This is a genomic window from Vibrio vulnificus CMCP6 (genome assembly GCF_000039765.1).
GTDB lineage: Bacteria > Pseudomonadota > Gammaproteobacteria > Enterobacterales > Vibrionaceae > Vibrio > Vibrio vulnificus_B.
On sequence record NC_004459.3, the window covers coordinates 2248230 to 2305900 of the forward strand.

49 protein-coding genes (2 of these 49 cut by a window edge) are annotated in these 57671 nt (G+C 46.6%); 29 read left to right on the forward strand and 20 right to left on the reverse strand.

The features are described from left to right. Nucleotides 1-629 carry the beginning of an IS4-like element ISVvu3 family transposase gene (locus VV1_RS10515; RefSeq protein WP_011080107.1) on the reverse strand. The gene continues 709 nt to the left of window position 1, outside the view, so 629 of the gene's 1338 nt are visible here — the first part of the coding sequence; it begins with the start codon at nt 627-629; its stop codon lies off the left edge, out of view. A 468-nt stretch (nt 630-1097) separates the two neighbouring features. On the opposite strand from VV1_RS10515, the gene VV1_RS10520 reads away from it, so the two are divergent. The 5 genes from VV1_RS10520 (at nt 1098) to VV1_RS10540 (ending at nt 6245) form a co-directional block, all read left to right on the forward strand. Then, nucleotides 1098-2186, forward strand: a complete 1089-nt coding sequence (locus VV1_RS10520) for a TRAP transporter substrate-binding protein (protein WP_011080108.1) — start codon at nt 1098-1100, stop codon at nt 2184-2186. 124 nt (nt 2187-2310) lie between these two features. Next, a complete protein-coding gene (locus VV1_RS10525; RefSeq protein ID WP_011080109.1) occupies nt 2311-2850 on the forward strand; it encodes a TRAP transporter small permease subunit in 540 nt (179 codons plus the stop codon). 10 nt (nt 2851-2860) lie between these two features. Next, complete coding sequence (locus tag VV1_RS10530) at nt 2861-4147, forward strand: TRAP transporter large permease (protein ID WP_011080110.1); 1287 nt, start codon at nt 2861-2863, stop codon at nt 4145-4147. A 111-nt stretch (nt 4148-4258) separates the two neighbouring features. Further along, nucleotides 4259-5614, forward strand: a complete 1356-nt coding sequence (locus tag VV1_RS10535) for a cache domain-containing protein (protein WP_011080111.1) — start codon at nt 4259-4261, stop codon at nt 5612-5614. After that, complete coding sequence (locus VV1_RS10540; RefSeq protein ID WP_011080112.1) at nt 5607-6245, forward strand: response regulator; 639 nt, start codon at nt 5607-5609, stop codon at nt 6243-6245. The genes VV1_RS10535 and VV1_RS10540 overlap by 8 nt, the downstream gene beginning before the upstream one ends. A gap of 74 nt (nt 6246-6319) precedes the next feature. Here VV1_RS10540 and VV1_RS10545 read toward each other — a convergent pair whose 3' ends face one another. After that, nucleotides 6320-6805 carry a MarR family winged helix-turn-helix transcriptional regulator gene (locus VV1_RS10545; RefSeq protein WP_011080113.1) on the reverse strand — a complete coding sequence of 162 codons (486 nt, stop codon included), beginning with the start codon at nt 6803-6805 and terminating at the stop codon, nt 6320-6322. Nucleotides 6806-7198: 393 nt separating this feature from the next. Between VV1_RS10545 and VV1_RS10550 the strand changes: the two genes are divergently transcribed. After that, nucleotides 7199-8770 (forward strand): BCCT family transporter, encoded by a 1572-nt coding sequence (locus tag VV1_RS10550; RefSeq protein WP_011080114.1) that lies wholly within the window; start codon nt 7199-7201, stop codon nt 8768-8770. 189 nt (nt 8771-8959) lie between these two features. Next, nucleotides 8960-10843, forward strand: a complete 1884-nt coding sequence (locus VV1_RS10555; protein ID WP_011080115.1) for a methyl-accepting chemotaxis protein — start codon at nt 8960-8962, stop codon at nt 10841-10843. An 84-nt stretch (nt 10844-10927) separates the two neighbouring features. On the opposite strand, the gene VV1_RS10560 is transcribed toward VV1_RS10555, so the two are convergent. Together VV1_RS10560 and VV1_RS10565 are read right to left on the reverse strand one after the other, a co-directional pair. Further along, a complete protein-coding gene (locus tag VV1_RS10560) occupies nt 10928-11644 on the reverse strand; it encodes a 3'-5' exonuclease (RefSeq protein WP_011080116.1) in 717 nt (238 codons plus the stop codon). A 3-nt stretch (nt 11645-11647) separates the two neighbouring features. Continuing rightward, nucleotides 11648-13525 carry a DUF294 nucleotidyltransferase-like domain-containing protein gene (locus VV1_RS10565; RefSeq protein WP_011080117.1) on the reverse strand — a complete coding sequence of 626 codons (1878 nt, stop codon included), beginning with the start codon at nt 13523-13525 and terminating at the stop codon, nt 11648-11650. A gap of 186 nt (nt 13526-13711) precedes the next feature. Between VV1_RS10565 and VV1_RS10570 the strand changes: the two genes are divergently transcribed. After that, nucleotides 13712-14344, forward strand: coding sequence for an outer membrane beta-barrel protein (locus VV1_RS10570; RefSeq protein ID WP_011080118.1), 633 nt, complete (start codon nt 13712-13714; stop codon nt 14342-14344). A 60-nt stretch (nt 14345-14404) separates the two neighbouring features. Here VV1_RS10570 and VV1_RS10575 read toward each other — a convergent pair whose 3' ends face one another. The 4 genes from VV1_RS10575 to VV1_RS25085 all read right to left on the reverse strand — a co-directional run bounded on the left by VV1_RS10575 (nt 14405) and on the right by VV1_RS25085 (nt 18363). Beyond that, nucleotides 14405-15595, reverse strand: a complete 1191-nt coding sequence (locus VV1_RS10575) for an amino acid aminotransferase (protein ID WP_039554086.1) — start codon at nt 15593-15595, stop codon at nt 14405-14407. A gap of 306 nt (nt 15596-15901) precedes the next feature. Continuing rightward, the gene (locus tag VV1_RS10580; RefSeq protein ID WP_011080120.1) at nt 15902-17356 is read right to left on the reverse strand and encodes an HD-GYP domain-containing protein; all 1455 of its coding nucleotides are present in this window, start codon (nt 17354-17356) and stop codon (nt 15902-15904) included. A 299-nt stretch (nt 17357-17655) separates the two neighbouring features. Beyond that, nucleotides 17656-17955 carry a hypothetical protein gene (locus VV1_RS10585; protein ID WP_026050646.1) on the reverse strand — a complete coding sequence of 100 codons (300 nt, stop codon included), beginning with the start codon at nt 17953-17955 and terminating at the stop codon, nt 17656-17658. 177 nt (nt 17956-18132) lie between these two features. After that, nucleotides 18133-18363, reverse strand: coding sequence for a hypothetical protein (locus VV1_RS25085; RefSeq protein WP_011080122.1), 231 nt, complete (start codon nt 18361-18363; stop codon nt 18133-18135). 160 nt (nt 18364-18523) lie between these two features. Between VV1_RS25085 and VV1_RS10595 the strand changes: the two genes are divergently transcribed. Together VV1_RS10595 and VV1_RS10600 are read left to right on the forward strand one after the other, a co-directional pair. Beyond that, entirely contained in the window at nt 18524-19930 is a 1407-nt protein-coding gene (locus tag VV1_RS10595; RefSeq protein WP_011080123.1) for an aminotransferase-like domain-containing protein, read from the forward strand. Nucleotides 19931-20012: 82 nt separating this feature from the next. Beyond that, complete coding sequence (locus tag VV1_RS10600; protein WP_011080124.1) at nt 20013-20246, forward strand: hypothetical protein; 234 nt, start codon at nt 20013-20015, stop codon at nt 20244-20246. Between the two features lie 67 nt (nt 20247-20313). Here the strand turns inward: VV1_RS10600 and asnS are convergent, their stop codons facing one another. Both asnS and VV1_RS10610 read right to left on the reverse strand, forming a co-directional pair. Next, a complete protein-coding gene (gene asnS, locus VV1_RS10605) occupies nt 20314-21714 on the reverse strand; it encodes an asparagine--tRNA ligase (protein ID WP_011080125.1) in 1401 nt (466 codons plus the stop codon). 175 nt (nt 21715-21889) lie between these two features. Further along, nucleotides 21890-23515, reverse strand: a complete 1626-nt coding sequence (locus tag VV1_RS10610) for a methyl-accepting chemotaxis protein (RefSeq protein ID WP_011080126.1) — start codon at nt 23513-23515, stop codon at nt 21890-21892. Nucleotides 23516-23814: 299 nt separating this feature from the next. Here VV1_RS10610 and queD point away from each other — a divergent pair, with 299 nt between their 5' ends. Then, nucleotides 23815-24177 carry a 6-carboxytetrahydropterin synthase QueD gene (gene queD, locus VV1_RS10615; protein WP_043920969.1) on the forward strand — a complete coding sequence of 121 codons (363 nt, stop codon included), beginning with the start codon at nt 23815-23817 and terminating at the stop codon, nt 24175-24177. Nucleotides 24178-24249: 72 nt separating this feature from the next. Here the strand turns inward: queD and VV1_RS10620 are convergent, their stop codons facing one another. The 5 genes from VV1_RS10620 to VV1_RS10640 form a co-directional block, all read right to left on the reverse strand. After that, nucleotides 24250-24717: a GNAT family N-acetyltransferase gene (locus VV1_RS10620; protein WP_011080128.1), complete on the reverse strand. Its 468-nt coding sequence runs from the start codon at nt 24715-24717 to the stop codon at nt 24250-24252. Between the two features lie 180 nt (nt 24718-24897). After that, complete coding sequence (gene tpdA / locus VV1_RS10625) at nt 24898-26613, reverse strand: cyclic di-GMP phosphodiesterase TpdA (protein WP_011080129.1); 1716 nt, start codon at nt 26611-26613, stop codon at nt 24898-24900. A gap of 273 nt (nt 26614-26886) precedes the next feature. Beyond that, a complete protein-coding gene (locus tag VV1_RS10630; RefSeq protein ID WP_011080130.1) occupies nt 26887-28248 on the reverse strand; it encodes an L-serine ammonia-lyase in 1362 nt (453 codons plus the stop codon). A 96-nt stretch (nt 28249-28344) separates the two neighbouring features. Next, nucleotides 28345-29598 (reverse strand): aromatic amino acid transport family protein, encoded by a 1254-nt coding sequence (locus tag VV1_RS10635; RefSeq protein ID WP_011080131.1) that lies wholly within the window; start codon nt 29596-29598, stop codon nt 28345-28347. 290 nt (nt 29599-29888) lie between these two features. Further along, nucleotides 29889-30515 carry a CoA pyrophosphatase gene (locus VV1_RS10640; protein WP_011080132.1) on the reverse strand — a complete coding sequence of 209 codons (627 nt, stop codon included), beginning with the start codon at nt 30513-30515 and terminating at the stop codon, nt 29889-29891. A 67-nt stretch (nt 30516-30582) separates the two neighbouring features. Here VV1_RS10640 and VV1_RS10645 point away from each other — a divergent pair, with 67 nt between their 5' ends. The 3 genes from VV1_RS10645 to VV1_RS10655 are packed head-to-tail and all read left to right on the forward strand — an operon-like array spanning nt 30583 to nt 33048. Continuing rightward, nucleotides 30583-31140 (forward strand): heme NO-binding domain-containing protein, encoded by a 558-nt coding sequence (locus tag VV1_RS10645; RefSeq protein WP_011080133.1) that lies wholly within the window; start codon nt 30583-30585, stop codon nt 31138-31140. Beyond that, nucleotides 31133-32848, forward strand: a complete 1716-nt coding sequence (locus VV1_RS10650; protein WP_011080134.1) for an ATP-binding protein — start codon at nt 31133-31135, stop codon at nt 32846-32848. Before VV1_RS10645 ends, VV1_RS10650 begins: the two co-directional genes overlap by 8 nt. Nucleotides 32849-32859: 11 nt before the next feature. Continuing rightward, a complete protein-coding gene (locus tag VV1_RS10655) occupies nt 32860-33048 on the forward strand; it encodes a hypothetical protein (RefSeq protein ID WP_013571486.1) in 189 nt (62 codons plus the stop codon). Nucleotides 33049-33078: 30 nt separating this feature from the next. On the opposite strand, the gene pabB is transcribed toward VV1_RS10655, so the two are convergent. Then, nucleotides 33079-34443 carry an aminodeoxychorismate synthase component 1 gene (gene pabB / locus VV1_RS10660; protein WP_411122576.1) on the reverse strand — a complete coding sequence of 455 codons (1365 nt, stop codon included), beginning with the start codon at nt 34441-34443 and terminating at the stop codon, nt 33079-33081. Nucleotides 34444-34639: 196 nt separating this feature from the next. On the opposite strand from pabB, the gene VV1_RS10665 reads away from it, so the two are divergent. From VV1_RS10665 to VV1_RS10715, 11 genes are all read left to right on the forward strand, one after another. Then, entirely contained in the window at nt 34640-36163 is a 1524-nt protein-coding gene (locus VV1_RS10665) for a fumarate hydratase (protein ID WP_011080136.1), read from the forward strand. 146 nt (nt 36164-36309) lie between these two features. Then, nucleotides 36310-36495, forward strand: coding sequence for a hypothetical protein (locus VV1_RS10670; RefSeq protein WP_011080137.1), 186 nt, complete (start codon nt 36310-36312; stop codon nt 36493-36495). Nucleotides 36496-36691: 196 nt separating this feature from the next. Further along, complete coding sequence (locus VV1_RS10675; RefSeq protein WP_011080138.1) at nt 36692-38068, forward strand: YcjX family GTP-binding protein; 1377 nt, start codon at nt 36692-36694, stop codon at nt 38066-38068. Next, nucleotides 38065-39090, forward strand: a complete 1026-nt coding sequence (locus tag VV1_RS10680; RefSeq protein ID WP_011080139.1) for a YcjF family protein — start codon at nt 38065-38067, stop codon at nt 39088-39090. Before VV1_RS10675 ends, VV1_RS10680 begins: the two co-directional genes overlap by 4 nt. Before the next feature lie 86 nt (nt 39091-39176). Next, nucleotides 39177-40721, forward strand: a complete 1545-nt coding sequence (tyrR, locus tag VV1_RS10685) for a transcriptional regulator TyrR (RefSeq protein WP_011080140.1) — start codon at nt 39177-39179, stop codon at nt 40719-40721. Nucleotide 40722: 1 nt separating this feature from the next. Further along, nucleotides 40723-41298, forward strand: coding sequence for a ribosomal protein S5-alanine N-acetyltransferase (gene rimJ, locus VV1_RS10690; protein ID WP_011080141.1), 576 nt, complete (start codon nt 40723-40725; stop codon nt 41296-41298). Next, on the forward strand, nt 41298-41885 hold the full coding sequence (locus VV1_RS10695; RefSeq protein WP_011080142.1) for an HD domain-containing protein: 588 nt from the start codon (nt 41298-41300) through the stop codon (nt 41883-41885). Before rimJ ends, VV1_RS10695 begins: the two co-directional genes overlap by 1 nt. Nucleotides 41886-41894: 9 nt before the next feature. After that, nucleotides 41895-42368 (forward strand): DUF2947 domain-containing protein, encoded by a 474-nt coding sequence (locus VV1_RS10700; RefSeq protein WP_011080143.1) that lies wholly within the window; start codon nt 41895-41897, stop codon nt 42366-42368. A gap of 243 nt (nt 42369-42611) precedes the next feature. Further along, entirely contained in the window at nt 42612-44030 is a 1419-nt protein-coding gene (locus tag VV1_RS10705) for an SLC13 family permease (RefSeq protein ID WP_011080144.1), read from the forward strand. Nucleotides 44031-44034: 4 nt separating this feature from the next. Continuing rightward, nucleotides 44035-45390 (forward strand): ATP-binding protein, encoded by a 1356-nt coding sequence (locus VV1_RS10710; protein WP_011080145.1) that lies wholly within the window; start codon nt 44035-44037, stop codon nt 45388-45390. Beyond that, a complete protein-coding gene (locus tag VV1_RS10715; RefSeq protein ID WP_011080146.1) occupies nt 45359-45835 on the forward strand; it encodes a response regulator in 477 nt (158 codons plus the stop codon). Before VV1_RS10710 ends, VV1_RS10715 begins: the two co-directional genes overlap by 32 nt. 51 nt (nt 45836-45886) lie before the next feature. On the opposite strand, the gene VV1_RS10720 is transcribed toward VV1_RS10715, so the two are convergent. From VV1_RS10720 to VV1_RS10730, 3 genes are all read right to left on the reverse strand, one after another. Continuing rightward, entirely contained in the window at nt 45887-47206 is a 1320-nt protein-coding gene (locus tag VV1_RS10720) for a GGDEF domain-containing protein (RefSeq protein WP_011080147.1), read from the reverse strand. A gap of 253 nt (nt 47207-47459) precedes the next feature. Next, nucleotides 47460-49175 carry an EAL domain-containing protein gene (locus VV1_RS10725; protein WP_011080148.1) on the reverse strand — a complete coding sequence of 572 codons (1716 nt, stop codon included), beginning with the start codon at nt 49173-49175 and terminating at the stop codon, nt 47460-47462. 376 nt (nt 49176-49551) lie between these two features. Beyond that, on the reverse strand, nt 49552-50430 hold the full coding sequence (locus tag VV1_RS10730; protein WP_011080149.1) for an AEC family transporter: 879 nt from the start codon (nt 50428-50430) through the stop codon (nt 49552-49554). Between the two features lie 309 nt (nt 50431-50739). Between VV1_RS10730 and VV1_RS10735 the strand changes: the two genes are divergently transcribed. From VV1_RS10735 to VV1_RS10750, 4 genes are all read left to right on the forward strand, one after another. Further along, a complete protein-coding gene (locus VV1_RS10735) occupies nt 50740-51951 on the forward strand; it encodes a cyclic di-GMP phosphodiesterase (RefSeq protein ID WP_011080150.1) in 1212 nt (403 codons plus the stop codon). 184 nt (nt 51952-52135) lie between these two features. Beyond that, entirely contained in the window at nt 52136-54871 is a 2736-nt protein-coding gene (locus VV1_RS10740) for a bifunctional diguanylate cyclase/phosphodiesterase (protein WP_011080151.1), read from the forward strand. A gap of 158 nt (nt 54872-55029) precedes the next feature. Then, nucleotides 55030-56589 (forward strand): YjjI family glycine radical enzyme, encoded by a 1560-nt coding sequence (locus VV1_RS10745; RefSeq protein WP_011080152.1) that lies wholly within the window; start codon nt 55030-55032, stop codon nt 56587-56589. An 8-nt stretch (nt 56590-56597) separates the two neighbouring features. Further along, nucleotides 56598-57491: a YjjW family glycine radical enzyme activase gene (locus VV1_RS10750; RefSeq protein WP_011080153.1), complete on the forward strand. Its 894-nt coding sequence runs from the start codon at nt 56598-56600 to the stop codon at nt 57489-57491. A gap of 12 nt (nt 57492-57503) precedes the next feature. On the opposite strand, the gene VV1_RS10755 is transcribed toward VV1_RS10750, so the two are convergent. Beyond that, a protein-coding gene (locus tag VV1_RS10755) for a LysR family transcriptional regulator (protein ID WP_011080154.1) crosses the window boundary here: on the reverse strand, nt 57504-57671 show its 3' end. The gene runs 750 nt beyond the window's last position; the window shows 168 of its 918 coding nt (coding positions 751-918); the start codon falls outside the window, past its right edge; it ends in the stop codon at nt 57504-57506.

Genomic DNA, 57671 nt, shown 5'->3' on the forward strand with positions numbered 1-57671 from the left:
AATGAGTTATCAGGTAGAGAGTCAATAAAGGGCATTGCAAGCGGTATTTCACCACGACGATAGGGGCTTATAGCTGCGTCTACAATGACATGTGAGCGAACATTCATCATGGTCACCACCCTGAGTACTGGATGAGGTGTCTGCCTCTCGCTGGATGTATTACCTGACCCAAAATGTTCTCTTAGTTCTGATGTATCAGCGGTTCGAAAAAGAGCCCCATCAATAGCGAAGACTTGTAAGCCTTGCCAAGTATCCTCGGGGTAACGCTCTAGACCCCATGTGTGACTGCATTGTCTAAACAACCATTCTGGAGCAGCTTTACCAAGGCGTTGCCTTGCTTGCGTTAAAGCACTTTTAGCTAGCAGTTCCTCATCGGCTAAGCCCTCGGCACAGACATTCATTCGCCGTGCGACTTCTGCAATAGACTCATTGCGGAAAAACGCCATTCCAACAATAAGCCAAAGAACCATATCACTAGGTAAACGACGTCGACGAATTGTCGCTTTATCGGAAAGTGTTGCCGCTTTAGCAACCCACTCATCAGGAATATGCTCAGAGAAAGTGGTGAGCTGAGCGACATCAACAGGACTCTCTTCAAGAAAGTCAGCAAAATAGTTTTGGATAGACATAAAAAAATCGGAAACCTATAAACAGGTTTCCGATTGTCTCTCATCAGAAGGATCGGTCAACCGATCCTTATCTGATCTACATTGCCAATTGATTGGGTTTTTTTCTGCCTGTCATCTTTCTCTGACCTTATTTTGAAGCATCATTTGGTTTGGGGTGCCTACATGTTTGTATCGAATTCATCACATTTTAGACAAAGCTTGTTAAATATCTTTGCTGATACTACCTACGTAGTTCCTCTCTCTTTGGTATGCAATGTTCAAAATTAAAATCTTATAAAACAATCTAATAATAGATCCTCAGTCAATATCCTACGTGGTTATACGTATTCATGTGAGATAGAGTAGGTTGCCACTTGCTTTTTCCTTGCGTGTTCCTGCCGATTAACAAAGTGTGTTTTTTGTTTCATGTTTAACACGAATTTCCAATGTCAATTGATCCGACATGAATAAAAACAAAGGACGTGAAACATGAGTCTTATCCAAAGAACGATAAAACGAGTGCTAAAAACGACGGCGGTTGCGGCCGCGCTCGCTTTAGTGGCAACCACTGCAAACGCTGCTGATAAAGTCTATCGCTTAAAACTGGCAGAAACTTGGGGGCCAAACTTCCCAATTTTCGGTGATGCAACGAAAAATATGGCCAAAATGGCGGAAGAGATGTCAAACGGTCGTTTGCAAATCCGTATCGACTCTGCCAACAAGCACAAAGCGCCACTCGGCGTATTTGATATGGTGAAATCGGGTCAATACGATCTTGGTCACTCGGCGTCTTACTACTGGAAAGGCAAAGTGCCGAACACGCTTTACTTCACCTCTATGCCTTTTGGCATGCTACCAGCGGAGCAGTACGCGTGGTTCTACCAAGGCGGTGGGATGGAATTGATGGAGAAGGTGTATGCACCGCATAACCTGCTGTCTTTCCCAGGTGGTAATACCGATACCCAGATGGGCGGCTGGTTCCAAAAAGAGATCAACTCGGTCGATGACTTACAAGGCCTGAAAATGCGTATTCCGGGTTTTGCCGGTGAAATCCTAGCTGAACTTGGTGCAAAACCAACCAACATTGCCCCGGGTGAGCTTTATACCTCGCTTGAGCGCCGTACCATCGATGCGTTGGAATGGGTTGGCCCGTCACTTGACCTGCGTATGGGCTTCCACAAAATTGCTCCTTACTACTACACCGGTTGGCATGAGCCAGGCACAGAGCTCCAATTCTTGGTGAACAAACGCACTTGGGATGGTCTGCCTGATGATCTGAAAGCGATTTTAAAAGTCGCAATGAAGACCGCGGCTTATGACATGTATGTTCAATCTGTGCATGAAAGTGGTAAGAACTGGGCATCGATTAAATCGGAATACCCGAATGTTCAGGTGAAAGATTTCCCTGCGTCGGTGATGACAGCGCTTCGCACTGCGAATGACAAATTATTGAAAGAACATGCCGCGCAAGATGCGTTGGCAAAAGAAATCCAAGAGTCTCAGGCGGCTTATATCAAGCAAGTTCGCCCATGGACCGATATTTCTGCCCGTGCTTATCTCAATAGCCAAGCACAGTAAGAAATTCGTCAGTTCCCCCTGACGAGAAGCCCAAGAAAGCTCGAACCGTAAGGTGAAGAGCACACCAAAAAGCTCCGCTGGTACTGCCAAGCGGAGCATCTTTCAAAGTTCCATGGAGTAGGGAATGAGAAATTTAATTTACATTGAACGTCTCTTTAACCGCTTTGGCGATCTTCTAGGATGGCTTTCCAGCGTGCTGTTTATTTTGCTGCTGGCCAACGTTGTCTACGATGTTGTCATGCGCTATGTGTTCAATGACGTATCCATCGCCTTCCAAGAAATGGAGTGGCATCTATTCTCAGCGGTCTTTTTGCTCGGTATTCCTTTTGCGCTGAAGTCGGGTGGTCATGTTCGCGTTGACCTTTTCTATGAGCGCTTATCGCATCGCGCGCAGGCTATTATCGACTTGCTAGGCACGATCTTTTTTCTATTTCCATTCTGTTTGCTGGTGGCTTGGTTCGGTATCGATTTTGCCAAAGAAAGCTACGCCTTAGGAGAAACATCGGGTGACCCTGGTGGTTTGCCTTATCGTTGGGTGATTAAGGCGATCATTCCACTTTCCTTCCTCTTCATGGCAATAAGTGGTGTCGGCCTGCTTCTTCATTCACTCAATAAAATCGTTAACCCGCATCTTATGCATCAATCTCCATCAGATAAGTCGTAAGGAAATCAGGATGATCGGTATAGTAATGTTTTTTGTAGCCTTGTTTGCGCTACTGCTTGGTTTCCCTGTGGCATTTACCTTTGGTGGTATTGCGCTGTTGTTTGGCGTATGGGCAGAAGGGATTGAAATGTTTGCCTTCATGCCGTATCGCATTCAATCCATCATGGAAAATACGGTGTTGATGGCGGTGCCTCTGTTTGTCTTCATGGGCTTGGTACTGCAGAAAACCCGTCTTGCAGAGCAGTTGCTTGAATCTATGGGCAAGCTGTTTGGCAGTGTGCGTGGCGGTTTGGCGATTTCAACCGTGCTGGTGGGCGCGCTTCTGGCTGCCTCAACCGGCGTTGTGGGCGCTTCTGTGGTAGCGATGGGATTGATCTCATTGCCAGTCATGTTGAAGTACAACTACGACAAAGGGCTAGCGTGCGGCACCATTTGTGCGTCCGGCACCTTAGGGCAAATTATTCCGCCTTCGATTGTCTTGATCCTATTGGGTGATGTGCTCGGCGTGCCAGTAGGCGATCTGTTCCAAGCGGCAGTGTGGCCGGGAATTGTGCTGGTGGGCGTGTATGTTATCTATATTTTGATTTATGCAAAACTAAATCCAGAAGCGGCTCAGCCGATGGAGCGCGATGATACCATCAGCCGCAAGCAAGAAGTTATCAAAGCGTTGAAAGCGGTGATCCCGCCTTTGGCTTTGATTGTGGTGGTGCTTGGTTCCATCTTTGCCGGTGTAGCAACACCCACCGAGTCTGCTGCGTTAGGTGGCGCGGGTGCGATTGTGCTGGCCATTCTGTACAAGCAATTTAGCTGGGGCATGGTATACGATTCAGCTAAAGAAACCGTCAAAGTCACCGCAATGGTGTTTGCTATATTGCTAGGGGCGACGGCATTCTCCATGGCCTTTACTTACACCGGTGGCGACGAGCTGGTGGAAGAGTGGATGCTGGCTATCCCAGGTGATAAATGGGGCTTCCTCATTATCACGATGTTGGTGATTTTGATCCTCGGTTTCTTCATCGATTTCGTTGAAATCTGCTTCATTATTGTGCCAATTCTTGCGCCTGTGGCTGAAATTTTGGGTATCAACATGACGTGGTTTGCGATTTTGATTGCGATGAACTTGCAGACATCGTTCTTGACGCCGCCCTTTGGCTTTAGCCTTTTCTACCTCAAAGGGGTCGCTCCGGCGGGCGTGACCACGCGAGATATTTATCGCGGTGTGATGCCATTTATCGGCTTACAAATACTGGTGTTGGCCTCACTGCTGGTGTTCCCATCTTTTTATGGCATGGGTTAGATCGCTAATTTGCTGGATTTGTGAACCAAAAGTTTCAATATTGGTGCCGTAGTTGATAGAGTAAAACTGCTTCCAAGGAGTGGAAGCAGTTTCTTTATTAGGGACTGAAGTATGCCACTGAAAGTTAAGTTAATTCTGCTAACATTACTGCCACTGTTGTTGGTTTCTGCCAGCATCAGTTGGATCTCTATTTATCAAGCGAAAACCTTAGGGCATAAGGAAGTGGCGATTTTCAAACAGAGCTTGATAAAGTCGCGTGAAAGCGCACTGAAAGATAGTGTCGATCAAGCGTTCGATGCCATTTCTTACATCTACAACAACCCTGATTTGTCTCAAGAGGAAGCGCAGCGCCGAGTCAAAGCGCTGTTGACGCAAATTCGCTATGGTGCGGATGGTTATTTTTTCGCGTACGACAAGCGGGGCACAAACTTGGTTCATCCCATACTGCCCGAACTTGTCGGACAAAACTTACTGCATATCCAAGATCAAAATGGTGACCACTTGATTGAAGCGCTGTTGTATCAAGCGCAAACGGGGGGTGGTTTTCACCAGTATTTATGGCAGAAACCGTCAACGGGGGAGACGGTCCCTAAACTCAGTTATGCGGCTTGGCTGGATAAATGGGATTGGATGATAGGGACGGGTCTGTACATTGAAGACATCAGTGAAGAAGTGGCGAACATGCAGGCCGCTATCAATAAAAATATTGAAACGACATTCTTCTCGGTGGTGGTGATTTTGTTGGTCACGGTCTCGGTCATTGTGGTGCTGACGTTAGCCATCAACCTGCACGAACACCGTTTGGCCGATAAAAACCTCAAAGAGCTGGCCCACAAGACGGTGATGTTTCAAGAAGATGAGAAAAAACACCTCGCACGTGAGCTCCATGACGGGATTAACCAACTGTTGGTTTCAAGCAAATGTCATTTGGAGTTGCTGGCGCACAAGGTGCAAGACCCATCGCTAAAAGTGCATCTCGACAAATCTCAACAATCGCTCACCACGGCCATTAACGAAGTTCGTCATATCTCACATCAGCTTCGCCCCAGCGCGCTGGATGACATTGGCCTTGAAGCGGCGTTATCGAGTTTGATGCAAGATTTTCGTTCCCACTCAGGCATAGAGATCGACATTTTATTCGATACGCAAGATGGCCGTTTAAAATCCGAGGTGGCCACGACACTCTATCGGGTGGTACAAGAGTCGCTCAACAACATTGAAAAACACGCAGGTGCGAAAAAAGTGACGGTGATTTTGCAGCAGATGGGCAATATTCTTCAATTACTGATTCGCGATGATGGCTATGGGTTTAACGTCAGTGATGCTTTACGTAAACGAGGCATTGGGCTAAGAAATATGAGAGAGCGAGTGGAGTTCATTGGTGGTGATTTTGAACTAATGAGTGAGCCTGGCTTTGGGACTGAAATAACGGTGTTACTGAATTTAGATGGATTGACCTATGGATAAGCCAATTCGAGTTGTAATAGTCGATGATCATCAAGTGGTGTTGGATGGGTTTATGGCTCGATTGGAAATGGAGCCGGAAATCGATGTGGTTGGCACCGCAAGCAATGGTTTGGAAGCCTTGGACGTGGTGAAACAGCATAAACCCGATGTGGTTTTGATGGACATCAGCATGCCCATTTTGAATGGCATTGAAGCGACCCGAATGATCAAAGCGGAGTGGCCTGAGGCCAAAATTTTGATGCTGACCATGCATGATAATCGCGAATACATCATGAAGGTGATGCAAGAGGGCGCAGTCGGTTACATGCTCAAAGAAATATCGGCGGAGAAAATGGTGCAAGCAATCAAGACCGTCAACCAAGGCTCAACGTATTTCTGTGAATCCGTCACGCAAACATTGTTCACGCAAGAAATTGTCCCCGCGGCCCAAAGGCCAAATCCACTCAGTCGTCGTGAAGAAGCGGTGTTAAAACTGGTTGCACAAGGACACAGCAGCAAAAAAATTGCGACGTTACTGGAGATCAGCTATCGGACGGTTGAAACACATCGTCACAACATCAAACATAAATTAGATTTGAACTCGACAGCAGAACTGGCGAAGTATGCGCTAGAGCAAGGGCTGATTGAATAGGGGGGAGCACCCCTATTCAATGTTGCAAATCTCGTGGCCTCTTTGAAAAACATGCCTGCAATGGGCTCGCCGTGTTAAGACTCTTGCTCGGTTTTGGCGATATTGCCAATTTCAAGAATAGGCGCAACGTCTATTTGCTCCGCACTCATCATGCTAGAGATGCGTTGCACCGAAGAGAGTAGCAACGACTGCTCCCACTCCTGCAGTTTTTGAAATTCAGTCACAAAGTTTTCTTGCAATGGCATCGGTGCTTGTGCAAGCAGCGCTGTTCCTGATTCTGTCAATATCGCGTGGACCTTTCGCTTGTCTTCTTGGCTACGTACACGCTGCACATGACCATTCCTTTCGAGGCGATCAAGGATAGTGGTTGCGGTGGCTTGGCTCATGTTGGTGTGATTAGACAACTGACGGATGGTCACCTCACCCAGATCTTTTATGGCCCGCATCAAGATAAGCTGTGGCGCGGTAAGCCCAGACACCTTGTTCAGTTTCTTTGAATGGAGATCGATCGCGCGAATGATTTGACGAATTGCGATCAGGACTTCTTCATGTTTTTCCACTATGGCCAGCCTATCCGATTTTTACTGTTGGGGGTGATTTGCACATATCGCGATTGACTCGACCTTAATTCGTTGAATCCCTTATACATCAAGGGGACAAGTTTGAAATGGAAGAGGCAATAAGAAGCGCATTTTAGCGCATCTTTTGGTAAATTTCACTTCGTTGTGTAATGTTTAGATGTCGAATTATTTGTTGTGTCGTTTAACTGATTATATTGTTCCTTTAATTGAGGTTTAGGCCTGATTTTTGGTGGTAATTTGCATTTTGTGTGCGATTTCTGTTAGGGTATTAGCCGATTTGAAATGGTAAATGTGTTGTTCTCTAACTAATATTGGGCTGTATTTTCAAAATTAGTTAGTGTCTTTTGAAAAGTTATCGTTAAGTGAGTGAGAATGACAAAAGGTATAGATAAGTACAGTATTGACAGTACGGACTACACCGTTGGACAAGATAATGTTCAGCGTTGGGGATTCGATGTTCACAACCCAGTTTTCGGCATCAGTGCTGGATTAGTGGGTCTATTTTTAGTTGCTGCATTAGTGTTGGATGCGCACACGATGAAAACCGCTTTAGACGGTATTAAATGGCAAATCATCGGCGCGTTTGACTGGTTGTTTATTTGGTCGGGCAATATTTTTGTCATCTTCTGTTTGGCGTTGATCGTCTCTCCGTTAGGTAAGATTCGCTTAGGTGGTCGTGACGCAGTCGCGGATTACTCTTTTTTATCTTGGATCGCCATGCTTTTTGCAGCAGGGATGGGTATTGGCTTAATGTTCTGGAGTGTGGCCGAGCCAGTTGCCTACTTCACTGGCTGGTACGAAACACCGCTCAACGTTACGCCAAATAGCCCTGAAGCTGCTAAGTTGGCGATGGGCGCGACCATGTTCCACTGGGGATTGCATCCTTGGGCGATTTACGGTGTTGTTGCACTCTCGTTGGCCTTCTTTACTTACAACAAAGGCCTGCCGCTTTCGATGCGCTCTATTTTTTACCCTTTGCTGGGTGATCGCGCATGGGGTTGGGCAGGGCATCTGGTTGATATTTTAGCTGTGGTCGCCACCTTATTTGGCCTTGCTACTTCCTTGGGATTGGGCGCACAGCAGGCTGCCAGCGGTATCCACCATGTGTTTGGTGTGGAAGCGGGTCTTGGCCTACAAATCGCGGTGATCACCGTGGTGACTTTGCTGGCTGTGGTTTCGGTTGTCCGTGGTATTGATGGCGGTGTAAAAGTCATTAGTAACATCAATATGCTGGTGGCGTTTGCTCTGTTAGCGTTGGTTGGCTTGATTGGTTGGGCGGTCAGTGTTGGTTCCGTCTCTACCACCTTAAGTGCCTATATTGAAAACATCATTCCTTTGAGTAATCCAATTGGTCGAGAAGACGAAGCTTGGTTCCAAGGTTGGACAGTATTCTACTGGGCATGGTGGATTTCATGGTCACCATTCGTGGGCATGTTCATCGCGCGCGTATCAAAAGGTCGCACCGTTCGTGAGTTTATGACAGCGGTACTGATTGTACCTACGGTGGTAACGCTGCTTTGGATGTCTGTGTTTGGCGGTATGGCGATTGACCAAGTGATTAACGGTATCGGCGAGCTGGGTGCGAAAGGGCTAACCGATGTGCCACTCGCGATGTTCCAGATGTTTGATCAGCTTCCATATGGCACTTTACTGTCGGTTATTGCTGTGGTGTTGGTGTTGGTGTTCTTTATTACCTCGTCGGACTCAGGTTCGTTGGTGATCGATTCCATTACCGCGGGCGGTAAGGTGGATGCACCTGTACTGCAGCGTGTATTCTGGGCCTTTATGGAAGGCGCGATTGCCGTTGCTTTGCTCTGGGTAGGTGGCACTGAAGCGATACAAGCACTGCAAGCGGGGGCGATTTCTACCGCATTGCCATTCACCTTTATTTTGCTTGCAATGTGTGTCAGTTTGCTTATGGGTATGCGCACCGAGAAGCAATAACCATTCATCTATCTCTAGCCGACCTTTATGGTCGGCTTTTATTTGTCGTACGGTATAAAAATGACACTGATAATTGCATGGATAACAAAGACTTAACGTACTCTGTTTGCTGTAATAATTAGTGCATCAATAATTGATTCTGTGTAATATCGCAGGCGAAAATTTGTTCCCCCAACAAGACCTTACGACATGAAATTAACCCTGAAACAAAAGCTCATAGGCGCAAGCCTATCGGCGGTAGTGATCATGGCTACCGTTTTGACTTGGCTGTCCGCTGGACAGCTGTTTGATCAAACCCGTAATGGCGTTTACGCTCGAGCAGAAAGCTTAGGTGTGGCGGCCTCACAAGGCATTTCTGACTGGATTGCGATTCGTAAAGACATTGCTCGCGCGTTTAACGATTACAGTGAAGAAAGCGATGTGGTGCCGTTTTTGCAGCAAGCGCGCAAAGCAGGCGGATTTGACGATATCTTTTTAGGTACGCCAGCAGGTGATATGTACCGCTCTCATCCTGAGCGTAATCGCCCTGATTATGATCCACGTGTTCGCCCTTGGTACAAGGATGCCACAGCCGCAGGCAAACAAATCATTACCACTGCTTATCAAGATGCCATCACCAATGCGCTACTGGTGACCATTGCAGAACCCGTCAACCGTGGTGGTAAAATGGTGGGCGTTGTTGGTGCTGACGTTCTTATCGACCAACTGATCAATGACGTTATCAACCTCGATGCAGGTGAAAATGCTCATGCGATGCTGATCGATACACAAGATGGCACTTTCCTCGCACACCCAGACAAAAATCTTGCGCTCAAGCCCGTTAACACTTTATTGAAACAATTTACTTTGCAAGATATCGAGCGCTCAGCGTCTCAAGGTAATATTGAAGAAGCGACCATTAACGGCAAACCTAAGCTTTTCTACTTCACGAAGGTGCCTGAGACACCTTGGATGTTCGCGATTGAAATGGACAAAGCGACCGAAGAAGCAAGCCATAGCCAATTATTGCGTGAAATGCTGATCACAGCAGTGTTGATCACCATCGTGGTGATTGTTGCGGTTTCTTGGTTGGTGGGCTTCTTGTTCCGTGACCTAGGCCGTGTATCTAAAGCACTGGAAGAGATCGCTTCAGGTGAAGGCGACCTAACGCAACGTCTTGAGCCTCGCAGCGATGACGAAGTGGGCAAGTTGGCGGAAAACTTCAACCGTTTTGTCGGCAACATGCACACTATGGTGAGTAAGTTGAGCGCCGTTTCGGCTTCGTTGTCTGAGCAGGCGAAAACCACAGCAATGCGTGCAGAAGAGCGTAGTCAGCGCATTTCTCATCAGCAAGATGAGATCAACATGGTCGCGACGGCAGTGAATGAAATGGCAGCCGCAACGCAAGAGATCGCGGGCAATGCCGACCATACGGCGCAAAATGCGGAAGAAGCGGTTTCTGCCTGTGTGCATGGCTCTGAGCAAGTGACACAAACTCAAGGTTCGATCCAAAACTTGGCGAAAGAAGTGCAAGTCGCGACCAGTGTTATCCAAGAGTTGGAAGCACACGGCAATGCCATCAACACCATTCTTTCTACCATTCAAGGGATTGCTGAGCAGACCAACTTATTGGCACTGAACGCAGCGATTGAAGCGGCGCGTGCGGGTGAGCAAGGTCGTGGTTTCGCCGTGGTGGCCGATGAAGTTCGTGTGCTAAGTCAACGTACCCATGCTTCGACCAAAGAAATCCAACACACGATTGAAATGCTGCAAGGTACAACCGTTCAAGCGGTGGGCATTATGGACGACAGCCGCCAGTTAGCGGGTACCAGCGTTGATGATGCGAACTCGGCGGCAGTGAGCTTAACGCAAATCCATACCGCCGTTGAGCGCATCAGTGATATGGCAACGCAAATCGCGTCAGCAGCAGAAGAGCAGGCCTCTGTTACCACCGAGATCACACGTAATACCGAAGGGATCCGCGACGTCTCTAACGAGCTCGCGTACGAAGCGCAGCAAGCGGCTACTCAAGCTGCGATGCTTTCTGAGCTATCACACGAGCTGGAACAGGAAATCCGACGCTTCAAACTGTAAGCGCTGTTGTTACACACCAAAAAGGAGCTGGTCATTCAGCTCCTTTATTATGCTCGAAACTTGAGGCTTGTTCTTTTGCCTCGGCTATCGCCACAGCTCTGAAACAGGCGTCTGCGAGGAAAAGTGATGGGCGATCTGTGCTTGGAACAGCTCAGCGGTAGCAATGGCATCGGTGAGTGCGTGGTGTGCGGAGTAATCGGGTAGACCATAGCGACGACGACTTTGGGCTAAACGGACTGAAGGAAGCGATTTCCCTTTGAGTCGATTCAGCCAGCCACCAAATTGCTGTTTTGCCCACTGACTTTCAATTTCCATGGTGTCGATCAGGGGAAATTCAATGCCTTCATTGATTCGTTTACGTAACGCGCTATCAAAAAATGGCCGCTCAATATGTTGGTAGTGGACCACCACCACTTTACCCGCAAGGCAATCAAGCACTTCATCCAATACGTCGATTAAGTCGGGCGCGCGCTGAACTTTACTGTGCGTAATACCATGAATGACGACGGACTCTTCATGCAACTGATCTTCCGGTTTGACTGTCCAATAGCGTGCCTGTTGCAGCCGTATTCGGTGTAAATCAAAGGGTACCAGCCCAATGGAAAGAATATCGTGTTGATTGGGATTTAAGCCAGTGGTTTCAAAGTCTAAGGCCACCAGTGGCGTTGAGCCTATCACTGTCTCACCCGAGACGGGCGGTGATTGATAAAATCGGCGCAAGCGCGCATCGGCAACTCGCTGCTGCTTTTGCAGGAATTTGTGCTGCCATTCAAGCTTGGTGGGTTTGAGTAAAGAGATCATAAGCTACTTAAAATGGCTGGAGGCTTGGTAACGAAACTTCAGGAAATTCTGCGCGTTACTCAAAATCTGAAACGCATCTTTTAACGTTCGGCGTTCAAAGTCGGACAGGTTTTCAGGCTCAATATTGTTGTCGGGTTCATTGTCATTTTCGACATCAATGGCTTGATGGCGGATGCGCACCATGGAGATGAACTCCAAGGCATCTTTAAGATTTTGCGCACGACCTTTAGGCAATATGCCCGCATCGATGATGTCATCAAGACGTTCAAAGGAGTTTTTCGCCGTTGAACCGACGGCAAGCGCGTGCACACGAATCAAATCGGCCAAAGGTGCGGTACCTCGACGTTTTAAGTTGATCGAGTTGTTATGTCGACCGTCTTTTTCCATCACAAAATCTTTGAAAAATCCCAACGGTGGTGTGCGATTCAAGGCGTTTCTTGCTAAACAAGCCAAAAAGCGTGGATTGCCTTTGGCACGTTTGACGACAAACTCGGTCAGTTGGTCTGCCCATGCGACTTGGCCGGAAACTCCATCAAGGTCAAAGAAAATCGACGCGTTGAGCAGCGCTTTGGGATTAGGATCGTCAATCCAATCGGCAAAGCAATCTCGCCATTGGGCCTTAGTCATACGCCAGATCGGATTCGTAGCCATAATATCACCAGTGCAATACTGATAGCCGCATTCATTGAGCGCATCACAGACGATATGAGCCAGTTGTTCAAAGTATTGACCGTGCACGCTTTCTTGATAGCTGTCATCCAAAATAATCGCATTATCTTGATCGGTCACCAGCAGTTGCTCGTCCCGTCCCATCGACCCCAGCGCCAAAAAACAGTATCGGATGGGGGGAGGCCCCAATTCTTCCTCAGCCAGTTCGATAATGCGCTGCTTAAAGCTTCGTCCAATCACCGACATCGCACTGCCGACCATATGTGAGTTGGCATCCTCATTGACCAAACGCACGAAACTGGCTTTGACCTCTTGAGCGATTTGGGCCAAGCCTTCAAAACTTTGCTGTTGGAATATTCGGCTAACGAGCAGCAGAGAGTTTTGCGATTCATAACGGACAATGTCGGTGGCTTCAATAATGCCCAGCAGTCGGTTGCCTTGCAAAATGGGTAAGTGATGAACGTTATGGCGTAACATCGTGAGCATCGCTTCATAGACGTAGGCATTGTGATCCAATCGAATCACCTGTGGCGTCATAACCGATGCCACGGGTTCATTGGGGGATTTTCCTTGAGCCACAACACGAGTGCACAAATCTCGGTCGGTAACGATGCCTGCGATAGGATCACGGTTTTCTTCATCGGCTGTTTGTAACACCAAAAGCGAAGAGACTTGTTCATCGGCCATTCTTTGTGCTGCGGTTTGAATGGTCGCGCTGGCGTCAATGGTGGGGGCGGTCCGAGTGAGTAGGGTGCGCACTTTGGAGGTGGTGAGATCATTGGCCTCATTTACCCCTTTCACCGCTTGGCGAAGTCGTGTGGTTTGTTCCACTTCCACAAAGTCAGCGAAGCAATCGTGCTGTTCATACAACTGCTGAAATATCGCTTCAGGAATGGTGTACACCAAGCAATCTTTGATTGCCGTTACGGGGAAGCGCACACGGTTATTGGTCAACAGGCCCATTTGCCCAAACAGCGCCCCCTCATCGAGACGGTTATAGAGTTCGCCATTTCGGCGGTACACTTCCACCACACCGCTTCTGACCAGAAACAGTTCGTGGATCTCGTCACCCGCGTTAATGATGGGGTTTTGGCTGCGGTAGTAGCCAATCTCGATGTGATGGGCGACGTGCTCCAATGTTTCATGAGGCAGTTCGCTGAAGGGAGAGTGAAGGGAAAGAAAGTGAAGAATGTCGCTTAATTCTGCTTCCATAATCAAACCTTTTGGGTTTTGAGCCTATGGTGACCCGTTGTACGCATAAGCACTCCATGGTAGCGCAATTGTGCTTTGAGCTAAATGCAATGAGCCAAATTTCTCGGAAAATGAGCCACTTCGCGTATTTCATTGTCGATATCGTCTACGCTTAGTTTAGATAAACGCCAAGGAAAGAGGTTGAATATGATAAAACGCGGTTGGTTTGTCATCCCCATATTATGTTCGATGAGCAGTGTCGCGGAGGAAGCCAATGTGCCAGCTTCTACGCAAGCGGCATACAACAGCATCGCATTATGGGTCGGCTCTGGTACGACCAATCAGGATTGGTTAGAAGGGTCGAACGCATCATTTTTTGAAGTGGAAGGCGGACATCTCTATTCCTCGAATGTGCTGGTAAATATGAACTATTCCGCACAATTCTTTCACCCAGACTCTTATACCGTCAGAGTGGATAGAGCACTGCTTTCCGCCGGGTATCGCTACGCACTGCACGAAAAACTCGATGTCTATGCCTTTTATGGCTTGGGAGGATTTCGAGAAGAAGAACGACAAAAAAGTACAGATACCAAATTAAACTCAGAGAAAGGTCTGTTACGCGGTGGCAAAGTGGGTTTTTACTATTTCGCGACGGATAAATTGAGTGTGCAAATTGAAGGCGAGTTCACGCGTAGCGATTGGGTTGATGAAGATAATGCCAAGCTCTCAGTGGCGTATCAGTGGGGAGAGCGATTCGGTAGTAGCGCTTTTTACAAATACCGAGATGCGGGCAAAGACTACATCAATGAAGCAGGCATCTCCCTTAAGTGGGTTTATTAGCGTAAGCGTTCACAAACAAAAAAGGCCGTTTGAACGGCCTTTTTATTATCATCTTGCGAATTACAGTACCGCAGCGATGGCTTTACAAAGCGGACCCATGTTGGATTTGGTCATGCCCGCAACGCTGATGCGACCAGAACCGACGATGTAGATCGCAAACTCTTCTTTTAGGCGAGCCACTTGATCTTTGTTCAAGCCAGAGAAAGAGAACATGCCGTTTTGACGTTGGATAAAGCTAAAGTCAGCCGCAACGCCTTCTTCTTTCAGTGTCGTAACAAAAAGTTCGCGCATCTCTTGGATGCGATCGCGCATCTCTGCCACTTCCGCTTCCCACTCTGCACGAAGCGCGGCATCGTTAAGGATGTGAGTCACTACCGCACTGCCGTGCGCTGGTGGGTTTGAGTAGATAGAGCGAATGATCGCTTTCACTTGTGAGAATGCCGTTTCTGCGATCTCTTGGCTTTCAGCCACTAACGTGAATGCGCCTACACGCTCGTTGTACAGACCAAAGTTTTTCGAGAATGAACTTGCTACGAGGATCTCTTTGTTGAATTTAGCGAAGGTACGTAGGCCTTGCGCATCTTCTTCAACACCTTTCGCGAAACCTTGGTAGGCAAAGTCAAATAGTGGAAGTAGGCCCTTGTCGGCAACCAGTTTAGCAAGCGCTTCCCACTCTTGTGCCGTTGGGTCGATGCCTGTTGGGTTATGGCAACATCCGTGCAGCAGTACCACATCACCAGCGGACGCTTTTTCAAGGTCGGCCAGCATAGCGGCAAAGTCTTTGTCTTTGGTTTCTGGGTTGTAGTAAGCGTACTCAACCGTTTCTAGGCCTGCTGCGCGGAACACACCATGGTGGTTAGCCCAAGTTGGGTTGCTGATCCAGATTTTTACATCGCCGAGTTGGCGTTTGATGAATTCGCCTGCAACGCGCAGTGCGCCAGTACCGCCAGGTGCTTGTGCTGTTTTTGCACGTTGCGCATTGATTAGCTCAGCATCCGCACCAAACAGTAGTTTTTGAACCGCTAATGCGTATTCTGCTGTTCCTTCGATGGTTAGGTAAGATTTGGTTTTCTCGGTTTCAACAAGCGCTGCTTCCGCTTTCTTTACCGTAGCAAGAACAGGAGTTTCACCTTGTTCTGTTTTGTAGATACCCACGCCAAGGTTAATTTTTTCTGCGCGAGGGTCTTTTTTGAATTCTTCAGTTAGGCCAAGAATCGGGTCCGCGGGAGCGGCAACTACTTTTTCAAACATAATCTTCATCCATGTTAAATCGAAGGGGGTAGGTCTGTTTATGTTTCAGGGCCCAGCGAGACCATGAAACATAATCAGGCATTCACATAACAGCATTAAGCCTAACCGATAAACATTGAGGCGAAAGGATGAGCCAATCGCAACCGTCTATTTATACCTTCGAGACATAGCGGACACAACAGTTTGTAAGTAGAAAAGTTAAAAAAAATTTGATTTGAAACAGAAGTGCTAATGAATTGCGAGTTTTGCTAATAAAACACCCCAAAACCGCGGGGGAAATTGGGGTGTTAACATGATGTTAGAGGTCTAATGAGTTGCGGAGTCTTGATATTGTGCTGCAATACGACAAAACTGTGCTTCTACCGCTAAAAAGGCGTCGACCACTTGAGGGTCAAAATGCTTTCCTTTGCCATCAAGAATGATCTCTTTGGCTTTATCATGACTAAACGCCGGTTTGTATACACGCTTAGAAATCAGCGCATCGTAGACGTCGGCGAGCGCCATTAATCGCCCAGATAATGGAATCGCTTCGCCAGCCAGTTGATTGGGATAACCAGAACCGTCCCATTTTTCATGGTGAGAGAGGGATATCTCTTTAGCCACTCGTAAAAAAGAACTAGAGCCCATGCGTTTTTCAGCAATCGAGAGGGCATCAGCGCCAATTTGTGGGTGACCTTTCATGATGTCAAATTCTTCGTCAGTTAATTTGCCTGGCTTGAGCAGCACACTGTCGGGGATACCGACTTTTCCCACATCGTGGAGGGGGGCGGATTTATAGAGTAAATCGATGTAAGTTGGCGTCAGCAGAGAAACGTGTTGTGGGTCTTGGGCTAAATGCTCTGCCAATGCCTTAACGTATTCCTGCGTGCGAATAATGTGGGCACCCGTTTCGTTGTCGCGCGATTCGGCGAGCGCAGCGAGACTGACGATGGCCACATCTCGAGTGGTTTTTACCTCATCTTGCGATGCTTGCAGGCTATCCAACATTTTGTTGGTGAGCGCCGCCATTGAACCCAATTCATCATGCTCGAAAACAGCCAGACGGCATCCTATTGCACCATTGGTCACTTCTTGTAGGGAATGTTCTTGTCGCAACAAAATCTTTTTCATGAGTTTCGACCACAAGAGGAGAATGGCTAGGACATACCCACCTAGTACTACGCCTAAATAGATGAACTCTTTAATGATGCTGATCTTGCCACTGCCATCGAGTAATCTCTCTGGGTTGTGCTCCAGCCAAAAAATGTCTTTCACCGCCACCATGGTCAGCATGGTGGTCAACGCGATGATAAGCAGCGTCATCATCAAAATGAGCTGTTTGATAATCGATTGTCGCTCGCCACTCAGTGTATCTTGGCGGGTGGCATTTTCCTCAAGAAGCTCAAAGCGAAGTAATTTGGCTTTGAGTTGCAGGATCAATCCAGTAAAAAAGCCAAACAACGTCATACCAAACAGCACTTTTAAGTTGCTATCAATGGTGAAGTCATATTGGCTGTTGTAGTAGTAGGCAAGAGGTAAGCTGCCGATAAAAAACAACACGGTATCGAGCTGCGCGTGTTTTTGCTCGCGGACCCATCGATGTTGAGAAAAGAAAAAGTGTCGTACAGCAAAGACAGCAAGAAAAGTAATAGAAACGTGCACCAGCACTTCTAGCGGTGACAGCGTTGCCAGCATAGGACAAACGCGACCGCCATAAGTACCAAAAACGATGGCGGCAAGCGCATAGAGTTTGAAAGTTAATGGCGCGTTGTAATGAGACATTGTGTAAGCCCTTGTTATTATCATTCGCAGCAAATGCGACTTGGCCAGTTCTCTGCTTGATTGAACCTTCAGCATTACGCTGATTGTTCAAAGAAAAGAACCTTCTTCTCACTTTAGTGTAGAAGAGTGCCTCGCATCAGCTTGGAATATTCAAGCAAGCAAAAACATTCTTGTTGCAAATAAAAGACCGAGCATTCTATGTTCTCATTGCAATAAAGGATACATTTTTACAACGAAAAATAAAAAAAGCACCGACGATCATTCGGTGCTTTATTCATTAGGTGATGTATCGAAAGCGTTTATTTCTTCAGGTTGATTTCTGATTCGATTGCGTTGGTTTCGATGTCAGGATTGTTTGCTAGTTTTTTCGCTGCCCAATCGTTCATATGTTTAAGAATCGCTTTCATCGCGTGTTTCTCTGTTGGCTGAGAACCCTCTTCTACGTCTAGCTCTTGTTTTGGGTGTGAGCCAGTCGCGTCTTCCGCAATGTGCAACCAATCTGGATGCCAATAGTAAGGTTGGCCAGATGGGGCAGTCCAGCTATGGACGCCATTGGTTTCGCCTTTGTATTGAATGTCATCTGAGTTGTATTTTTTCATTTTTATCATCTCTTGTTTTGCGACAGCTGTGCGCATAATCACTATAAGCTGCGTAAATGTAACAGATGCGCGCAAAAATAACGTGAAGTGAATCTCGTTGCTATCGTGCGTCTTTTTGACAATCTGTTCTAGTTCTCATTTCGAACGATTGGCAAGCTCATTGCGATGGTAAGTAAGCTATTCACCGTTGAGATGTTTGACAATCGCTTCAGCGGCGTGTTGCTCTGTGGCGGTTTCACCAGCAGGCACGTCTAATTCGCGTTTGGGATACATACCTATAGCGTCTTCTGCAATATGGAGCCAGTCCGGATGCCAGTAGTAGGGGTTGTCGCCTTGAGGGTGATCCCAGCTATGAACACCTTGATGCACGCCGTTATATGAAAGATCGTCTAATGTAAAAACTTTCATTGTTCCTCCTAAGAGATGCATGATTTCACTGACAGTATGGGACAAAAATGGCCAATTTGTAGCAAGAAATGTGACAACTAACTTTGAACAATTACTCATTGCGCAAATTCAGCTCAACAAACTGTGATATGGTTGCTCGGCTTCGTTTTATGAGGGATGTATGAATCGTTATCGCCAACTGGCACAGTCGTTTAGACAGCAGATCGAAAGTAAAACTTGGAGAGCGGGAGAAAAACTGCCTTCAGTGCGAATGGCTTGCAAGCATCATGGTGTCAGTGCGGGTACCGTGTTACAGGCGTATCAATTGCTTGAAGCGCAAGGGTGGGTTATTGCAAAGCCGCAATCGGGTTATTTTGTCACCTCTGATTTTCAACGACTCACGGCACCACGAGAACCGTCCGTGAGTGCGCTACCGTCATTTAGTGACGAGTTGTATGACTTTCTGAAAGATCAAAGTGAGCGTCAGGCGGTGAAACTGGGTTCGGCTTTCCCCGATGTTCATCTTTTCCCCTTAGAAGCCCTCAATCGCAATTTAGCCAGTGCGGGGCGTAAGATGTCTGCGAATGATCTGCTCAACAACTTACCGCCAGGCAATGAAGCATTGAGACGCTTGATTGCACAGCGATATATCCAGCAAGGGATGGATTTGACCCATCACGACATCGTTATGACCTCGGGCGCAATGGAAGCGCTAAATCTGAGTTTGCAAGTGGTTACAAAACCAGGAGATACCATCATCGTCGAATCTCCGTGTTTTTATGGCGCACTGCAAGCGGCTCAGCGGCTTGGGCTCAACATCATTGAAGTTGATGTTGATGAGTGTGATGGTCTGAATCTTGAGCAGTTCGAGCACGTGCTTGCTAACAATGAAGTCAAAGCGTGTTGGTTGATGAGTAACTTCCAAAATCCAACAGGCGTGACATTGAGCGAGCAAAAGAAGCAAGCGGTGGTCGAGCTCGTTCATCGTTATCAGCTTTACTTAATTGAGGACGATGTTTACTCCGAGCTCTACTATTCACAAGATAAGCCCAGCTCGTTTAAAACCTATGATCGGGAAGATTGTGTATTGCATTGTGGTTCACTGTCGAAAAGCTTGTGCCCCGGTTATCGGCTTGGTTGGGTCGTGACAAGGCGTTTTAACCATGCAATCCAAAAGTTGCAGCTGACTTCTACGTTATCGGGCAGTGCACCGATACAACAAGGCGTTGCGTATTACTTGCAAAACGATGGCTATGATAAACATCTGCGCAAGTTGCGTAGCACGCTAAAACAACGACAGCAATGGATGATGAACGAACTCAGGCGACAATTGCCTGATACGGTGCAATTTTCATCGCCGACGGGTGGCTATTTTTTATGGCTTAAACTGCCTGAATCTATTCAAGCGCATCAGGTGTACACACATCTGAAGCAGCAGGGTGTGCTATCGGCTTATGGCGGTTTATTTAGCCAAACAAAGCGATTTGAGCATTATTTACGTATCAATTGCTCATTGCCGGAAAGTGATGACCTTGTGCAAGCAATCCGATGTTTGGCGGTGACGATTAACCGTCTCGCAACTGATTAGGGATTTTTCCACACAACTGTGCCTGTAGAGAGAAGCGACGGTGTGATTCAATAAAACTCCCTGACAAAAGGAGTGATGATGGATGGCAACTGAGCGGAGCAAACAACCGGCAAAACAAGAAATTAAACTGATGATTGTCGCTATTTTTAGTGCCTTTTTATTGGTGTTTGCACACCTGATACTAGCGAAATCTTTTTCACAGCTATTTTGGACTGAATACACTGCGGCAATCATTCCATTTTTCATGCTTGGCTTGTGCTTACTAGGCGTGAGGTATGCCTTGAATGCGGATATCGAAAATGATGCGCAAGAGTAATATTGCCTTAAAAAACAAAAGCCTCCGACTTGGGAGGCTTTTTCATTTCAACGACAATTCTAAAAGATTAGAAGTTTGCGTTACGTGGTGTACGTGGGAATGGGATCACGTCACGTACGTTGCCCATGCCTGTTACGTAAGAAACAAGACGCTCGAAGCCTAAACCGAAACCAGCGTGCGGTACGGTGCCGTAACGGCGCAGATCGCGATACCAGTTCATGTGTTCTGGATCGATGCCCATTTCAACCATACGAGCATCCAGTACATCTAAACGCTCTTCACGTTGTGAACCACCGATGATTTCGCCGATGCCCGGTGCGAGAACGTCCATCGCCGCAACCGTTTTGCCATCTTCATTCATACGCATATAGAACGCTTTGATGTCTTTCGGGTAGTTTTTCACGATAACCGGAGCTTTAAAGTGCTCTTCTGCCAAGAAACGCTCGTGCTCAGAAGACATGTCGATACCCCATTCAACTGGGAACTCGAACTCACGGCCAGAATCCAACAGGATTTGAATCGCGTCTGTGTAATCCACTTGTGCGAAATCAGAACTCACGAACTGTTCTAAGCGATTGATGACATCTTTGTCGATGCGGCTAGCAAAGAACTCGAGATCATCACGACGCTCTTCAAGAACGGCGGCGAACACGTATTTCAGCATGTCTTCAGCCAATTTCGCGATGTCATTCAGATCAGCAAACGCGACTTCTGGCTCAACCATCCAGAACTCCGCTAGGTGGCGGCTGGTGTTTGAGTTTTCAGCACGGAAAGTCGGGCCGAATGTGTAGATTTTGCTTAATGCACACGCGTACGCTTCACCGTTTAGCTGACCAGAAACGGTTAGGAATGTCTCTTTACCAAAGAAATCTTCGTTGAAATCAACATCACCGCTCTCAGTGCGAGGTAGGTTCGCAAGATCCAGTGTTGACACGCGGAACATCTCACCAGCGCCTTCACAGTCAGAAGCGGTGATAAGCGGAGCCGATAGCCAGTAGTAGCCTTGCTCGTGGTAGAAACGGTGGATAGCTTGAGACAACGAGTGACGAACACGTGCAACTGCACCGATCACGTTAGTACGTGGGCGTAGGTGAGCCACTTCGCGTAGGTACTCGATAGAATGACGTGTTTTCGCCATTGGGTAGGTATCTGCATCTTCAACCCAACCCACCACTTTCACGTCAGTCGCTGCAAGCTCAAACGCTTGACCAGCGGCAGGCGAAGCCACAATCTTACCCGTTACTTCAACAGAGCAGCCAGTCGTTAGCTTGAGTACTTCGTCGTTGTAATTATTAAGATTATTTGGGACCACGGCCTGAATCGGGTCGAAACAAGAGCCGTCGTAGATGGCAAGGAAAGAGATTCCAGCTTTGGAATCACGACGTGTACGGATCCAGCCGCGTACAGTGACTTCACTGTCCACTGCCAGCTTACCGCTTAATACGTCTTTTACAGGCGCGTAAGTCATGTTTTAAATAATCTCCATTGAGGTAAACATACAACCCAATGTTTGCCAAAAACGTAAGCGTTCAAAAATTAAGCGAAACATTGGGTTGGATAGAATTTTACAGATTCATCGGAACATATTACCTGTCAATTCGCCAGCTTCAACCTTTAATGTTCATTCCAGCCAAGAAATTCTTTCATTTCGACTGAAACGAACGGTTGTTGAGGGTGAATTGGTTGATTAATTGCTCTAGATGCTCTGAAAGCTGTTCTAACTCGACAGAGATATCGCGCGTATGGCTCGCGGAATGCGAGGTGTCATCGGCGTGTTGGGTGATGGTGCCAATCTTGGCTTGAATCGCTAGGCTGGATTGGCTGGTTGCTTGCGTTTGCGATTGAATGTGCTTGGTGTGCGAGAGGACTTGATGCATCTCCTCAACCACTTTGCGCATGGTGTCAGACAAGGCTTCTACTTCAAGAGAGCGCTGGTGGGCATGCTCGGAGACTTGCGCCGCCGCGCGCAGAGAGTCGGAACTGCCTTGTTGGAATTGAGCGATGATCGAGCCGATATCGCCTGTGGCGACGGCAGTGCGGGAGGCTAGGCTGCGTACTTCATCGGCAACCACGGCAAAGCCTCGGCCTTGTTCTCCGGCGCGAGCGGCTTCAATGGCAGCATTCAATGCCAGCAGGTTCGTTTGATCGGCAATGGCGTGAATCACACTTAAAATTGACGAAACCTCGTCGGTTTGCGCATTCAACTGAGAAATCCGGTCTCGTACTTTATCAATATCGCCGACGAGATTTTTGATCTCTTCACTGGCATTGTGCGCTTGGTTGGAGCTGGTGGTTGCCACTTCCACGGTGTGATTCACCAACTCGGTTGCATTGACGGTGGCTTGTTCGACTTCGAGCTGCTGATGTTGCATCGCTTCGATGGCGTTTTGTACATCGCTGGTTTCTTGTTGTTGGTTGTTTGCCGCAGAGTCGGTGCGTTGGGCCACATGCGTTAGGCGGGTCGCTGAGTTAGCGAGCGAGTGAGAGGTCGATTGTACTTGATTAAGGCTCTCTGTGACCGTGTCCATAAAGGAGTTAATTGATGTGGCCAGCACACCTACCTCGTCATTTTGAGCGATAGTAACGCGTTGGGCGAGATCCTTGCTTTTACTGACTTTGGTCATAAAGTGCGATGTGGCTTGAATAGGGCGTACAATGATCTTGCGGATCAGCGTCATGGTGATCAAAAAGCCCACAAAAGCAATCGAAGACATAATCGCAATGGCAAACATCGCTTGCTTATTAATCATCGAATTGACATGGCTTAAGTTGTATTCCAAACGAATTGCACCCAAGACTTCGCCTTCTGCAGCCATATGACAGGCCACACAATTGGTGCCTCGGTAATTCTCGCTGGATTTCATTGGCAGAGCGACGACCAAACCTTTGCCCCAATCGGCTTCCACAGGTTCGATCACCAACTCACCATTTAACGCTCTCTGATCGATGTCATCTTGTGGGGCTTGATTCGCTTGGCCTGGACCATACAACTTACTCACCAACTCACTGCGTAATACACGGACTTGCTCAATACCATCTTGGGCGAGGGCTTTTTGTCGCAATGTCTCTTTCTGGGCCATAGTGCCCGTGAGCATCATCATATTTAGGCTGTCGAAATAGTTACTGGCCTTGTCGTGCAGTTGTTCACTTAAAACAGAGTTAATAAGCTGTTTTTGTTGATAATATTGATAAGCTGTCGATACCGCTAGGACAAAGGTAAAGACGGTGATAAGGGCAACAAGTAATTTGAACGTAATGGTTGAGCGCATAGTTTTTATAATTGAGTTTTGGAATAGACCTCAATATTTTAAGCTGACGTTTAAAGTGTCGCGATCATGAGATTTCTGCAGTGTGACCATAGACAAAATAAGGTTTTTGTAAATGTGATGTGAGTACGTTGTGAACGTATTATTGACGTAATGGTCATTATTCCGACATGCGACTTAGGTCTAATCCATAGAGCGAAACGTTTGGCTGGAGATTATTGTTCGATATTCACAGCCAACGCTTGTCACTCCTATAATTAATCCTTAGTATTGCCACTCTTTGAAAAAGCCTGAGTATCGTGATGAGAACCGAATTGTATAAAGAGTTCATGTTTGAAGCTGCCCATCATCTTCCACATGTTCCTGAAGGTCATAAATGTGGTCGCCTACATGGCCATTCATTCTTAGTTCGTTTATATGTTGAAGGTGAAGTGGATCCGCATACGGGCTGGGTAGTGGACTTTGCTGAAATCAAAGCGGCGTTTAAACCGATTTATAACCGCTTAGATCACTATTACTTAAATGATATTAAAGGCCTAGAAAACCCAACCAGCGAAGTACTGGCAAAATGGATTTGGCAACAACTTAAGCCAAATTTGCCGCTACTGAGCAAAGTGGAAATCAAGGAAACCTGCACCGCAGGCTGCATCTACAAAGGTGAGTAATCTCCTTTAGCAAATTGAAACAAAGGCAAGCATCAAGCTTGCCTTTGTTGTTTCTGAGCTGGGTTAAAACGTTTATCCCAGTGGGTGGCGTAAAATCCACTCTTTTTCTACTTCGCCATAGATGACTTTATCGGTATTGGTAAAGCCAGCAGAGAGGAAAAACTGATTGGCCGTTTTGTGGCTGTTTGGCACGGTCAGGCAAAGAGAATTACTCTCTGGATCAATGGTGTACGCATACACAAACAGCTTTTTCAGTGCCTCAGTTCCTATACCTTGACGTTGGTATTGACGATCAATCATCAGGTAGTTCAGCCCCAGCTCATGGCGTTTGGCAAATGGCGCGTGCTGAGAAAACCCTTTATCAATGACCAAATAACCAACCGTCGAACTGTCCGAATAAATCGTAAAAAACGCTTCGGACTTATGGCGTTTTTGATAAGCCTGCTCAAAAGGCTTAAAAAATCCTTTTTGTTCTTCATGCACATCCAATTGCATCAAGCTGGCGAAATCTCGTAGCTTAGTAGGCTTTATTGCAATCATGACAGTAAATAGCGAAACGATAAGTGCGAGGTGGCATTATAAATTCCAATCAATGCTATCGTCTAGGTATTTGATTGTATTCATAATTGGCTTCATTACTGCTGGCTTTCATTTCGTGCAAAGTTTGTTCACGGTGATTGTACTGTTGATGAAATGACACTCACCGTGACAAGCAAAGTATTAATAGTGAAGCGGATAGTAGTAACCCTGATGCACATAGGCTCCAAGGGTGGTGAGCAAATGGGCGCTGTCGGCCGTCTCAACACCTTCAACAATCACAGTGCAGTGGTAGGTTTTACCCATGGCAATTAATTGTCTTAGTGTTTCAATTTTCTTGTCATCACTTTTTACCCCAATCACAAACTCGCGGTCGATTTTGAGATAGTCAGGATTAATCTTGCTGATCAAGGCGACGTTATTGTTGCCAGTCCCAAAGTCATCAATGCTGATTTTGCAATCGAGCTGCTTTAACTTGGCCACATTTTGGTAAATTTCGGCAGTGTAATACATAGAGGCATTCTCGGTTATCTCAATGGTCAGCAAACGACAATCGAGGCTGGCGAGTTCACGATAGAGTGCGGAGAAATTATGCCCTTGCAGTAATGTGGGGCAGACATTGATGCTAATTGGCACTTTAAGTGATGGTTGGTTGGCATAAATGGCCCGAAGAACCAGAATGGTGTGAGTAAGCAACAAGCCATTACCAATCAGGGTTTCAATGAACTTTTGTGTGTTTTTGACCTTAAATCGGGATAAGGCTTCAAAATGAATGGTTTTTTGTGTCGAAGTGTTATAAATCGGCTCTAGGCGGATACTAAAATGTCGAATAGCGAGAAGATAGAACAGAAAAGCTTGGATCGACTTGTATCGAAGCACACACAAAAAGAACGTACTTAAAGCCAAGATGCTCTGAAACGGGCCAGAGACATAAAACACTTCCTTGTAGCCGTTGTTGTCGGTTTTAAAATGAAAAAAGCGCTCTTTGGTATTGCCGATCTCAAGGGACGTACCGGTGTTGGTGGAGAGTTTCATTCCTGCGAGGAAAAAGCGTGAGATATGATTTTCGACACTGTTTGACAGATTGATGTTTTTGACTCGCACCAGCACCACAGCGTCATTGAGTTCATAGGCTTGGGTGGTGTAGTTTTCGTTTTTGCTCCATTCGTTGAAGGCTTTTTCGCTGACTGGAGAAACCGTCTCTGGTGTGATCAAGCATCGTATGTTGAATCTATCGAGCATCATGCTCGACTCCACCAATTTAACATTGTCAAATTGCTCTCTTAGCGCCGCTTCGTTGGCAAAACAGCTCATTTCAGACAGGTTTTGCGCAATGTCGAGTGAGCTGTCTAGGTAGTTGTGCCGTACAATACTGTTAATGGCGTAATAGCATACGGCGAAAAAAATCAATGCCGTCACCAACATGACCAGCGTGATGTCAGAGTAGATCTTGCGGTTCTTCAGCCCAATGGCCAGCGCTTTCCAGACACTGTTTTTGGTGTGTCGATTAATGCGCTCTTGCTGATAAAGGCCGTTGTCGTAGTGATGCTGCATAAGAAATGGGATGAAATATCCTGTCCGATGAATGTTTTCGATGATGTTTTTATGAGTGGTGAAGTGATCTTCCGTGAGCTTGCGAAACTTCTTTCTTAAAGCGGCCACCGCATTTTTAAACCCATTTTCGGGCAGTGCCACCTTGTATTGCTGAGTGATTTTTCTCTCGACAGAGCGCTGACTGACGGGAGCATTTAGGCTACCGTGTGCGGCGATAATCGACAGAATGGCATACTCATTTTGTGTGACGGGAATAGCGTCGTGGAGTGTGTTATTGAGCTCTAGTGAAATTTCGTTTTCGGACAAGCAAACGCAGATTTGGTTTCCTAGTTCAAACCTAATCATGTGTTGTGGGGCTCCAAATTAAATTTTTGGCTACGTTATCAATAAATTGCGGTTTGGGATGTGATTTTTTACGGGGATATCCTAAACAATTGGATATAGTGATGATTTTAGAATTTTTTATAGTTTTATAAATGAAACGATTCAGAGCGTAGCAATAAGGGTGAAATGAGCGGTCTAAAGGGCGAGCAACCGCTTGGAACGACGAACAGAGAACAGCACAAAAAAAGCCCAGGCAATAAATACCTGGGCTTAAATCTCATTACGCTGAGGATATTAGCAAATCACTTTAATGGCTAGGCCACCTTGTGATGTTTCACGGTATTTCGCGTTCATGTCTTTGCCTGTTTCCAGCATCGTCTCAATCACTTTATCCAAAGAGACGCGAGGTGCAGAAGAGCGACGAAGTGCCATACGTGTTGAGTTAATCGCTTTCACCGCCGCAATACCATTACGCTCGATACATGGAACCTGTACCTGACCTGCAACTGGGTCACACGTTAGACCAAGGTTGTGCTCCATAGCGATTTCTGCTGCCATACACACTTGCTCTGGGCTACCGCCCATAAGCTCAGCAAGGCCAGCTGCTGCCATAGAACAAGCCACGCCTACTTCGCCTTGACAGCCGACTTCAGCGCCAGAGATAGAAGCGTTACGTTTGTACAGACCGCCAATCGCACCCGATGCAGCAAAGTAACGGATGTAATCTTTCTCTGTCACTGTTTGGATGAACTTGTCGTAGTACGCTAGAACGGCTGGGATGATACCACATGCGCCGTTAGTGGGTGCTGTTACGACTCGACCGCCTGCTGCGTTCTCTTCGTTTACCGCAAAAGCGAACATGTTTACCCAGTCAACCACGGCCATAGGATCGTTCGAGGTTTTTTCTGAGGTTAGCAGTTGCTGGCGAAGTGCTGCCGCACGACGAGGAACACGCAGTGGACCAGGCAGAATGCCTTCTTCGTTCATACCACGCTCCATACACTCGCGCATGGTGCGCCAAATGTTTGCGAAGTAAGTACGAGTCTCTTCATCTGAGTGCAGAGCGTGCTCGTTTTTCATCACAAGTGCGCTGATAGACAAACCGTGCTCTTTACACTGGTTGACTAACTCTTCCGCTGAGATGTACTCATAAGGGACTTTGATAGAGCTGTTGTTGTCTTTACCAAAGTTCTCTTCATCCACGATGAAACCACCACCGATTGAGTAGTAGGTTTTTGAGTATACTTTTTCGTCATCAATCCAAGCGTGGATTTGCATGCCGTTTTCGTGCAACTCAAGATTGGTCTTGTGGAAGTTCATTCCGCCTTCACGAGGGAATGAAACGGTATGACAATGCATGCCAACTGGCAGGCGTTCAGTTTCTTCTACACGAGCAATGAAGCCCGGAATGGAATCGATATCCACCTTCTCTGGTGTATTACCAGCAAGACCCATGATGATGGCGATATCCGTATGGTGACCTTTCCCTGTCAGTGATAATGAACCATAAACATCAACGGTGATTTTAGTGATGTCACGTAATTTTCCCATTGCGCGAAGATCATCAATAAACTCTTTACCCGCTTTCATTGGACCTACAGTGTGTGAGCTTGAAGGACCAACGCCGATCTTATAGATATCAAATACACTAATCATTTTGATTACCTCAAAAGTAAGCCTCCCAAGGAGGAGGGAGGCTTTATCTTATCGTTATGCTTTTGTCTTTATTCTCATCTTACAGGGGGAGTGAGATTAAAGAGCGCCGTAGATTACAGAAGTAATAGAAGCAAGACCACAGATAACTGTGAAAATCTGCACAGCTGCTGAAGTTTTATACTTCGCCATCGCTGGCACTTTTTGCATTGCAAATACAGGCATTAGGAACAGGATTGCCGCAATCATTGGTGCGCCCATTGTTTCAATCATGCCTAGGATACTTGGGTTAACGATAGCCACGATCCAAGTAGTGATAACGATGAACAGTAGCGACGCTTTCTCGATCTTGCTGATAGGGCTGTTTGAGCGAGATTTGATCAGACCAACTAGACCTTCATGCGCACCAAGGAAGTGACCGAAGTAGCTAGAAGTGATCGCTGCAAACGCAACCAGTGGACCAAGGTAAGAGATCAGTGGAGACTCATGCACGTTCGCTAGGTAAGAAAGTACAGAGATGTTTTGCTCTTTCGCAGAAGCCAGTTGCTCTGGAGACATAGACAGCACAACAGAGAATACGAAGAACATCACAAAGCCCATTAGCATCATCGCTGCACCGCCAGTGATCGCATCGGTTTTCTGAACCGCTTTGTCACCATGCTGTAGGCGTTGTTCTTTAGAGAACTGAGAGATGATTGGGCTGTGGTTGAATGAGAACACGATGATCGGGATAGCTAGCCATACGACAACAGGCATAGAAGACCAATCAGGTGCCACTTGCATCATCGACGTGTTCCAATCTGGGATCAAGTAGACAGAAAGTGCAAGAAGAACGAATACTAGTGGGTAAACCATTGCAGACGTTGCTTTTAGCATCAGTTCTTTACCAAATACCACACCAGCGGTCATTGCAAGGATCAATGCGCCAGATAGCAGTGGACGTGGAATGGATTCCATACCCATTTGGTTAACAAGGAAAGAGTCTACTGTGTTTGTGATACCAACACCGTAAATCAGAACGATTGGGTAGATAGCGAAGAAATAGGCAAAAGTAATAAGGTTTGCGCCAGTCTTACCAAAGTGCTCTTCTACAGTGTCAGTGATGTCCGCTTCAGGGTTCTTAGCAGAAAGAACGAAACGAGCGAGAGATTTGTGAGCGAACCAAGTCATTGGTGCTGCAAGTAGCGCTAGCATAACTAATGGCCAGAAGCCGCCAGCACCCGCTTTAATTGGAAGGAAAAGTACACCAGCACCTACCGCTGTACCGAAAAGGGACAGACACCAAGTGAAATCTTTGTAAGTAAACTTACTAGAAGATTGTACGGCAGGAGCCGCAGTTGAAGTTGTTTTCATTTTTGATTACTCATTTTGGGAACAGGAAATAAGTCGGCCGCAATTCTGCACTTTTTTGTTGCAAGAAAATTAGATCTAAATCATGTATTGCTCGTGCTTATTGAATGATATGTCAAAAACCTGTTTATTATCACGAAAATGATGTGCTACACGTGATTATTGCTAATGCATGCCATTAGAAAAACTAATTTGAAGGGGTGTTTGTACAAAATATTCTCATGCCAAACGTTTGCCTTGGCGGAGATTAAAATAACTAACCTGATGCTTGGTAACGAGGCCGTTAACAACTCTTAACCTCGTTTCATAATTTGTTGCTGCATGGCTTGGATTATCTGGGCAGTCATCCCCCAGATAAAATGATGCTGATAGGGAATGGCAAAGACTCGATGATGAGATTGATTCACGCGAAACTGGGCACTTTTCAGTTTCTGCGTATCAAGTAGGTGATTGGCGGGCACTTCGAACACCTCATCGACCTCATTTTTATCAATGACGATTTGATAATTTGGTTCGACAAACGCCAATATTGGTGTGACTTTGAACCGACTGACGGTAACCAATTCCGGCATTTGGCCAAAAATGGAGATCGCATCGGGTGCAATTCCTATCTCTTCGCGGGTCTCGCGCAACGCCGTTGCTTGTAAAGAACAATCACTCTCTTCGTACTTGCCACCCGGAAAGCTGATTTGCCCCGGATGATGTTTCAGATGAGAGGCGCGTTTAGTCAGAATCACATTCAAGCCTTGTTCTCGTTCAACAAAGCCAATTAACACGGCGGCATCGCGAAGCTTACTGCCTTTCAAGTGTGCAACACGTGCGGTGGACTCTGCGTGATAACCGCGAGGCAGATTGAACTGAAAAGATTGTAATAGTTGATTTTTATTAAGCTCAAACAAGGTATTACCTCTGCCCGTCATTTGATCAAACCTACTTTATACACCATGCTTATTTGGCATAGCGTCTAATTACAGGGTAGCGCAAAAAATGAAGGGAATCATTTTCACTGAATTTTTGGAATTGGTCGAAGAGAAATTTGGTTTGACCGTACTGGACGATATTTTGGACAGGGCAGGAGATGAGGGTGTCTACACCGCAGTAGGGAGCTACGACCACCGAAAACTGGTCAGTTTGATTGTGCATCTTAGCCAAGTGACGGGGCTGTCTGTTGAGCAGTTGCAAGAGGTCTTCGGTGAGGCCGTGTTCGACAACTTATTGGCGTCCATTTCTAATCGTTCAAGCCTGCATCAATGTCACTCAACCTTTCAGTTTATTCGCCATGTGGAAGAGTATATCCATGTTGAGGTGAAGAAACTCTACCCCGATGCCAAGCCACCGGAATTTATCTTCATCGAACAAGATCGAATGAAGATGGTGTTTGACTACAAAAGCGCGCGTTGCATGGGGCATGTTTGCCTTGGATTGATGAGAGGGTGTGCCAAGCATTTTGGCGAAGAACTGGCGATACAGATGGAGACACTCAACCCAACAGGCAGTCACGTTCGTTTCAATGTTGCTTTGGTAAAGGGTAAACAAGATGGATGATTCTTTGCATCTCAATCGCAAACTCCAACGCGCCATCGCCTCAAGAAAAGAAGCGGAAAGGCTGTTGGAAGAAAAAAGCTTGGAGCTTTACCAATCCAATCAACAACTCAAACTGGCGTTGAAGCAGTTAGAGTTAAAATCGGAACAACAGCTTTTCAAGTTTGAGTTTGAGCAGCAAATTGATGACACCTTAATCACGTTTGGTCGAGTCTTCATTGTCGATGGTATCGACGACTTACTATTGGCCAATCTATTGGAGCGTCTTTCTCGTGCGTCAGTGATTCGTCAAGCGTGGTTGAAGCTGGATAAGCCCATCCTAACTACGCTAAAAAGCCTTGAATATGGGCTGAAGCCGACGGGGTTTCTCTATCGAGCTGACGATACCCGAACGCGTGCTGAGTGGTTTGGCGACGCGCTTTGCATTCCCATTATTTTAGAAAGTGAACATGTTGGCAGCATGGTTTTCACCATTGATCACTTCGATATCGATCTCGATTTTATTTCCAACCAGCTTTGCCTGATCGCTGATTTGGTCAGCAATGCACTCAATCGTCAGCTCTGGATGGAGCGAGAAACGGAGCTACGCAAGCGAGCAGAAGAGTCAGAGAAAGCGACCAAAGAGTTCGTCGCGATGATCAATCATGAGCTACGCACCCCGTTAAATGGTGTTTTAGGCAGCGCAGAACTGCTGGGTAACACCTACCTCAATGATGAGCAGCAACTCTATTTAAGAAATCTACGTCAGGGGGGAGAGCTGCTGCGAGTCATCATCAATGATCTGCTCGATTTCAGCAAAATGAATGCTGGCATGATGGAAATTGTGCCGAAAGTGTTTCGTTGGCGAGAGGTAGAGGAGTCCATCGTAGGGATATTTGCCGCCAAAGCGAGTGAGAAACAGATTGGCTTTCACATTGAGAAACAGTTTGGCATGCCTAGCTGCGTATGCGGAGATGTTGAGCGAATCAAACAAATTTTGGTGAACTTGATTGGCAACGCGATCAAGTTTACTCAACATGGGGCCGTTACGTTTCGTACTCATTGGCAAGACGATGTGTTGTCAGTGGAAATAGAAGATACTGGGATTGGCATCGCCGAGCAGGCTAAAAGCACCTTATTTGACCCTTTTGTCCAGGCAGACCGCAGTAGCAAGCGTAACTATGAAGGGTCAGGTTTGGGGTTGGCGATATGCCAAAACCTCTGCCATTTGATGGGAGGAGAGATTGGTTTTCGTAGCGAGTTAGGTCAAGGTTCCTGCTTCCATTTTGCCATTCCACTGCCAGCAAGTGATGAGCCGTTGCTTGAACCACACACTGAACAGGTTGAGCGTCATCAGTTGGATTGGGTTGCACTGAAAGTACTGGTAGTGGATGACATACGCATGAATCAGGTCATCATCAATCAAATGTTGAAAAAGCTACAAGTCACACCGGACGTGAGAAACAACGGTGTGGAGGCGCTTCAGGCGGTCAGTCAGCAAGATTATGATTTTATATTCATGGATTGTCGCATGCCGGAAATGGATGGTTATGAGGCGACCCACTATTTACGAGAGCAGGGGCTGGCGATTCCCATTGTGGCACTGACTGCCGGCACGACATTGGAGGAGCGGGAAAAGTGCTTAGTGAGTGGCATGAACGACATTTTGACCAAGCCCTATACCGCAGACGATGTGGAACGGATCATGCTGAAGTGGCTAGTGAGCGGATAAGCAATAGCGGAATGCGCAATAAAGGAAAGGGCAGTAAAGGAAAGCGTGAGAAAGACGCAAAGAATTTAATAAAGAAGAGAGAAGGCGTACCGTTCTCTCTCTTTTTATTGGCTGAAATTGCAATGCTCAATTTTTCGAACAAAGCGACTCAACACAAAGCGGTTGTGAACAACACTATTCAGAATAAAAGGGCGACTTAGCGCTAGTCGGCCAATGTGCTGTGACGGTGATTATTGCAATGTTGGTAGAATTTTCGACAGTTTATCTAACGTCTCTTGATATTCCGCATCGCATTGACTGTCAGCCACTACACCGCCCCCAGCCCAAGCGAACAACTTACCTTGCTCCGCCACTAAGGTACGAATTGTAATGCTGGTATCCATGCGACCATGGCGACTGATGTAACCGATACTACCGCAATAGGCTGAGCGTCGATGAGGCTCAAGCTCTTCAATGATTTCCATTGCGCGCACTTTCGGCGCGCCGGTAATCGAGCCTCCCGGGAAACACGCTCGCAGTAAGTCAGCGGCAGTATACTGCGCTGCCAACTCAGCTCGAATCGTGCTGACTAAGTGATGCACGGCGGGAAAGCTTTCGATGTCAAACAGTTTAGGAACATGCACGCTGCCCGGTTTGGCGACACGGCCAATATCGTTGCGCAGCAGATCGACGATCATCAGATTTTCCGCTTGATCTTTTTCGGCATTGGCAAGCTCAAGTGCCGCCTGTTTGTCCTGTTGTTCATCATTATGACGAGGACGAGTTCCTTTGATCGGCTTGGTTTCAATGACACGTTTTTTGAGCTCGAGAAAACGCTCCGGCGACACACTTAAAATCGCCGCGTCCTTCAAACGAATGAAAGCAGAAAATGGTGCTTGGTTGCTCTGCTCTAGCTTCTGGTAAGCTTGCCATTCGCTGCCTTGGTAATTGGCATGAAAGCGCTGCGCTAAGTTAATTTGGTAGCAGTCACCACTGAGCAAGTACTCCTGTACGCAATCGAACTTACTTTGGTAATCACGACGATTCATGTTGGATTGCCAATCACTGGTCAGGGCAAACGTCGCATCATCCGCTTTTGTTTGCGTGCTTAGCCATTGATAAGCTTGTTCTACGTCTTGGCCAACCAGTTGCGCGGTCTGCGTCTGATGATCGACAATCAACGCCCATGTGTAGATGCCCACTGCCATGTCGGGCGCAGCGATATCTTGTGTTGCAATCTCAGGCAGTTTTTCAACGCAACGACCTAAATCGTAGCTAAAGTAACCCAGAGCGCCACCAATAAAAGGAATCTCTTCATCACTGGATAGAGCAGGGGTAAAACGCTGTTGATAACGCGCAAGAAGCGTGAAAGGATCATCTTTACTTTCAATGACTTCGTCATTGGTGTTGATCTCAGTCACCGCACCACGTGTTTCTAATGTCGCAACGGGCTTTGCGACGAGAATGTCAAAACGGCTGTCAACATGTGTTGGTGATGCCGAACGCAACAGCATTGCCCAAGGTTGATGTTGGATGGTGTCAAACCACTGTTGGGAAAGGTCCGTTTGATAAGGCAGTGTTTTTGAAGAAATGGCCGTATTTATGCTGTTATTCATTTGTTTAATTTGTGACAAAGAGTTCGATTGCTGCATAGCGCGTGATGGAAAGCAAGAGTATCATAAAACGAAACAATTTCGCTTACTTAGTTCAGTCGGGAACTCATAAAAAATCGGATGGATTCTTTCGATCACTAGCTCAACAATCGATACAACTAAGTAAGTTTATGGAAGCATAACTATAACGAGGCATGCAATGACTGTAATTCGCACGCAAGATGTCATCAGCAGCGTAGCTGATGCACTTCAGTACATCTCTTACTACCACCCACTCGATTTTGTTCAAGCCCTAGAAAAAGCCTACCATCGTGAGCAGAGCCAAGCGGCCAAAGATGCCATTGCGCAGATTTTGATCAACTCGCGTATGTCGGCGGAAGGGCATCGCCCAATTTGCCAAGATACCGGTATCGTGACGTGTTTTGTCAATATCGGTATGGGCGTTCAGTGGGACTCAACGGATCTCACCGTACAACAGATGATTGACGAAGGCGTGCGTCAGGCTTATACCAATCCTGACAACCCATTGCGTGCGTCGGTATTGATGGACCCTGCAGGTAAACGTATTAACACCAAAGACAATACACCTGCGGTTGTTCACATCAATATGGTGCCGGGCAATACCGTCGAAATTCAGATCGCGGCAAAAGGCGGCGGCTCTGAAAACAAAACCAAGATGGTGATGCTCAACCCTTCAGACGATATTGCTGAGTGGGTAGAAAAAACATTGCCTTTGATGGGCGCGGGCTGGTGTCCTCCGGGCATGCTGGGCATTGGCATTGGCGGCACAGCAGAAAAAGCGGCGGTACTGGCTAAAGAGTCGTTGATGGAGCACATCGACATCCACGAACTGATTGAACGTGGCCCGCAAAATGCGGAAGAAGAGCTGCGTTTGGACATCTTCAATCGTGTTAACCGTTTAGGTATTGGTGCTCAAGGGCTCGGTGGGGTGACAACGGTGGTGGATGTGAAAATCAAAACCGCCCCTACGCACGCAGCGTCCAAGCCAGTGTGTATGATCCCGAACTGTGCGGCAACTCGTCACGTTCATTTCACACTTGACGGCTCTGGCCCAGCAGAACTGACGCCACCGAAGCTAGAAGATTGGCCAAACATCACTTGGGATGCGGGTGCAAGCGCGCGCCGTGTTAACCTCGATACCGTGACAAAAGAAGACGTTCAGCAATGGAAAACCGGTGAGACACTCTTGCTTTCAGGTAAGATTTTGACCGGTCGAGATGCAGCGCATAAACGCATTCAAACCATGTTGCAAAATGGCGAAGGCCTACCTGAAGGCGTTGACCTTAAAGGGAAGTTTATCTACTACGTTGGCCCTGTGGATGCAGTGGGTGACGAAGTGGTTGGCCCAGCAGGCCCAACCACATCAACACGTATGGATAAGTTCACCGACATGATGCTGGATGAAACGGGCATTATGGGCATGATCGGTAAAGCGGAGCGTGGCCCAGCCACTGTTGAGTCAATCAAGAACCATAAAGCGGTGTATCTGATGGCGGTCGGTGGTGCGGCGTACTTGGTAGCGAAAGCCATCAAGAAAGCGCGTGTTGTTGCTTTTGAAGATCTCGGTATGGAAGCGATTTACGAATTTGAAGTCGAAGATATGCCAGTGACGGTCGCGGTGGATTCGACTGGTGCCAACGCGCACCAAATTGGTCCTGATACTTGGAAAGTTAAAATCCAAGAAATGGAATCACAAAAATAAGAATGTGACAAAGTGCTGATTTAGTTAGCAAACATTTGACATAAGTGCAGCGAAAGCTGCACTTTGTTTTTGTATAATACCAACCAGTTCCATATCATCTGGTCGTTTGCTCAACACTCACTACTCAAAGCAAAAAGGAGTGCTCAATGCCTCGCTTTATTCAAATATTACAAATTATTCTCGCTGTGGTTGTCGGTAGTTTTGTCGGTTATGACTTGATCCTGCACGGCATTAGCATTTTTGATGAGAAATACGTCACCATCACTTGCGTATTGTGGCTCATTCTGGAAATCGCTCTGTTTGTTATCTACAAACTGATTGAGGACGATTAATCTCGGCATCCCTCGCGTTCTTATACTAAGCCTCTGATTTATATCAGGGGCTTTTTGTTCATCTGCGATTAATATTAGTAGAGTTATGGTTCGCCCCACGCTAAAGAAGAAAATGAGATGCGCCGAGAAATCCCTTTGATTGTTGGTGCACTTTGGCGCACAGTGAATGGTGTTGTTTGACAGTAAGAGAAGGGCTATGAAGAAGATTACCCGAGAAGTGAATGATTTTATCCACCGCAGTATGGATTCCCACGTTCGTGTGGCGGTAACGGGGCTCTCCCGAGCCGGAAAGACCGCGTTCATCACTTCGCTTGTCAACCAACTCCTCCATACTTCAACGCACGACAATATGCCCCTACTGAGCAGTGCGAGAGATAAACGCCTCGTTGGAGCGAAGCGAGAGCCGCAAAGTAACATGATGGTGCCAAGATTCGCTTACGATGAAGCGATGGACCAGCTTTGCAATGTGCCGCCTATGTGGCCTGAACCGACGCGAGATGTCAGTGAAATCCGCCTTGCCATTAAGTATCGACCAAAGAAAAAAACCAAGAAATTACTGGGCCAAACCGCGATCTTGCATCTGGATATCATCGATTATCCGGGGGAGTGGCTGTTGGACTTACCTTTGTTGGAGCTCGATTTTGCCACTTGGAGTCAGACGCAGTTTGATGCACTAAAAGGCGAGCGTTTGAATTTGGCGAGTGAATGGCTCAGTCAACTCGACAGTTTAGATCTCAATGCGGAACTGAATGAAAAGCAGCTGCAAAGTGTCTCTCAGGCATACACTGACTATTTGCACCGTTGTAAAGAAAAGGGTTTGCATTGGGTGCAGCCGGGACGATTTGTTTTACCGGGTGAGCTTGCTGGTGCGCCAGTGCTGCAATTTTTCCCTTGCCGCTTTGATGACATGGATAAAACCGGCAAACACAGCAATTTGGCGATGTTGAAAAAACGCTATCAGGAATATCAACAAAAAGTGGTGAAAGCATTTTACAAGCATCACTTTTCAACCTTCGATCGCCAAATAGTGTTGGTCGATTGTTTGCAGCCACTCAATGCTGGCCGTGAGTCGTTCTATGATATGCGTGATGCCTTAGAGCAAATTATGCACAGCTTTCGTTATGGGCGCTCAGGACTGCTTAAGCGTCTGTTTGCACCCAAAATAGACAAAGTACTGTTTGCCGCTACCAAAGCGGATCACGTGACGCCTGAGCAGCATCCTAATTTGGTTGCCTTGCTGCAACAGATGATTCACCCCGCATGGCAAACCGCAGCATACGAAAATATCGAAATGGGTTGTTTGTCGATGGCGTCGGTACAAGCGACTCAGGCCGGTTTTATTGCCAATGGTGATAAGAGCACACCGGCCATTCAGGGGATGACGTTAGAAGGGCAAGCGTTAACCCTCTTTCCTGGCGAAGTGCCTCGCAAGGTACCCGATGAGCACTATTGGCAAGCGCGAGGGTTTGAATTTACCGCTTTTAGGCCAATGCAAGGCAAACGTGAAGAGCCTTTACCGCATATTCGAGTTGATAAAGCCCTAGAGTTTTTATTGGGAGATAAGTTGCTATGAGCGATCTAAAACCAAAACAAGTGTTTGAAGAGACGATTTTCTCTCAGCAAGACAAACCAGAGCTCACTGCGCAGCAGCAATTTGATCAGCAGCAGACGTTCATTCCAACCACGATTGAAGAGACTGAACCTGAACTTGAAGACGCTTTGGAGCAGGTGATACGTCCATCAGGCCGTCGCAAGTGGTTAGCGGGAGGGCTGTTTGCTGCTTTCGCAGGATTGGTGGGTTGGCAAGCCGTTGATAGCGTACTCAGTGCGATGCAAAATGGCGATTGGCTTACGCTCGGCTGGTCTGGGTTTATTTCCGTGCTTGCCGGCTTGGGGCTTGGGGCCATGGGCAAAGAACTGTGGAAGCTGCGCCAATTGAGACACCTATTTTCCGTGCAGGAGCAAGGGGAAAAATTGTTGCAAAGTGACAGTGTTGGGCAAGGCAAAGCGTTTTGCCAGCAAGTGGCGAAACAAAGTGGCGTTGCAGAAGAGAATCCTGCTTATGACCGCTGGAAAAACAGCGTCAATACCGCACACAGTGATGCAGAAATCTTGCAGATGTACGATGCGATGGTCGTGACTCAACAAGACAAACAAGCAACCAAGGTGATCTCGCGCTTTGCGACAGAGTCTGCGGCTCTGGTGGCTATTAGCCCACTCGCCATCGCGGACATGCTGCTGGTGGCTTGGCGTAACTTCAAGATGATTGACACGCTCTCAACGATCTATGGTATCGAGCTTGGCTACGCCTCTCGCATTCGTTTGCTGCGTCTGGTGTTGGCAAACATGGCGGTGGCGGGCGCCAGCGAGCTGGTGATTGATGCGGGTATGGATTTGATGTCGATGGATCTCGCTGGCAAGCTTTCCGCCAGAGCAGGGCAAGGGGTTGGTGTGGGGATTTTGACTGCGAGACTGGGTTTGAAAGCGATGGCATTGCTAAGGCCGATTCCTTGGCAAGCCGAAACACAGGTTAAGTTATCAGCAATTCGCAAAGAAATTGTGTCGAAAGTCGCTTCTATCACGCTAAAACCATAGAGTTTCAGCGGGCGCATCTTGACGCTAACGCGGGCATAGTAGAAACTACTGTCAACTTTTCGTGACAGTGTGAATTAGGATTTTCCGTGCGCCTAGAAGTCTTTTGCGAAGACAGACTCGGCTTAACCCGAGAGCTGCTCGATATATTAGCCTCCAAAAATATCGATTTACGAGGTATCGAAATTGATATCAGTGGCATCATTTATCTCAATTGCCCTGATATAGACTTTGATACCTTCAGTCTACTGATGGCAGAAATTCGTCGAATCTCTGGCGTGAAAGACGTGCGTAAAATCCAATTTATGCCGATGGAACGCCATAACACCGAGTTGATTTCACTCGTCAACAACTTGCCCGATCCCGTCTTGGCAATAGACCTAAAGGGCGCGGTGGACATGGCGAACCGAGCAGCGTTGGCGCTGATTGGTAAAACTGAAAAAGAGGTGATTGGTGCGCCGATAGCCGCGCTCCTACCCAGTTTGAAGTTTAGTCGTTGGTCAGAAGGCGAACAGCACCGCCAGCGAGAAAGCATGGTGATCGATGGCCTCGATTATCTACTTGAGTTCATGCCCGTCTATATCCAAGATGAATCCAAACAATCCACCTTTGCCAGTACGGTTGTAATGGTGCGCGGTGCTAAAGCGAATTCGGTGGATAGTCATCAACTCTCCCCGCACAGTGAACTGGGTTTTGAGCATTTTGTTGGCGTTTCCAATCGTCATAAAGCCCTCATTGGTCAAGCTAAAAAACTGGCTTTACTCGATCAGCCTTTGCTTATTGAAGGGGAAACAGGAACGGGTAAGGAGATGCTGGCGAAAGCGTGTCACAACCGTTCTCATCGCGCGGGCAAGCCCTTTTTGGTGCTGAGTTGTGCATCCATGCCCGATGATGTGGCCGAAACCGAGTTGTTTGGTCATGCCCCGGGTTCTTTTAATCATCAGCAAGGCCACAAAGGCATTTTCGAGCAGGCTAATGGCGGCACCGTTTTCCTCGATGAGATCGGTGAAATGAGCCCCCATTTGCAGATTAAGCTGCTGCGTTTCTTGCAGGATGGCAATTTCCGCCGCGTTGGCGCAGAAGAAGAGATGCACGTCGATGTGAGAATCATCGCATCCACCAAACACAATTTGGCTGCGTTAGCTGAAGCGGGATCGTTTCGTGAAGATCTTTTCTACCGACTCAATGTGTTGACCTTGTCGATCCCATCTTTGCGTTCTCGCTCCAGTGATATTGGCCCTCTGCTGGATCTTTTTGTTGCCAAGCATTGCCAAAAATTGGCGATTAGAAAGCCAGAATACGAAGCGAAACTGATGGACGAGCTCACTGCCTATCAATGGCCGGGTAACATGCGCCAACTGGACAACATGGTGTTGCGTGCGCTTACCGAGATGGATGACGATGTATTGAAAGCAGAGCATTTCCATTTGCCACAACCGGCTGCGGTAGCCACTTCTAACGCCCAAGTGAAGCTGGACGGTTCACTCGATGAGATCATGCGAGATTACGAATCGCAAGTATTGGAACGTTTGTATCAATCTTTCCCATCCAGCCGTAAGTTAGCGAAGCGCTTGAATGTCTCACACACCTCGATAGCCAATAAGCTAAGAGACTACGGAATTAAGAAACACTGATATGGGTGCTGATCAACATTTCATTTATCAAGTTGACGAAGGATTGGTGCTAAGAACCGTTAATGTGAGCGATGCCGCGATGGTTTCTCAGTACTTTCAACGCAATCAAACCTTTTTGAAACCGTGGGAGCCGACACGTGAAGCGTCGTTTTTCACCGAAGCGGGTTGGGCGCAAAAACTGATCAAGCTCCATGAGCTACATCGAATGAAACTAGGCTTTTACTGCGTTTTGATTGAAGAGCAAACGAATGAGATGGTTGGGACCATCTCATTTAGCAATTTGTCGAAGTTTCCTTTTTACGCCTGCAATGTGGGGTATTCGTTAGCTGAAGAGGCTCAAGGAAAAGGGTACATGCGCCGCGGATTAAAAATGGCGTGTGACTATATGTTTGAGCAGCTAAACTTGCACCGTATTCAAGCCGCGTATATGCCGCATAATCACCGCAGTGCTGGTGTGCTAGAGCATCTCGGTTTTTGCAAAGAGGGCTTTGCGCATTCCTATCTTTTGATTGATGGGCAGTGGCAAGACCACGTCTTGACCTCCTTAATCAACCCTAACTGGCGAGTTGAAAAGTAATGGAACGATTGAACAAGCAACTGGCATTGCTGATGGAGCTGGACAAGCTGAAATCGGTACTGCGTCGCACGCGAGTCAAAAGTGCAGATAAACGTTTGGAAAACAGTGCAGAGCACAGTTGGCATGTCGCTTTAATGGCGTTATTGATGGAAGAGCATGCTAATGAGCCTGTCGACATCTGCCGCGTAGTGAAAATGTTGCTGCTGCATGACGTAGTAGAAATTGATGCCGGCGATACCTTTGTGTACGATGCGGTCGCGTCAGAACAGCAAGCGGAAAAAGAGCTAGCAGCCGCTCGCCGTTTATTTGGCATGTTGCCGGCTGACCAAGGAGAAGAATTACTTCAACTTTGGTTAGAGTTTGAAGCCGCGCAAACGGCAGATGCCAAGTTTGGCAAGGCGTTAGATCGAATCATTCCTATGCTGCTTAACTACCACAACCAAGGACAAAGTTGGCAAGAGCATGGCGTGACTCGCCAGCAAGCGTTGACGGTGAATCAGAAAATCGACCTTGGTTCCCATGTGTTATGGGATAAGGCGCAAGAAATTATTGAACAGGCAACCCAAAATGGGTGGCTGAAAGCTTAAGGAACCTGAATGTCTTATTTAACTTTGGACCAATACCAAAGAAAATGGATTTTTACGCATCCGTCGATGCCAGTGCCACAAGAAGATCTCGCGCACATTCGCCCGATGGATCAGGCACGCTCTGCGCAGTTTTGGAAAGAGAACATCAGCGCCCATAGCCCAGATGCAGAACGTCTTGGTAGCGATGATTGGCCAACGAAACAGAGTAATTGGTTAACTGAAATTGACTGGATGGCGTCTTGGGAAGCCGATGAACCAGACATGCCAGAGGAAATTCTTCAGCATATTGATTGGCAAGATGATGTGACGGTCTATTTTTGTTACGAAAAATACAACGTGATTGAAACCAAGTGGGTCATTTTCCGCAAACATTGGAAAAACTTCTTGTTCTACGATGACGGCCCGATTTTGCTGGGTAGACGTCGCCAGCAGGCTCTGTGGTTTGCTACCGATGGAACAGTGAAACTGGGGCAAAGAAGCTGATCAACCCCAAGTCGGTCAATAATTAGCTTAATCATTAGCTTAGTCACTAGAAGCAGCGTGTTTACGCTGCTTTTTTTATGAGCGTTTAGTGAGGTAAGGCACAGTTCAGTAAGTTTTTTCGTGTGACTTCAGTTTCATTGATCTAACGCCAAATTTTGTTTTGAAACACGCGCGCATAATTTCTTGTCTATCCCCGTAGAGCCAAAGCTCTAAGGTGTCCATCTCAGGAAGAGAAGTTGTATTATGCGCCCGTATCTGAAGTTTATTATCCCTATTATCATTCCGTTGATTGTGCTGTTGTTGCCATTGTCAGCCTTTCCGTTTGAAGCCATGACCATCGTGCAGCAGCGTGTGATTGCCATTTTCTTATTGGCGGCGTTGTGTTGGGTATTTGAGCCGATTCCCATCTATGCCACGTCCGTCGTCATTATTGTTTTAGAGCTTTTATTGGTTTCCGACAAAGGCCTGTACCTCTTCCGGCTAAACGAAGGCAGTGAAACCTTTGGGCAATTGCTGTCTTACAGTGAAATCATGGCAACCTTTGCCAGCCCAATCATCATGCTTTTCTTAGGTGGATTCTTTCTAGCGATGGCGGCCACCAAATACCGCCTAGATGTGAACTTGGCACGCGTGCTGCTCAAGCCATTTGGCCAAGACCCTAAATTCGTTATGTTGGGGCTGATGCTGATCACTGCGATTTTCTCGATGTTTATGTCCAATACCGCGACGACGGCCATGATGCTTTCCATCTTAACGCCAGTGATTGCGGTGTTTGGCCCAAAAGACCCAGGGCGAATTGCCTTTGCGCTTTGTATTCCGGTTGCGGCCAACATTGGTGGCATCGGCACGCCAATTGGTACGCCACCTAATGCCATCGCTCTAAAATATCTGGTGGGTGACAACCTGATTACATTCGGCGAATGGATGATGTTCGGCGTACCTTTTGTTGTGGTGATGATGGCGTTAGCTTGGTTTTTGATCACGGCGATGTACCGAGCGGAAATTCCCAAAATTGAGCTTTCTATCAAAGGTAAATTTCTCAAAACGCCGAAAGCAATCGTGGTTTACATCACCTTTGGTTTAACCATTCTTCTATGGTTGATGGGCTCAGCGCACGGCATGAACTCGTACACCGTCGCCCTGATTCCTGTCGCGGTCTTTTCCATCACAGGCATCATTAACAAAGAAGATCTGAAGAAAATCTCCTGGGATGTGCTTTGGCTGGTTTCGGGCGGTATCGCTCTTGGTTTGGCTCTGGATAAAACAGGCCTTGCCAAGTTGGTGGTGCACAGTATCCCATTTGATGAGTTCTCGCCTTATATCGTCTTGTTTGGCGCGGCATTCCTCTGCTTAGTGATGGCGAACTTTATGTCGCATACCGCCACGGCTAACTTGCTGATGCCAATCATGGCTGCATTGGGGATTTCTATGACTTCATTAACGCCATTGGGCGGAGAAGTGACACTGATTTTAGTGGTGACGATGGCCGCTTCCTTGGGCATGTCGTTGCCTATCAGTACGCCCCCTAATGCATTGGCACATGCCACTGGGCATGTCCAAAGTAATCAAATGGCGCGTGTGGGCGTGATTTTGGGCGTTGTTGGCGTATTGCTCAGCTTTGTTATGGTCTGGATCCTTCATATGGTTGGACACATCGGGTAGCCCCATGTATTTGAGCAAATTAGAAGCACTGATTGAGCGTTACTTCTGTAATCCAGAGCGTCAAATTACGTTGGAAGCGGGAGCGGTCGTCATTGTGCAGCAAGGCTACAACGACCGTCTGTTTTTCGTTCTTCAAGGTGAGCTGGAAGGTTACTTTTCTGAACATGAGGAGAAACAAGTACGCGTTTTTTCTGCCTCGCAAGGGGCATTTATTGGCGTGCACAGTTTCTTTTCTGGTACTTGGACAGCATCGTCGACGGTGATGGCCAAGAGCGAAGTAACACTGGCTTGGATTGATCGCAGCACGCCTGCCGTTGAAGTCGAAGAGTTTGGCCCGCTTACCACGCAATTTATGCCGGTGATAGTGAATGAGCTTTCGCGTCGTCAAAGGCGAGCAACGCAAGAGGCGGTGGCCAAAGAGAAGGTGTTACAGAGGTTACATAACGCCGAGCAAATGACCACATTAGGCCAACTTGCGGCGGGGTTGGCGCACGAGCTTAATAACGCCATTGGGGTGGTCAGTAGCAAAGCTGAAAGACTCGAAACCATTATTCTGGAACTGCTTGAAGAACTGCACCCAGAAGCGAACCAATTCTTCGATATTGGCTTGCTTGCGGGACAAAATGTGCCAACAAGCACGGCAAGACAAAATGCCAAGTTGTTGGAGCAGAAATATGGTTTGGAGAAAAAACAGGCCAAAGCGTTAGCGAAAGCGATACCTGATGGTTTGGTTAACCCACACTGGTTGAACAACCCAGATCAAGCCATTCGTTATTGGGGAATGGGGTGTGATTTACACGATCTGCGTTTGGCGGCCAAACACACGGTTGGTATTGTGAAATCGGTCAAACAGCTCGGTAGGGCGGATTCGGATCGCATTAGCAAAGTTAATATTGGCGACACCATTAATCAAGCCATCGCGCTTTTGCAAAGTGAGCTGCGCCGTGTCGAAGTGCGTCTTCGTCCATCTCCTGTCGAATCGATTTGGGCTTCGGAGACCGAATTGGTGCAAGTTTGGGTCAATATCATCAAGAACGCCTGTGACGCGATGCAAAACACGCTATCGCCGCAGTTGGAGATACGTGTTCATCAAGAAGGCAAGCGCATTTTGGTCACGATCGCCAACAATGGCTCTGCCTTAGATGAGGCAACAAGACGCAAAATTTTTCAGCCTAACTTCACCACCAAAAAAGGCGGGCTGTCATTTGGACTGGGTTTAGGGTTATCGATTGTGAAGCGAATTGTCACCGGCCTAGGAGGCTCGATTGTGGTGAAAAGCGATGACCAAGCCACTATTTTTAGAATCAAATTGCCAACAGAGGGAAATCATGGAGAAACTGAACCTAATATGCGTGGATGATCAGCGCGAAGTGCTTAATGCGGTGGTGCAGGATCTAGACGGTTTAGCTGACTGGCTAAATATTGAAGAGTGCGAATCTGGTCATGAAGCGTTGGAGCTGATCGATGAGCTCGATGCGGATGGCGAGTTTATCGCTGTGGTGATTTCAGACCATGTGATGCCGGGAATGACCGGTGTCGAGCTTTTGCGAACGCTGCACACGGATGCTCGATTCTTCAAAACACGCAAGGTATTGCTCACAGGGCAAGCCACGCATAGCGATACCATCGAAGCGATCAATTCCGCTGGTATTGTGCGCTATTTCGAAAAACCTTGGAAAAAACAAGAACTCGTACAGTGCATTCGTGAATTGGTGACCGATTTTATTTTCGATCAGGGACTGGACTACCAGATTTGGCATGATGAACTGGATCAAGCGGGCGTGCTGAAACATCTGCATCCTTGAGTCAAAGATGGCGATGTGGAAGGCATGAGTGACTGAGAGTTGAGCTGGGCGCTAAGCGTTAGGGCAAACACGATTTCGCCCGTTGCGCTTAGCCTCATACAGATGTGAATCGGCCATGCGAATGGTCTCGTCGAGCTGTGTCTGTAAAGCAGTAAAGCCAATGGATACCGTGACGTGCGGCGCTTGAGTCATGTTCTCAACATCTTGGCGAATGCGTTCACAAACCTGCCGTGCTTCATTGGACGAAGGGGTTTTGACCAGCAACAGAAATTCTTCACCACCAATACGAAAGGCGTAATCACTGACGCGGATACGACTTTTCACCACCTTTGCCACACGGCGAATGACCTGATCGCCGATGTCATGCCCATATCGGTCGTTGACACTCTTAAAGTGGTCAATATCAAGCATAACGGCATAATAATGTTCAAGCGGAAGCTGTTGTTTTACGACTTCAGCAAGAAAGTGTCGATTGTTTAATCCTGATAGTGGGTCTAAATAGCTGATTTCTTTTAGTTTCTTTTGTGCCTTATTCAGCTTGTACAGGTAATAACAAGCGCCTACCGTGATGGCAAGCAGCAGTGGAATTAAGTAGAAATATTTAGGGATGAGTTCTTCGTTGGCAATGACTTTGACCAAATAACTCGTTTTGCCATTGAGTTGCCCTACGTTTTGATAAACGAAGGTTTTTCCTTGAAAGTCCAATACGCCGGATGTTTTGTGAGTACGATTCAGCTCTTGAAGTAAGGTTTGCTCGCGATGTTTGAGGTAAGTAAAGGCGGTGATATCAGCATACGAACTGGAATAGACAAAACCATCAAGATCAACATGGAGCATGTTGTCGCGAAACAAAGGGGTAAAGTGAATCAGGTCGACTTCAACAGTCAAATAGCCCATTAAACGGTTATGTTGATAAATGGGTGAGAACTCGACAAACAGAGCATTTTCGATATCCAAAATAGTCTGTCTCTGGCGGCGGTTTAAGTCATTTTGGTAAAAGCGATTGAAACTGATAATACGCTTAGAATAGGTCTCTTGCTCAGTTGGGTTTTTATCGATAATCCGAATTCGGCGAATGATTTTTTGATGCTGAATTAAGTTTTGGACCAGATCAATAAAGTCGGTTGAGTCAGAAAAATAACGCTGAGCAATTTGACTGTCTGCTAAAGAAAGATAGCTTTGTATTAACTCCTTTCGTGTATTTAAAGATTCTAATGATGCACTCAGTTGTAATCGTACGTTCTCTATTTTGTCCCTTTTAATCAGGTTTTGTGGTGTATTAAAAACAAAAATAACCACAATCATAATCAGTAAGCTGCGTAATTCTATGGTTGCTGTTGATGGCGACAATTTTGATTGATAGAGGACCATGCTGACTATTTCTCAAACACCGACATACCCATCCTCGGTTGTGCAAATTGATTCCAGATATATTTATCAGTTACTTTCTGTCTACCTGTTGCACTCGCTAGTTTGAGTATCGCGCTGGCGTGGGGCCAAACTTGATGAGTCACCAATATGCCGCACAACCCGTGTTATTAGGTGAAGAAAAGGTGAAGCTTTTATGACAAAGAAGTAGGTTGCGATCTAGGCAGGCACTTTTCTCAATGCTCTGTGATGCGAGTTATGATTTATCAATGGTTGATAAGGTAAAGCGACTCGCAGAGGCGAGACTCAAGGGCTTGGAAAACCAATAGCCTTGTAGGTAACTCACGCCCATATTTCTGAACGTTTGGTACATTTCGGCATCTTCGATCCCTTCGATGACAACATCGATCCGATTGTTGCGGCAAAGCTGGATCAGAAAAGAGAGATAGGCAGTCAAATCTGGGTTTTTGAGGCTGCGCCAAGCCATCGATTTATCGATTTTGATCTGTTTCATGGGCAAATCAAAGAAGGAGTTGAGTGAGCTATAACCCGCACCAAAATCATCCAATGAAAGGTGAAAACCCAATTTAGACAGCTGATTCAGTTGCTCAATCGCTGCGGCGTTATTGTCTAATATAATGGTTTCCGTAAGCTCTAAAACGATAGAGTTGGGTGAGATGCCATATTCACTGGCCATTTCATGAATGCGTTGAGGGAAATTACTATTGAGCAGTTGTAATACCGAGACGTTTACATTGACTCGAATATTTTTATTATTGGCTTGGTTGTATCTTTGAATAAATTCGCATGCCTTGCGGAAAACAAAATAGCCAAGATCAATAATAAGCCCCTTATTTTCTGCGACAGTAATAAATTCATCGGGATAGATTTCACCAAACTCTTTGCTGCGCCAACGTACTAGTGTTTCAAAGCTTTTTACTTCTAGGTGTTTGGCACAAACAATCGGTTGGAACTTAACATTCAGCGATTGGGATTCAATTGCACTTTGTAATCCTTGCTCAATAAAGAAATAACGGTCTACGATTTGCTGCGTGCGAGCACTGTAGAGCGCAATTTTGTTTGCTTTTTTCTTGCTGGCATATTGCCCAGTACGAGCTGCTTTTCTTAGTAGCTCTTCGCCTTCGTGGGTATTTTCGATGCGAGGAATCAGGCCCATGCTGATCCCCGTGCCCAGCAATTGCCCTTGCTCCACAACCGTATCGTGATAGCGTTGTTTTATGGTCGAACAGATGTTCAGCAGCTGTTGTTCAGTGAAGTTACCTTCTAACAACACGGCGAAATCATCATCTCGGACTCGATAAAGTCTTGCAACTTGGCCAGGCAGATGGCTGACGGCAGTAAGCATGCTTTGCACGACATGGTTGAGGATTTCGCTGCCGTAATGGCTCAAATACGATTTGATGTCTTCAATCTGAATGTAAATCAAGGCGTAGGGCAGGGAAGAGGCTTGAAAAGATTCCTCGATGTCGAGCAAAAGGCGACTGCGATTGGCCATACCAGATGCATTGTCATGGAAAGCCACTTGATGGATGTAACTCTCCATCAGCTTACGCTCAGAAATATCTTTGTGGCTGCCGATCAAATAAATACCGGAGTCAGTCTTACGTGTGACCGCCGTTCCTTCAATCCAGACGTAGTGACCATTAGGTTTGCGTACACGGTACTCGCTAGTAACACGTAAATCTTCACACATTAAATGGTCATCAACTCGGGCAGAGAGTTTGGAGCGATCTAGCGGGTGCACCAATTCGAACCAAGTATCTAACGCGATGATGCCGCTCTCAATGCCAAACTGCTGGTAAAACTGTTTGTTATAGAACGACATCACGCCTTGTTCATCCATATGAAATAGCCCCTCGCTGAACACATCAAAGATGTGCATAAAGCGACTTTCCATAAGGTGCTCAAAGTCTGGCAGGATTGATTCTGCAATAGATACGTCGTCTGTCATCTGAATGGTGGTTACTTCTTTTTACTTGATCGCTGTACGATTTCGGTTAAATGTTTCAGAATGTTTCAAATCTTTATATCACCAAAGTCGGCAATAGTACTAGGGGGATATTTATAAAATGAGTGAATAAATGTTATTTTTATCACAATTACTATGGATGATTATAGTTAGAGTATTTGCTCTAATCAATCAATAACAGATAAATATGCGATAAATAAGCGATTCCTAGATTTTATTTTGTGCAATATAACGTTTTCTTATTTCAATCTTCATTTTTTGTGATGATGAATCCGCTTTCTATCATATTAATAAATATATCCATAGAATATTTAAGGAATATTTCAACTCTAAAACGAATGATGAAATAAATTCATCATCACGTTAAAGAGAGGGCAAATCCAAGCAACACAGGTAGGGTTAAGATGCTGAAAAAATTGCCGAATAATACAATTGAGGCCACTTTCTCGGGTTCGATATGAAAACGTTCGGCAAAAAGATAATTCATCACCGCCGCTGGCAACATGGTGAACAGGACCATCATTTTCATTTGCAGCGGGGGAAGGGGGATAAAGAAGTAAATCACCGCAAATGCTATCGCTCCTGTTGCGATAGATTGGAGCGTTGAGTAGAGCCCAACGCTGAGGCCGGACCATTTCAAATGGGTCATTTGTGCCCCAAGAGAAAGGAGCATGACTGGCACTGCGGCTTGACCTAGCAAGGAGGTGGCTTCAATCAGCGGTGACCAAACGGCAACATGGTTGAGATTAAAAAACACAGCCACAGACGCGGCAATAAACACAGGCATTTTGACCATTTGTAAGAGTGATCCGCCTCGGCTCAACAGCGCAATGCCTAAGCTAATGTGAATGCAAGATGACATAACGAAAAGCAGTACGGCGCTTGACTGTGCCGCGTCGCCAAATGCGTAGGCAAAGAGAGGAATGGCAAGATTGCCACTGTTGCGAAACATATGCGGCGGTGCCCAGGTCTTAAAAGAGAGCCCAGCCAGTTTGCAAATGGGTATCATCAGTAGCCCCGGCAGCAATACCGCCACAAGCGATGCCCATATCAAAGGGAGCTGCTGGGTGTCTAGCGGCATGGTGGTGAGAGATGAAAACACCAAAGCAGGTAGGAAAACGTCAATATTGATGCGGTTAATCGGCTTAAAGTCAGGTTTCAAATAATGCCCAACCAAAAAGCCGACGCCAGCTAAGGCAAAAACGGGGAATAAAATGTTAATAACTTTGATGAGCATGTTGACGTTCCTGAAGAGGATTTGTTTTTACGCTATCAGGTGATGTGTTTTTCGTCACCTAAACTGGTTGAAAAACATGAGCTCACCACCGCGCTATGAGCGTTATTGCCTAGTCAATCCATTGATTATCGCCGCTTCAAGATGTTGTAAATTAGAGTTTGCAAATATATTTTAAATTTGTATTCTCTGGGCAAATGGAACGCTTGTAAAAAAATGTGAATTATTCGATGTCCTCGGCAGGTCGTATTAGCGAGATTGCCATATACTTGAGGTAGTCGAGAAAAGTTTGTGTTGGAAATTGTCTTGAATATGCAGTATGACCCTGAAAAATCAATAAAAGTAGATATTTCAAACTTAACGATTGGCATGTTTGTCACCGCGATTGAAAATAGTGAGCGGGTTAATTTGGCGAATGCAGGGCGTGTTCAGTCAGAAAAAGCGATTACCCGCTTATTTGAAAGTGGGGTGAAGTTTGTGTGGGTAGACGCAGGCTTATCGGCTAAAAATTGTGTGATTAAACCAGCGCCAAAGGTTGATAACACTGAATCGCAAGTCGTGACAGAATCCCATTCACCAACGCCACGTAAGCAGCCAAAGAGTCGCGCCTCTAATCAAAAGAAAGCCAAAAAGCTGATTGCAGAAGCCAAAGGCCTTGCTCAAAAGCTCCTTAACCAAACCTTTGAAGGCAAAGTGATTCTGGTTGATGAGATTGAGGACTGGGCTGAGGATATGATTGAAGCTGCATTGGTGGATTCAGATGCCTTGCAGTGTGTTTCTGCCTTGCGCCAAAAGGACACCTATTTGCTGGAACACTCGGTGAATGTCGCCTGTTTGTTAGTGACCTTTGGCAAACATTTGGGCTTGGAGCGTGAAACGCTCAAACAGATGGCGATAGGTGGGATCATTCACGATATCGGCAAGATCAAAGTAAACGATGAAGTGCTGCATAAACCAGCGCGACTAACGCCTGAAGAGTTTGAACACATGAAGCTCCATCAGGTGTTTGCCGAAGAGATCATTGTGCATGTTGAAGGGCTAAGCGATGTGAGCCGTGATGTCTGTTTAATGCACCATGAAAAGCTTGATGGAAATGGTTACCCAAAAGGGTTAAAAGGGGATGAAATACCACTCCATGGTCGTATGAGTTGTATCGTTGATATCTATGATGCGCTCACGGCAGACCGATGCTACAAGCAAGGAATGAGTTCTGCCGAAGCCTTTAAAATCATACTCGGCTTAACCCCATTTCACTTAGATCCTGATCTGGTTTACAAATTCATCAACTGCATTGGCGTCTACCCAGTGGGGTCTATTGTCGAATTGAACGATGGTCGAGTCGGAATCGTCTGGACCTCTAACCCGACTCAGCCTTTGAAGCCGGAAGTAAAGTGTTTCTACTCACGTAAATACAAACGTTTTGTCGATGTGGCGATGGTAGATTTAAAACACAGTTCGCTAAAAATTGAAAAAGCGGTGGCGCCCTCAAGCTTGGAAGTGGACGCCAAACCTTTCTACGATTAAACAACGTAAAGAGAGTTCGAGTCAAAGCGCATCACAGGTGGATGCGCTTTTTAATTTGTGAGCCATAATGCGAAGTAATCTGTATGTTTGAAACAGTTACGCAACAGAATTGAATCTATCTCAAACCATTCACCGCTATTTTGCCTTACACTCTAAGTCATTAATCTAATAATCATTAAAATCAATGTCTCGATTTCGTTTGTTGCACTTAACATTACGCAGCCGCACTGCGCTCTATTTTGGCTTAGGATTGACTGGTGTCATCTTGAGCACGCTTTTTATTACCCGAACGTTTTTCCTTTACAGTCTCGATGAGCTGGAAAATCTTGAAGTCAGCCGCGCCAATAAACAAGCTCAGGCCGTCATCGAAATGATGATCAGCCTGCAAGAAGATCGCTCCTACGATTGGGCGTATTGGGATGAAACGTATCAACTGTTCACGGAAGGGGATATTGCTGGTTACCGTGATCGCAACTTATATCAAGAAAGTTTAGACACGCTTAGCCTCGATATGATGGCGTTTGTTTCCTTAAAAGGTGAGGTGGTTGAATCGCTCGTCCGCGACCAAGGTGACAGTGCTTATAACCCGCTGGTGAGCCAAATAGTGGCGAATGACAGCGTTAAGTCACACTTTACGAAAATGAACAGCATGCTTGATCTTTATCGTGAAAGTGAAGCGGGTTTGCTGTTGATTGATGAGCAATTGTGGGTGATTAGTTTAACGCCAGTACGCGACAGTGAAGGAGTGTCTGCCTCCAGTGGGTGGTTGATTTGGGGGCAAAATCTGAGCGAACGTTTTCCTGGTAACTTCGATGCAATCCTAACTGCAGACAACAAATTGTTGGGCTTGAGTCAGTTACAACTGCCGAGCGAGAGCGTGCAGCTGTCTGAAAATACATGGGTCCATCGTGATAAAGAGACGGTGGTTGAGTGGTCTTCGGTCTATGGCATGTCAGGTGAACAGGTGGCTTATTTGCAAACCACGGAGCTGCGTGTTCACTATTTGAAAGGGCATCGGCTCTTTTTGTACCTTATTGGCATTGTGGTGTTGGTTGCGGGCTTGATCGCCTTAGCGACATTTATGCTGTTTAAAAAACGTGTCTCCACTCGATTTGCCGATTTTGAACAAAGTGTCATGCAGTTGTTCTCGAAATATCAGTTGGATGATCTCTCTAATCGACGCACGGATGAACTTGAACGCATTACTCAATTAGTCGAAGTGCTGGCCGAGAATACCTCCTTAACGCAAGATAAGTTGCAGGACACACTGCAAAAATTTGACGCACTCTATCAACATCGCTCAATGGGCATGTTGTTAGTGGTGGACAAAGAAATCATCGACATCAATCAGGCGGCCTTAGAATTACTCGGTTATCAGAAAGGTGATTTAGTACACCAAGAGCTCAACGTGTTGTGTAAAGTGGACGAGAATCAACCTGAGTGCAAGGTCGATCAAATGTACCAAGCGTTGTCAAATGGGGTCACACAGTTTGAAGCCACGATGCTCACTCGAGAAGGGCAAGAAATTGAATGTTTGATTGATGTGAATCTCATTCATCATGAAAACCAACAAGCACTCATGCTTTCTGTTAGTGACATGAGTGAACAGAAGAAACAAGCGCGAATGATCAAAGATTTGGTTGGTCGAGACCCAGTGTCAGGTTTGTATAATCGCCCGGCTATCCTTGCGCGTTTGGATGACCTTATCCAACATCAGCCTAACCAATTCTCCTTCCTTTATATTTCCATCGACAGATTGAAACAGGTGTCAGAAGTGTATGGTCATCTCATTTTTGATGACACGATTAACTATATTGCTGCGGTGTTTGGGGCGGAGTTAAGGCCGTTTGAAGTGGGCCGGATTAGTGAATTTGAATTTATCGCCATAATTGAAGACGTTGAACAGTGTGATGATGCGATCCAGTGTGCGACTCATTTTATGGATGTACTTTCGCGTAAAACACACATCTTAGGCATCGAGTTGGACTTGAGCTGTCAGATTGCCATCGCCGATCCTGAAATCACCCACCACTCGCTTGGCTATTTGTTGCAATCGGGCTCTTTTGCGGTGCAGAGATTCCAGCACAAAGCGGTGACAGAGGTGATACAAATTGGCGCGGATGTAGCGAAGCGGGCGCAAAGTGCTCTGGTGATCAGCCGAGATATTTCTCAGGCTATTCGAGACAAAGCGATCATTGCTCACTATCAACCGATAGTGGATACAGAAAGTGGCAAGGTCAATGGCTTTGAAGCCTTAGCACGCTGGATTCACCCAGAGCTGGGGTTTGTTCCGCCAGATGTGTTTATTGAGCTCGCAGAGCAGCACCAATTGATCGTAGAGCTTGGCGAGTCCATTCTTCGTCAGGCGTGCCAATTTATATCCACGCTTAATCGCACTCGAGCGGACAACGGATTGAACCCTTTAACGGTGCATGTCAATTTGAGTGCGATGCACTTTTACCACGCGCGCTTGCCAGACGCACTACGTCATGTCATGGACGAGTTTGACATTGCTCCGGGTCAGTTGGTGATTGAGATTACAGAAAGCACGTTACTTGGCATTGAGTCAGAGACGTTGGAGCGAACCAAAGAGATCAAGTCACTTGGAATTCAACTGGCATTGGATGATTTCGGCACGGGCTATTCCTCTTTTAGTACGCTTTGTTCCTTCCCACTCGACATCGTGAAACTGGATAAATCGTACATCGATCAGTTGGAGAACAACGATAGAGCGAGAACACTCATTCGCAGTATCGCGTCCATGGCAAAAGAGCTCGGTTTAACCACCGTAGCCGAAGGCGTGGAAACCGCCAGCCAATTACGTAAACTCAAAATTTGGCACGTAGACGAAATCCAAGGCTACTATTTTTATAGGCCCATGCCGGAATCGGAGGCGCTGAAGGCGTTTGATCGACAGTAAGCGTTCTGCTTTGGGGTTTATGCAATGGGTATCTATGCAATGAGCGTCTAACTGAGGCAGAGGGTTTCCAAAACGGAAAAGACTCTTTCTTGGTTTTTCAATAGTGGAAATTATCAATTAGGGCTAGACTGCTGAAAACTCTTCAGGATTTCTCTTTTATGAGCAACAGTTTAGCCCTCAATACCGACCGTTTTCGCCAAATTATCAATGATCCGAAACTGACGGTTAAGCAGAAAAACCAATTTCTCGCATTAGAAGCGGAAGCTTTACTTGATTACATGCCTGTTTCCGATGGCGTGCAGTCTGCGATGAAGCAGGGAGTTATCTGCGACATGTTTGAGGGCAACGCGCCATTTAAACCGCGCTACGTGTTGCCAGACTATGCTCGTTACCTCTCCCAAGGCAGTGCTTTTCTCGAATTAGACGCCGCGAACGATTTTGATGACGCCCTCAATATGTTGACGGTGCTTTACCATCACGTTCCTTCCGTCACCAATATTCCGGTGTATCTTGGTCAACTCGATGAGTTGCTCATGCCCTATGTTGGTCAACTGAGCGATACGCAGATTTATCAGAAGCTCAGACGCTTTTGGATCATGTTGGATCGCACGCTGCCTGATGCATTTATGCACGCCAATATTGGACCGAGTGATAACCTCATCTGCCGCACAATTTTGCGTATTGATGCTGAACTCAAGCAAATTGCACCGAATTTAACCTTTATGTACGACCCTAAGGTCACGCCGGATGATCTGCTCAGAGTGGCTTGTGCCAACATTTGTGAGTGCAGTAAACCGCATATCGCCAATTACCCTATGCATGCGCAAACATACGGCGATAAGCAGTTTGGTATCGTCAGTTGTTACAACTCGTTGCCATTGGCCGGTGGTGCAAACACCTTAGTGCGTTTAAACCTTAAAGAAGTGGCCCAGCGCGCTGAGTCGGTAAGTGATTTTATGCAGGCCGTGTTGCCAAGTTATGTGGATCTCGCCATTGAACTTATTGATGCGCGAACCACGTATTTGCATGAACAGTCGGGATTTTTTACTAGCTTCTTGGTTGAAGAAAAACTGATTGATGAACAGCGTTTTGCGCCTATGTTTGGTATTTATGGTATGGCGGAAGCGGTTGACACGTTACAAACGAAATCGTCGTTATCAGGTCAATATGGGCTCGATTCACAAGCCAATCAGTTGGGTGTAAAGATTTCACAGAGACTGGCTCAATTGCTTGAAGAGCGGCCAGTCAAATATGGTTGGCAACAACGCGCACTGCTGCATGCTCAGGGAGGCATTAGCTTAGATATTGATGTGACGCCGGGAGTGAGAATCGCCTATGGGCATGAGCCCGATCCGGTGAGCTATGTGTTGGCAAACGCGCCGCATCATGCCTTCTATCCATCGGGTATCAGCGATATTTTGACCATCGATGAAACGGTCAAAGATAACCCGGAGGCGATGTATAACCTTTGTAAAGGCGCCTTAGCCGCCGGTTACCGAGAGTTTACCGCCAATGTTGCAAGCAACGATTTGGTGCGAGTAACGGGTTACATGGTCAAGCTGTCAGACATTGAGAAGTTTGCTCAATTGGGCTCGCGCAGCAACACCACCTTCTTAGGTGCTGAAGCAGCAAAAAATACCGCAATACTCGCGCGACGTCCGCGTATCGTGAGTATGGAAACAACGCCTGTGTATCAAGAGCAGGCAGAATGTAACTGAACATCAAAATGTCAGCTGTTCAGTTCAACAAGAAAGGGAAAGTGAGTCGAGTACTGCCTTTCTCTTGCGTTGATGGGCCGGGGAATCGCCTGGTGATTTTTTTGCAGGGATGTAATTTCAACTGCTTAAACTGTCACAATCCTCACACAATTAACCACTGCAACCATTGTGGTGACTGTGTGACAACGTGTCCTTCAGGCGCCCTAATAAAGAAAAACAACAACGTTGTTTGGCTAGAAGAGGTTTGCACCCACTGCGATCGTTGTCTTGAAACTTGTTCGTATCGCTCGAATCCAAAAATAAAAGAGTGGACGGTTTTAGACATGATCGATTTGATCCGTAAACATCACCTGTTTATCGATGGTGTCACCGTGTCCGGTGGGGAAGCAACCCTACAACTTGGCTTTATTGTCGAGTTATTCAAAGCGATAAAACAAGACGTTGAATTGGCACATTTAAGCTGTTTCATCGACAGTAATGGTTCACTAACAACTCATGGCTGGGTAAAAATTGCCCCCTATCTCGACGGTGCGATGATTGACCTGAAAGCATGGCAATCCGAAACGCATCGTTGGTTAGTGGGTCGAGATAATCATAGAGTCATATTGTCGATAAAATATCTTGTTGAACTGGGCAAGCTGCATGAAGTTCGTCTGCTGCACATCCCCGAAAAAAGCGATCTCGCGTGTGAAGTGGAGGCGTTAGCTCAGTTTCTCAATACGTTGCCTGAGCGGGTCACGATTCGCCTCAATGGCTTTGCTCACCACGGTGTGATAGGCGAGGCATTGAACTGGCCTGTTTGTGATAGAGAGTCGATGAACGGCTTCTATCAGGCGTTGAAACGCAAAATCCGACATCGGATCGCCTTACCGAAAACGCCGCTCTATCGAGACATTGCTTAGTCGTTGAAACGGCTACTTCTCATTGAGTTGATGAAGCTGGCTTTTTAACCAAGTCAGCGCCGGATCATTCAAACTCTGTTTGTTATACACCAAGCTATACGCCACTTGGCCATAGTCAAACGGCAAGCTCTTCTGAATAAGCCCTTTGGCTTGTAAAGCCGTCTCTGCCCACAGTTTTGA

Excerpts from the sequence above, each read along its gene's own strand:
- VV1_RS10730 (WP_011080149.1), bottom strand. The coding sequence starts at position 50,430 with ATGCTCATCAAAGTTATTAACATTTTATTCCCCGTTTTTGCCTTAGCT.
- VV1_RS10665 (WP_011080136.1), top strand. The coding sequence starts at position 34,640 with ATGACTGTAATTCGCACGCAAGATGTCATCAGCAGCGTAGCTGATGCA.
- VV1_RS10715 (WP_011080146.1), top strand. The coding sequence starts at position 45,359 with ATGGAGAAACTGAACCTAATATGCGTGGATGATCAGCGCGAAGTGCTT.
- VV1_RS10550 (WP_011080114.1), top strand. The coding sequence starts at position 7,199 with ATGACAAAAGGTATAGATAAGTACAGTATTGACAGTACGGACTACACC.
- VV1_RS10750 (WP_011080153.1), top strand. The coding sequence starts at position 56,598 with ATGTCAGCTGTTCAGTTCAACAAGAAAGGGAAAGTGAGTCGAGTACTG.
- VV1_RS10530 (WP_011080110.1), top strand. The coding sequence starts at position 2,861 with ATGATCGGTATAGTAATGTTTTTTGTAGCCTTGTTTGCGCTACTGCTT.
- VV1_RS10580 (WP_011080120.1), bottom strand. The coding sequence starts at position 17,356 with ATGTCTCATTACAACGCGCCATTAACTTTCAAACTCTATGCGCTTGCC.
- rimJ (WP_011080141.1), top strand. The coding sequence starts at position 40,723 with ATGGGTGCTGATCAACATTTCATTTATCAAGTTGACGAAGGATTGGTG.
- asnS (WP_011080125.1), bottom strand. The coding sequence starts at position 21,714 with ATGACTTACGCGCCTGTAAAAGACGTATTAAGCGGTAAGCTGGCAGTG.
- VV1_RS10570 (WP_011080118.1), top strand. The coding sequence starts at position 13,712 with ATGATAAAACGCGGTTGGTTTGTCATCCCCATATTATGTTCGATGAGC.
- VV1_RS10610 (WP_011080126.1), bottom strand. The coding sequence starts at position 23,515 with ATGCGCTCAACCATTACGTTCAAATTACTTGTTGCCCTTATCACCGTC.
- VV1_RS10705 (WP_011080144.1), top strand. The coding sequence starts at position 42,612 with ATGCGCCCGTATCTGAAGTTTATTATCCCTATTATCATTCCGTTGATT.
- VV1_RS10735 (WP_011080150.1), top strand. The coding sequence starts at position 50,740 with ATGCAGTATGACCCTGAAAAATCAATAAAAGTAGATATTTCAAACTTA.
- VV1_RS10575 (WP_039554086.1), bottom strand. The coding sequence starts at position 15,595 with ATGTTTGAAAAAGTAGTTGCCGCTCCCGCGGACCCGATTCTTGGCCTA.
- VV1_RS10565 (WP_011080117.1), bottom strand. The coding sequence starts at position 13,525 with ATGGAAGCAGAATTAAGCGACATTCTTCACTTTCTTTCCCTTCACTCT.
- tpdA (WP_011080129.1), bottom strand. The coding sequence starts at position 26,613 with ATGATTAGGTTTGAACTAGGAAACCAAATCTGCGTTTGCTTGTCCGAA.
- VV1_RS10520 (WP_011080108.1), top strand. The coding sequence starts at position 1,098 with ATGAGTCTTATCCAAAGAACGATAAAACGAGTGCTAAAAACGACGGCG.
- VV1_RS10675 (WP_011080138.1), top strand. The coding sequence starts at position 36,692 with ATGAAGAAGATTACCCGAGAAGTGAATGATTTTATCCACCGCAGTATG.
- VV1_RS10655 (WP_013571486.1), top strand. The coding sequence starts at position 32,860 with ATGCGCAATAAAGGAAAGGGCAGTAAAGGAAAGCGTGAGAAAGACGCA.
- VV1_RS10560 (WP_011080116.1), bottom strand. The coding sequence starts at position 11,644 with ATGATCTCTTTACTCAAACCCACCAAGCTTGAATGGCAGCACAAATTC.
- VV1_RS10745 (WP_011080152.1), top strand. The coding sequence starts at position 55,030 with ATGAGCAACAGTTTAGCCCTCAATACCGACCGTTTTCGCCAAATTATC.
- VV1_RS10645 (WP_011080133.1), top strand. The coding sequence starts at position 30,583 with ATGAAGGGAATCATTTTCACTGAATTTTTGGAATTGGTCGAAGAGAAA.
- VV1_RS10595 (WP_011080123.1), top strand. The coding sequence starts at position 18,524 with ATGAATCGTTATCGCCAACTGGCACAGTCGTTTAGACAGCAGATCGAA.
- VV1_RS10540 (WP_011080112.1), top strand. The coding sequence starts at position 5,607 with ATGGATAAGCCAATTCGAGTTGTAATAGTCGATGATCATCAAGTGGTG.
- VV1_RS10725 (WP_011080148.1), bottom strand. The coding sequence starts at position 49,175 with ATGACAGACGACGTATCTATTGCAGAATCAATCCTGCCAGACTTTGAG.
- VV1_RS10650 (WP_011080134.1), top strand. The coding sequence starts at position 31,133 with ATGGATGATTCTTTGCATCTCAATCGCAAACTCCAACGCGCCATCGCC.
- queD (WP_043920969.1), top strand. The coding sequence starts at position 23,815 with ATGAGAACCGAATTGTATAAAGAGTTCATGTTTGAAGCTGCCCATCAT.
- VV1_RS10525 (WP_011080109.1), top strand. The coding sequence starts at position 2,311 with ATGAGAAATTTAATTTACATTGAACGTCTCTTTAACCGCTTTGGCGAT.
- VV1_RS25085 (WP_011080122.1), bottom strand. The coding sequence starts at position 18,363 with ATGAAAGTTTTTACATTAGACGATCTTTCATATAACGGCGTGCATCAA.
- VV1_RS10635 (WP_011080131.1), bottom strand. The coding sequence starts at position 29,598 with ATGAAAACAACTTCAACTGCGGCTCCTGCCGTACAATCTTCTAGTAAG.
- VV1_RS10670 (WP_011080137.1), top strand. The coding sequence starts at position 36,310 with ATGCCTCGCTTTATTCAAATATTACAAATTATTCTCGCTGTGGTTGTC.
- VV1_RS10600 (WP_011080124.1), top strand. The coding sequence starts at position 20,013 with ATGGCAACTGAGCGGAGCAAACAACCGGCAAAACAAGAAATTAAACTG.
- VV1_RS10710 (WP_011080145.1), top strand. The coding sequence starts at position 44,035 with ATGTATTTGAGCAAATTAGAAGCACTGATTGAGCGTTACTTCTGTAAT.
- VV1_RS10630 (WP_011080130.1), bottom strand. The coding sequence starts at position 28,248 with ATGATTAGTGTATTTGATATCTATAAGATCGGCGTTGGTCCTTCAAGC.
- VV1_RS10740 (WP_011080151.1), top strand. The coding sequence starts at position 52,136 with ATGTCTCGATTTCGTTTGTTGCACTTAACATTACGCAGCCGCACTGCG.
- VV1_RS10695 (WP_011080142.1), top strand. The coding sequence starts at position 41,298 with ATGGAACGATTGAACAAGCAACTGGCATTGCTGATGGAGCTGGACAAG.
- VV1_RS10700 (WP_011080143.1), top strand. The coding sequence starts at position 41,895 with ATGTCTTATTTAACTTTGGACCAATACCAAAGAAAATGGATTTTTACG.
- pabB (WP_411122576.1), bottom strand. The coding sequence starts at position 34,443 with ATGAATAACAGCATAAATACGGCCATTTCTTCAAAAACACTGCCTTAT.
- VV1_RS10585 (WP_026050646.1), bottom strand. The coding sequence starts at position 17,955 with ATGAAAAAATACAACTCAGATGACATTCAATACAAAGGCGAAACCAAT.
- VV1_RS10680 (WP_011080139.1), top strand. The coding sequence starts at position 38,065 with ATGAGCGATCTAAAACCAAAACAAGTGTTTGAAGAGACGATTTTCTCT.
- VV1_RS10535 (WP_011080111.1), top strand. The coding sequence starts at position 4,259 with ATGCCACTGAAAGTTAAGTTAATTCTGCTAACATTACTGCCACTGTTG.
- VV1_RS10555 (WP_011080115.1), top strand. The coding sequence starts at position 8,960 with ATGAAATTAACCCTGAAACAAAAGCTCATAGGCGCAAGCCTATCGGCG.
- VV1_RS10720 (WP_011080147.1), bottom strand. The coding sequence starts at position 47,206 with ATGGTCCTCTATCAATCAAAATTGTCGCCATCAACAGCAACCATAGAA.
- VV1_RS10640 (WP_011080132.1), bottom strand. The coding sequence starts at position 30,515 with ATGACGGGCAGAGGTAATACCTTGTTTGAGCTTAATAAAAATCAACTA.
- VV1_RS10620 (WP_011080128.1), bottom strand. The coding sequence starts at position 24,717 with ATGATTGCAATAAAGCCTACTAAGCTACGAGATTTCGCCAGCTTGATG.